Annotated in this window: 51 protein-coding genes, 1 tRNA gene, 1 other RNA gene and 1 pseudogene; 31 read left to right on the forward strand and 23 right to left on the reverse strand. The window is 37.4% G+C overall.

Annotation, left to right across the window (positions count from 1 at the left end):
* The 5 genes from dnaA to CVT15_RS00025 all read left to right on the forward strand — a co-directional run bounded on the left by dnaA (window position 1) and on the right by CVT15_RS00025 (window position 6,729).
* Window positions 1–1,311 (forward strand): chromosomal replication initiator protein DnaA, encoded by a 1,311-nt coding sequence (gene dnaA / locus CVT15_RS00005; RefSeq protein ID WP_054195855.1) that lies wholly within the window; start codon window positions 1–3, stop codon window positions 1,309–1,311.
* A gap of 154 nt (window positions 1,312–1,465) precedes the next feature.
* Window positions 1,466–2,533: a DNA polymerase III subunit beta gene (gene dnaN / locus CVT15_RS00010; protein ID WP_103576653.1), complete on the forward strand. Its 1,068-nt coding sequence runs from the start codon at window positions 1,466–1,468 to the stop codon at window positions 2,531–2,533.
* A gap of 15 nt (window positions 2,534–2,548) precedes the next feature.
* On the forward strand, window positions 2,549–4,858 hold the full coding sequence (gyrB, locus tag CVT15_RS00015) for a DNA topoisomerase (ATP-hydrolyzing) subunit B (RefSeq protein ID WP_103576654.1): 2,310 nt from the start codon (window positions 2,549–2,551) through the stop codon (window positions 4,856–4,858).
* An 18-nt stretch (window positions 4,859–4,876) separates the two neighbouring features.
* On the forward strand, window positions 4,877–5,494 hold the full coding sequence (gene queF, locus CVT15_RS00020) for a preQ(1) synthase (protein ID WP_230853937.1): 618 nt from the start codon (window positions 4,877–4,879) through the stop codon (window positions 5,492–5,494).
* The gene (locus tag CVT15_RS00025) at window positions 5,494–6,729 is read left to right on the forward strand and encodes an HD domain-containing protein (RefSeq protein ID WP_103576655.1); all 1,236 of its coding nucleotides are present in this window, start codon (window positions 5,494–5,496) and stop codon (window positions 6,727–6,729) included. Before queF ends, CVT15_RS00025 begins: the two co-directional genes overlap by 1 nt.
* On the opposite strand, the gene ffs is transcribed toward CVT15_RS00025, so the two are convergent.
* An RNA gene (gene ffs, locus CVT15_RS00030) (signal recognition particle sRNA small type) lies at window positions 6,716–6,813 on the reverse strand. The two genes, CVT15_RS00025 and ffs, sit on opposite strands and share 14 nt — an antisense overlap.
* Before the next feature lie 112 nt (window positions 6,814–6,925).
* On the opposite strand from ffs, the gene CVT15_RS00035 reads away from it, so the two are divergent.
* Entirely contained in the window at window positions 6,926–7,351 is a 426-nt protein-coding gene (locus CVT15_RS00035; RefSeq protein WP_072595304.1) for a hypothetical protein, read from the forward strand.
* 45 nt (window positions 7,352–7,396) lie between these two features.
* Here the strand turns inward: CVT15_RS00035 and CVT15_RS00040 are convergent, their stop codons facing one another.
* The 3 genes and pseudogenes from CVT15_RS00040 to CVT15_RS10245 all read right to left on the reverse strand — a co-directional run.
* Window positions 7,397–8,998 (reverse strand): flagellar hook protein FlgE, encoded by a 1,602-nt coding sequence (locus CVT15_RS00040; protein ID WP_196373530.1) that lies wholly within the window; start codon window positions 8,996–8,998, stop codon window positions 7,397–7,399.
* A gap of 5 nt (window positions 8,999–9,003) precedes the next feature.
* Window positions 9,004–9,711, reverse strand: coding sequence for a flagellar basal body rod modification protein (locus tag CVT15_RS00045; protein ID WP_103576656.1), 708 nt, complete (start codon window positions 9,709–9,711; stop codon window positions 9,004–9,006).
* Window positions 9,712–9,719: 8 nt separating this feature from the next.
* Window positions 9,720–10,106 (reverse strand): annotated as a pseudogene (locus tag CVT15_RS10245) (flagellar hook-length control protein FliK); the annotation flags it as partial.
* A 1,163-nt stretch (window positions 10,107–11,269) separates the two neighbouring features.
* On the opposite strand from CVT15_RS10245, the gene typA reads away from it, so the two are divergent.
* The 7 genes from typA (at window position 11,270) to CVT15_RS00085 (ending at window position 19,187) form a co-directional block, all read left to right on the forward strand.
* Window positions 11,270–13,072 carry a translational GTPase TypA gene (gene typA, locus CVT15_RS00055; RefSeq protein WP_103576658.1) on the forward strand — a complete coding sequence of 601 codons (1,803 nt, stop codon included), beginning with the start codon at window positions 11,270–11,272 and terminating at the stop codon, window positions 13,070–13,072.
* 468 nt (window positions 13,073–13,540) lie between these two features.
* Entirely contained in the window at window positions 13,541–13,981 is a 441-nt protein-coding gene (locus CVT15_RS00060) for a hypothetical protein (protein ID WP_230853938.1), read from the forward strand.
* A complete protein-coding gene (gene proC, locus CVT15_RS00065) occupies window positions 13,978–14,892 on the forward strand; it encodes a pyrroline-5-carboxylate reductase (RefSeq protein WP_103576660.1) in 915 nt (304 codons plus the stop codon). Before CVT15_RS00060 ends, proC begins: the two co-directional genes overlap by 4 nt.
* A gap of 175 nt (window positions 14,893–15,067) precedes the next feature.
* Window positions 15,068–15,589 carry a hypothetical protein gene (locus tag CVT15_RS00070; RefSeq protein ID WP_103576661.1) on the forward strand — a complete coding sequence of 174 codons (522 nt, stop codon included), beginning with the start codon at window positions 15,068–15,070 and terminating at the stop codon, window positions 15,587–15,589.
* Complete coding sequence (locus CVT15_RS00075) at window positions 15,564–15,740, forward strand: hypothetical protein (RefSeq protein WP_159070248.1); 177 nt, start codon at window positions 15,564–15,566, stop codon at window positions 15,738–15,740. Before CVT15_RS00070 ends, CVT15_RS00075 begins: the two co-directional genes overlap by 26 nt.
* Before the next feature lie 414 nt (window positions 15,741–16,154).
* On the forward strand, window positions 16,155–16,724 hold the full coding sequence (locus CVT15_RS00080; protein WP_103576662.1) for a hypothetical protein: 570 nt from the start codon (window positions 16,155–16,157) through the stop codon (window positions 16,722–16,724).
* 21 nt (window positions 16,725–16,745) lie between these two features.
* Window positions 16,746–19,187: a molybdopterin-dependent oxidoreductase gene (locus tag CVT15_RS00085; RefSeq protein WP_103576663.1), complete on the forward strand. Its 2,442-nt coding sequence runs from the start codon at window positions 16,746–16,748 to the stop codon at window positions 19,185–19,187.
* A 31-nt stretch (window positions 19,188–19,218) separates the two neighbouring features.
* Here the strand turns inward: CVT15_RS00085 and CVT15_RS00090 are convergent, their stop codons facing one another.
* Entirely contained in the window at window positions 19,219–19,527 is a 309-nt protein-coding gene (locus tag CVT15_RS00090) for a YolD-like family protein (RefSeq protein ID WP_054195866.1), read from the reverse strand.
* On the reverse strand, window positions 19,517–20,779 hold the full coding sequence (locus CVT15_RS00095) for a DNA repair protein (RefSeq protein ID WP_107898111.1): 1,263 nt from the start codon (window positions 20,777–20,779) through the stop codon (window positions 19,517–19,519). The genes CVT15_RS00090 and CVT15_RS00095 overlap by 11 nt, the downstream gene beginning before the upstream one ends.
* 228 nt (window positions 20,780–21,007) lie before the next feature.
* On the opposite strand from CVT15_RS00095, the gene CVT15_RS00100 reads away from it, so the two are divergent.
* The 3 genes from CVT15_RS00100 to CVT15_RS00110 all read left to right on the forward strand — a co-directional run bounded on the left by CVT15_RS00100 (window position 21,008) and on the right by CVT15_RS00110 (window position 23,219).
* The gene (locus CVT15_RS00100) at window positions 21,008–21,190 is read left to right on the forward strand and encodes a hypothetical protein (RefSeq protein WP_087577345.1); all 183 of its coding nucleotides are present in this window, start codon (window positions 21,008–21,010) and stop codon (window positions 21,188–21,190) included.
* Window positions 21,190–21,795 (forward strand): autotransporter domain-containing protein, encoded by a 606-nt coding sequence (locus CVT15_RS00105; RefSeq protein ID WP_103576665.1) that lies wholly within the window; start codon window positions 21,190–21,192, stop codon window positions 21,793–21,795. Before CVT15_RS00100 ends, CVT15_RS00105 begins: the two co-directional genes overlap by 1 nt.
* Before the next feature lie 257 nt (window positions 21,796–22,052).
* Window positions 22,053–23,219, forward strand: coding sequence for a Fic family protein (locus tag CVT15_RS00110; RefSeq protein ID WP_103605062.1), 1,167 nt, complete (start codon window positions 22,053–22,055; stop codon window positions 23,217–23,219).
* A gap of 106 nt (window positions 23,220–23,325) precedes the next feature.
* On the opposite strand, the gene CVT15_RS00115 is transcribed toward CVT15_RS00110, so the two are convergent.
* The 10 genes from CVT15_RS00115 to CVT15_RS00160 form a co-directional block, all read right to left on the reverse strand.
* Entirely contained in the window at window positions 23,326–23,466 is a 141-nt protein-coding gene (locus tag CVT15_RS00115) for a FeoB-associated Cys-rich membrane protein (protein ID WP_103559535.1), read from the reverse strand.
* A gap of 64 nt (window positions 23,467–23,530) precedes the next feature.
* Window positions 23,531–23,839: a hypothetical protein gene (locus CVT15_RS00120; RefSeq protein WP_103577412.1), complete on the reverse strand. Its 309-nt coding sequence runs from the start codon at window positions 23,837–23,839 to the stop codon at window positions 23,531–23,533.
* 25 nt (window positions 23,840–23,864) lie between these two features.
* Window positions 23,865–26,369, reverse strand: a complete 2,505-nt coding sequence (gene feoB / locus CVT15_RS00125; protein WP_103577411.1) for a ferrous iron transport protein B — start codon at window positions 26,367–26,369, stop codon at window positions 23,865–23,867.
* Window positions 26,360–26,587 (reverse strand): FeoA family protein, encoded by a 228-nt coding sequence (locus tag CVT15_RS00130; RefSeq protein ID WP_103577410.1) that lies wholly within the window; start codon window positions 26,585–26,587, stop codon window positions 26,360–26,362. The genes feoB and CVT15_RS00130 overlap by 10 nt, the downstream gene beginning before the upstream one ends.
* A gap of 52 nt (window positions 26,588–26,639) precedes the next feature.
* On the reverse strand, window positions 26,640–27,386 hold the full coding sequence (locus tag CVT15_RS00135) for a DUF4198 domain-containing protein (protein WP_103577409.1): 747 nt from the start codon (window positions 27,384–27,386) through the stop codon (window positions 26,640–26,642).
* Window positions 27,387–27,418: 32 nt separating this feature from the next.
* Window positions 27,419–29,515, reverse strand: a complete 2,097-nt coding sequence (locus CVT15_RS00140) for a TonB-dependent receptor (RefSeq protein ID WP_103577408.1) — start codon at window positions 29,513–29,515, stop codon at window positions 27,419–27,421.
* Window positions 29,516–30,009: 494 nt separating this feature from the next.
* Window positions 30,010–31,077 carry a chorismate synthase gene (gene aroC, locus CVT15_RS00145; protein ID WP_103577258.1) on the reverse strand — a complete coding sequence of 356 codons (1,068 nt, stop codon included), beginning with the start codon at window positions 31,075–31,077 and terminating at the stop codon, window positions 30,010–30,012.
* 8 nt (window positions 31,078–31,085) lie between these two features.
* The gene (rnc, locus tag CVT15_RS00150; RefSeq protein WP_103577257.1) at window positions 31,086–31,757 is read right to left on the reverse strand and encodes a ribonuclease III; all 672 of its coding nucleotides are present in this window, start codon (window positions 31,755–31,757) and stop codon (window positions 31,086–31,088) included.
* Window positions 31,754–32,188 carry a ribonuclease HI gene (gene rnhA / locus CVT15_RS00155; protein ID WP_103577256.1) on the reverse strand — a complete coding sequence of 145 codons (435 nt, stop codon included), beginning with the start codon at window positions 32,186–32,188 and terminating at the stop codon, window positions 31,754–31,756. Before rnhA ends, rnc begins: the two co-directional genes overlap by 4 nt.
* Window positions 32,166–33,197: a tetratricopeptide repeat protein gene (locus tag CVT15_RS00160; RefSeq protein WP_230853939.1), complete on the reverse strand. Its 1,032-nt coding sequence runs from the start codon at window positions 33,195–33,197 to the stop codon at window positions 32,166–32,168. Before CVT15_RS00160 ends, rnhA begins: the two co-directional genes overlap by 23 nt.
* Window positions 33,198–33,252: 55 nt before the next feature.
* Here CVT15_RS00160 and dnaG point away from each other — a divergent pair, with 55 nt between their 5' ends.
* The 14 genes from dnaG to CVT15_RS00225 all read left to right on the forward strand — a co-directional run bounded on the left by dnaG (window position 33,253) and on the right by CVT15_RS00225 (window position 48,279).
* A complete protein-coding gene (gene dnaG, locus CVT15_RS00165) occupies window positions 33,253–34,929 on the forward strand; it encodes a DNA primase (protein ID WP_103577254.1) in 1,677 nt (558 codons plus the stop codon).
* A gap of 104 nt (window positions 34,930–35,033) precedes the next feature.
* Complete coding sequence (locus tag CVT15_RS00170) at window positions 35,034–36,269, forward strand: M20 family metallo-hydrolase (protein WP_107898112.1); 1,236 nt, start codon at window positions 35,034–35,036, stop codon at window positions 36,267–36,269.
* Window positions 36,270–36,279: 10 nt separating this feature from the next.
* On the forward strand, window positions 36,280–37,599 hold the full coding sequence (locus CVT15_RS00175; protein ID WP_103577252.1) for an amidohydrolase: 1,320 nt from the start codon (window positions 36,280–36,282) through the stop codon (window positions 37,597–37,599).
* Window positions 37,596–38,294 (forward strand): dipeptidase PepE, encoded by a 699-nt coding sequence (gene pepE, locus CVT15_RS00180; protein ID WP_103577251.1) that lies wholly within the window; start codon window positions 37,596–37,598, stop codon window positions 38,292–38,294. Before CVT15_RS00175 ends, pepE begins: the two co-directional genes overlap by 4 nt.
* A gap of 14 nt (window positions 38,295–38,308) precedes the next feature.
* The gene (gene dcuC, locus CVT15_RS00185) at window positions 38,309–39,619 is read left to right on the forward strand and encodes a C4-dicarboxylate transporter DcuC (RefSeq protein ID WP_103577250.1); all 1,311 of its coding nucleotides are present in this window, start codon (window positions 38,309–38,311) and stop codon (window positions 39,617–39,619) included.
* 11 nt (window positions 39,620–39,630) lie between these two features.
* Window positions 39,631–40,854 carry a peptidase T gene (gene pepT / locus CVT15_RS00190; protein ID WP_103577249.1) on the forward strand — a complete coding sequence of 408 codons (1,224 nt, stop codon included), beginning with the start codon at window positions 39,631–39,633 and terminating at the stop codon, window positions 40,852–40,854.
* Window positions 40,855–40,913: 59 nt separating this feature from the next.
* The gene (locus CVT15_RS00195) at window positions 40,914–41,903 is read left to right on the forward strand and encodes an argininosuccinate synthase domain-containing protein (RefSeq protein ID WP_103577248.1); all 990 of its coding nucleotides are present in this window, start codon (window positions 40,914–40,916) and stop codon (window positions 41,901–41,903) included.
* 105 nt (window positions 41,904–42,008) lie between these two features.
* Window positions 42,009–42,085 (forward strand) — tRNA-Met (locus CVT15_RS00200).
* Between the two features lie 271 nt (window positions 42,086–42,356).
* Window positions 42,357–43,211, forward strand: a complete 855-nt coding sequence (locus CVT15_RS00205; RefSeq protein ID WP_230853940.1) for a Cj0814 family flagellar-dependent secreted protein — start codon at window positions 42,357–42,359, stop codon at window positions 43,209–43,211.
* A gap of 17 nt (window positions 43,212–43,228) precedes the next feature.
* A complete protein-coding gene (locus tag CVT15_RS09800; protein WP_230853941.1) occupies window positions 43,229–43,507 on the forward strand; it encodes a hypothetical protein in 279 nt (92 codons plus the stop codon).
* A 105-nt stretch (window positions 43,508–43,612) separates the two neighbouring features.
* A complete protein-coding gene (locus tag CVT15_RS00210) occupies window positions 43,613–45,367 on the forward strand; it encodes a response regulator (RefSeq protein ID WP_107898113.1) in 1,755 nt (584 codons plus the stop codon).
* A gap of 95 nt (window positions 45,368–45,462) precedes the next feature.
* A complete protein-coding gene (locus CVT15_RS00215; RefSeq protein ID WP_103577246.1) occupies window positions 45,463–46,629 on the forward strand; it encodes a Cj0814 family flagellar-dependent secreted protein in 1,167 nt (388 codons plus the stop codon).
* A gap of 26 nt (window positions 46,630–46,655) precedes the next feature.
* On the forward strand, window positions 46,656–47,486 hold the full coding sequence (locus CVT15_RS09805) for a hypothetical protein (RefSeq protein ID WP_103577245.1): 831 nt from the start codon (window positions 46,656–46,658) through the stop codon (window positions 47,484–47,486).
* The gene (locus CVT15_RS00225; protein ID WP_107898114.1) at window positions 47,476–48,279 is read left to right on the forward strand and encodes a cell surface protein; all 804 of its coding nucleotides are present in this window, start codon (window positions 47,476–47,478) and stop codon (window positions 48,277–48,279) included. Before CVT15_RS09805 ends, CVT15_RS00225 begins: the two co-directional genes overlap by 11 nt.
* Window positions 48,280–48,360: 81 nt before the next feature.
* Here CVT15_RS00225 and CVT15_RS00230 read toward each other — a convergent pair whose 3' ends face one another.
* The 7 genes from CVT15_RS00230 to CVT15_RS00260 all read right to left on the reverse strand — a co-directional run bounded on the left by CVT15_RS00230 (window position 48,361) and on the right by CVT15_RS00260 (window position 55,803).
* Window positions 48,361–49,230, reverse strand: a complete 870-nt coding sequence (locus CVT15_RS00230) for a hypothetical protein (RefSeq protein ID WP_180998547.1) — start codon at window positions 49,228–49,230, stop codon at window positions 48,361–48,363.
* An 83-nt stretch (window positions 49,231–49,313) separates the two neighbouring features.
* On the reverse strand, window positions 49,314–50,417 hold the full coding sequence (locus CVT15_RS00235; protein ID WP_230853942.1) for a Cj0814 family flagellar-dependent secreted protein: 1,104 nt from the start codon (window positions 50,415–50,417) through the stop codon (window positions 49,314–49,316).
* 657 nt (window positions 50,418–51,074) lie between these two features.
* Window positions 51,075–52,667 (reverse strand): relaxase/mobilization nuclease domain-containing protein, encoded by a 1,593-nt coding sequence (locus CVT15_RS00240; protein ID WP_103577242.1) that lies wholly within the window; start codon window positions 52,665–52,667, stop codon window positions 51,075–51,077.
* A 47-nt stretch (window positions 52,668–52,714) separates the two neighbouring features.
* A complete protein-coding gene (locus CVT15_RS00245; protein WP_103577241.1) occupies window positions 52,715–53,044 on the reverse strand; it encodes a plasmid mobilization protein in 330 nt (109 codons plus the stop codon).
* Between the two features lie 361 nt (window positions 53,045–53,405).
* Window positions 53,406–53,699: a type II toxin-antitoxin system RelE family toxin gene (locus CVT15_RS00250; protein ID WP_103576526.1), complete on the reverse strand. Its 294-nt coding sequence runs from the start codon at window positions 53,697–53,699 to the stop codon at window positions 53,406–53,408.
* On the reverse strand, window positions 53,689–53,940 hold the full coding sequence (locus tag CVT15_RS00255) for a type II toxin-antitoxin system Phd/YefM family antitoxin (RefSeq protein ID WP_103576527.1): 252 nt from the start codon (window positions 53,938–53,940) through the stop codon (window positions 53,689–53,691). Before CVT15_RS00255 ends, CVT15_RS00250 begins: the two co-directional genes overlap by 11 nt.
* A gap of 81 nt (window positions 53,941–54,021) precedes the next feature.
* Entirely contained in the window at window positions 54,022–55,803 is a 1,782-nt protein-coding gene (locus tag CVT15_RS00260; RefSeq protein ID WP_103576528.1) for a site-specific integrase, read from the reverse strand.
* Between the two features lie 758 nt (window positions 55,804–56,561).
* On the opposite strand from CVT15_RS00260, the gene CVT15_RS00265 reads away from it, so the two are divergent.
* Window positions 56,562–57,494, forward strand: coding sequence for a hypothetical protein (locus tag CVT15_RS00265; RefSeq protein WP_103576529.1), 933 nt, complete (start codon window positions 56,562–56,564; stop codon window positions 57,492–57,494).
* Window positions 57,495–57,671: the final 177 nt, after the last annotated feature.

Consider the following 57,671-nt stretch of genomic DNA (forward strand, 5'->3'; position numbering starts at 1 on the left):
TTGATAGCAGACGAAATTTTAGAAAATCTTTCAACACAAATTTCACCTGAAGAATACCAAAGTTATATCAAGCAATTAAAATTTAACGAAAAGGCTTCAGACGATCATATTATCGTATTTACTGCACCAAATGAGTTAATGGCTAAATTTATAAATACAAGATATGCTGATAAAATCGCTCATCTATATGAAGTTAGAACAGGCATAAAACCAAATATAGAAATTTCATCTACTAAAAGTAGCAAGGTATCAAAACAAAATCAAATAAATGTTAAGCAAATAAAAACACAAAGTAGCATTTTAAATCCAAGCTACACATTTGAAAATTTTGTCTGCGGTGCATCAAATCAATACGCATTTTTAAGCGCAAAAGCAGCCGCTGAAAAACCTGGCGTACTTTATAATCCACTTTTTATCTATGGCACGACGGGACTTGGCAAGACTCACTTACTCCAGTCAGTTGGAAATCACTGCCTAAATAAAGGAAAAACCGTTATTTGCGTAACTAGCGAACAATTTATGATAGATTTTACTAGTCACATAAATAACCACTCAATGCCAAAATTTCGTGAAAAATATAGAAACTGCGATGTTTTACTAATAGACGACGTGCAATTTCTTGGCAAAACCGATAAAATTCAAGAGGAATTTTTCAACACATATAATGAACTTTTAGCAAAAAATGGTCAAATAGTTATGACTTCAGATCGACCACCAAAGACACTAAAAGGCTTTGAGGATAGGATGATTTCAAGATTTGATAAAGCTTTTATGGCTGATATTACGCCACCTGAACTTGATACAAAGATAGCCATCATCATCAAAAAATGCGAGTTTGATAAAATCGATCTAAATAAAGAGGTTATAAACTACATAGCTACAAACATGGGAGATAATATCCGTGAGATCGAGGGAGCTATCATAAATTTAAATGTTTTTAAAACTCTTATGAAAGAAGAGATAACACTTGATCTTGCAAAAAGTATATTAAAAGATTTGATCAAAGAAAAACGTGAAAATATAAATTTTGATACGATCGTTGAAATAGTTAGTAAAGAGCTAAATATCAAACAAAGTGATATAAAAAGCAAATCAAGAGTTACAAATATCGTAGAAGCAAGACGAATCATCATATATCTTGCAAAGATGCTTACAACAAACTCAATGCCACAAATTGCAAACTATTTTGGTATGAAAGATCACAGTGCCGTTAGTCATAATATTAAAAAGATAAATGAGCTAATACAAACTAATGAAATTTTTAGTCTAAAAGTTACTGAATTAAAAAATAAAATTTTGACAAAAGGATAAAATACAATATGAAATTTGTGAATAAACGTGAAAAAGAAAATATAATTTTTCACATTTCAAATAGCTGTATTTCGATGTTTGAAAGCATTTTTCACTTTTTAACATCACCTACTAAAACAAAAAAATTAAATTTAAAAATAGAAGGAAGTTTTTAATGAAAGTTTTAATAAACAAAAATATGCTTGAAAGCATAGTAACAAATACAAACCCATATCTTGAAAAAAGAGATCTTAGTGCTATAACTTCTCACATTTATATCTCAGCAAAAGATGGAGTTTTAAATATAAAAGCAACTGATCATGAGATAGGACTAGCATATAAGCTAAGTAATGTAAAAATTGTTGATCAAGGTTATGCAACTGCAAATGGTAAAAAACTACTTGACATTATAAAAAGTCTAAAAGACGAAGAAGTGATGTTAGAAACTGTAAACAACTATCTTTATATAAAACAAAAAAACTCAAAATACAAACTTCCAATGTATAAATTTGAAGATTTTCCAGAATTTCCAACTATTGAGGGTAAATCAAAATTTGATGTTGATGCTGTTATGTTAGGAAGAAGTTTAAAGAAAATTTTACCAAGTATTGATAGTAATAACCCAAAATTTGAACTAAACGGAGCTTTTCTTGATATTAAAAAAGACTTTATAAATATCGTTGGTACTGACACAAGAAGACTTAGTGTGTTTAAATTTCAAACACCAACTGAAAAAGAATTTTCACTTATAATCCCTAAAAAAGCTATCAATGAAATACAAAAATTATTTTTTGACAAGATAGAAATTTACTATGATGAAAATATCTTAATCGCTCAAAGCCAAAATTTTGAGTTTTTCACAAAACTTATAAATGGTAAATTTCCAGACTATGAGCGTGTCATACCAAAAGAGGTCAGAAAAAGACTTCAGCTAAGTAGAGATAAGATGATAGAAGGTATAAAAACTATATCAATGCTAAGTGATACAATGAAAATATCCTTTGCAAAAGACAATATAACATTTGAAAGTGTTATAGAAGATAACTCTGAAGCAAAAACTATGATTGATTATCAAACTGGATTAGAAGATGAATTCTTTATAGGCATAAAAAATAGATACTTGCTTGATTTCTTAACTAGTATCGAAGATGAAAATTTTGAGCTTGGATTTAATGAAAGCTCACTAGCATTTGTTGTAAGTTCAAAGGAACTAACAACAGTGATAATGCCAATAAATTTATAAGATAAGGTCTAGATTATGGAAAATAATTACGGCGCAGAAAATATTAAAGTACTAAAAGGGCTTGAGGCAGTTAGGAAGCGCCCAGGCATGTATATAGGCGATACTAACATAAGCGGTCTTCACCACATGATCTATGAAGTAGTTGATAACTCTATCGACGAAGCGATGGCAGGATACTGCGATACGATAGATGTTGAGCTTACACGTGAGGGCTCAGCGATCATTAGCGATAATGGCCGTGGTATCCCAGTAGATATGCACCCAACTGAGAAAATTTCAGCTGCGACTGTTGTTTTAACTGTTCTTCACGCTGGTGGTAAATTTGACAAGGATACTTATAAAGTCTCAGGCGGTCTTCACGGCGTTGGTGTATCTGTCGTAAATGCACTTTCTAAAAAGCTAGTCGTAAATATCAAGCGTGATGGCAAACTTCACAGACAAGAATTTGCAAAAGGTATTCCACAAAGTGATCTTGAAGTTATAAAAACTACAAACCGCACAGGCACACAAGTCGAATTTTGGCCAGATGATAGCATATTTGAAGTGACTGAATTTGATGACGAAATTTTAGTAAAGAGATTTCGCGAGCTAGCATATCTAAACCCAAAGATAACTATAAATTTCAAAGACCAAAGAAATGGCAGAAGCGAGAGTTTTCACTATGAAGGCGGACTTGAGAGCTTTGTAACTGATATGAACAAGGCAAATGCTGTTAGTAAAGCAGTATCATTTAGTGGCGGCGAAGATGACGTGCTTGTTGATTTTGCACTACTTTACAACGACACTTATAGTGAAAATTTACTAAGCTTTGTAAATAACATCAAAACTCCAGATGGCGGTACTCACGAGGCTGGCTTTAGAGCGGGTCTTACAAGAGTTATCACAAACTACGTTCAAGCAAACGCTGCTGCACGTGAAAAAGATACAAAAATAACTGGCGAAGATATCCGTGAGGGACTTATCGCAGTTGTTAGTGTAAAAGTGCCAGAGCCGCAGTTTGAGGGACAAACAAAGGGCAAACTAGGCTCAAGCTATGTAAAACCTATCGTTCAAAAGATGGTTTTTGACGTGCTTACAAAGTATTTTGAAGAAAATCCTATCGAAGCAAGAGCGATAATGGATAAAGCTCTAATGGCAGCTCGTGGTAGAGAAGCCGCTAAAAAAGCTAGGGATCTAACTCGTAAAAAAGAGAGCATGAGCGTAGGCACGCTCCCTGGCAAACTAGCTGATTGTCAGAGCAAAGATCCAGTAATTAGCGAGCTATATCTAGTGGAGGGCGACTCTGCGGGCGGTTCAGCAAAGCAGGGGCGTGATAGGGTTTTTCAAGCGATATTGCCGCTTAAAGGTAAAATTCTAAACGTTGAAAAGGCAAGACTGGATAAAATTTTAAAATCTGATGAGATAAAAAATATGATAACAGCGCTAGGATGTGGTATCGGAGATGAATTTGACGCTGAAAAGCTTAGATATCATAAGATCATCATCATGACCGATGCTGACGTCGATGGTAGCCACATTCAGACGCTACTTTTAACTTTCTTCTTTAGATTTTTAAATAAAGTTGTAGAAAATGGTCATATTTACCTAGCTCAGCCGCCACTTTATCGCTATAAAAAAGGTAAGAAAGAAATTTATCTAAAAGATGAAAAGGCGTTAAACGAATTTCTTATCGAAACTGGCATCGAGGGCGTTGATATAGAGGGTATAGGCAGTACTGATTTGATTGATTTTTTAAAGATCGTTGCAGCTTATAGAAGCGTCTTAAAAGAGCTTGAAAAACGCTTTAACGTCCTTTCAGCGATCCGCTATATGATAGAAAATCCAGACATCGTTTCAAAAAGCTACAATGAAATTTTTGAAATTTTAAAGAATTTCTTAAAAGCTGAGGGTCACAACATCCTAAATCACTACGTTAGCGATGATGAGATTAGAATTTATGTCCAAACTGAAAGCGGCTTAGAAGAGCTTGTGGTAAATGAAAATTTATTTACAAACCCACTCTATGAAGAGGCGCTTTATATTAGCCAAAAGATAAAAGAGCGTGGTCTAGACTTGCATAGTGACGTTATAGACGTTCTTGATGAAGTAGAAAAAAATGCGAAAAAAGGCGCATATATCCAGCGCTACAAAGGTCTTGGTGAGATGAACCCTGAGCAGCTTTGGGAGACTACGATGAACCCTGAGAACAGAAGACTTTTAAAAATCGATATAAACGACGCTATAAGCGCTTCTGACACGTTTAATCTCTTCATGGGCGATGAGGTCGAGCCAAGAAGAAACTACATCCAAGACCACGCAAAAGATGTTAAACACTTGGATATTTAAAAGAAAAAAGGATAGAAAATGAGCGAAGAGATGAAATACGGCGAGAAAATTTTAAAAGAATTTGACGTAGAGAGTGACCTTGAGGTCTGGGAAAATAAGCAAACAAGGGACTATGTCATAAAGATCACTCTGCCTGAGTTTTGCTGCCTTTGCCCTCGCTCTGGTTATCCTGACTTTGCGACGATATATCTTGAATACATCCCAAACAAGCTAGTTGTCGAGCTAAAAGCGATAAAGCTTTATATAAATAGCTTTATGAACCGCAACATCAGCCACGAAGATAGTATAAATGAAATTTACTCCGTTTTAGAGAAAAAGCTTGAGCCTAAATTTATGAAGATAGTTGGTGACTTTAACCCACGTGGAAATGTTCATACAGTTATCGAGATCAGCTCTGATCTAGTCGTAAAAAAGCCAGCTGAGGATAAAGAATTTACTCCAAGAAGTAGGGAGAGAAGTTTTAGCGATAAGCCACGCGAGAGACGAAGTACAAGCGATCGCGGTAGTAGTAGAAGCAGCAGAGATGATAAATTTAAAAAATATGACAAGCCAAGAAGAAGCTCAAACAAAGAGGGCTTTAGAAAGATAAGTTATGCCGATGATAAGAAGCCAAAAGTAGTCAAAAAGGATAAATAATGATAAGTGCTAAGCTTATAGAACATATCTTTAAAGCAGCATCTATATCACGTTGGAATGACTATCCAAAGATGGCGAATTTAGTCGAGCTTGACAAACAGGCTCATAAATTTATCATCGCTTATTTTATAGCAAAACAAGAACAAGACGCCGATATGAACTATATCATTGAGGCTGGAATTTTTGAGTTTTTAAGTAGGGTCGTGGTCACTGACATACGACCAGATGTCTTTCATCACATCCAAAAGACAAAAAAAGAGCAGATAAATAGCTGGGTTTTAAGCAACCTAGAGGAGCTGATCTCAGAGATCGAAGATGGCAAATTTTTAGAGAGATTTAAAAACCACTTTAAAAATGATAAAAAGCATGAAAAAGAGCGTCTCATTCTAAAAGCAGCTAGCTATCTTTCCACTAGGTGGGAATTTTCTATCGTCTATCAAACGAGCCAGTTTTTAAGCGATATAGAAGAGCTTAAAGCTAAGGTTGAGGAGGAGATGGAGGATTATTATGAGCTAATTGGCGTTAGAAAGATCGCTATGAATCAAAAATTAGCCCGCCTTGTTGATCTAAGTGGTAGGCTAAGGTTTCAAAAACGCTGGGCGCAAACGCCTCGTATCCCTGAAACTGCGGTCTTAGGGCATATGCTAGTAGTTGCGATACTTAGCTATTTTTACTCACTAAAAGCAAAAGCTTGCAAAAAACGCCTAGAAAATAACTTCTTTTGTGCGCTATTTCACGACCTACCAGAGAGTCTCACAAGGGACATCATAAGCCCTGTAAAGTACGGTGTAAAGGGGCTAAATGAGATCATTAGTGAGTATGAGATGAGGCTTATTGATGAGAGGATTTTGCCATTTGTACCTGAAAAGATCAAAGATGAGTTTAGCTACATCCTTGGTATCAGAAAAGATGGCGAGAAATTTATAAAAGATGAGTTTGAAAATAGAACTTATGAGCGTAAAATCATCTGCCATGAAGGGACGATGGAAAACGTAAATGAGGATAAATTTAACCCAATCGATGGCAAAGCATTAAAATACTGCGACAAACTCTCAGCCTACATCGAAGCTGGAATTTCTATAAGCTACGGTGTCAAGTCAAAAGAGCTAACTGATGGCTTTAATAATATGTATAAATTTTTTAGCGAAAAACCTAAGATCGACGGAGTGGATTTTTTAGAAATTTGTGATGATTTTAATGAACATTTTGGTTTAGAAAGACCCCCTCTCAGATAACTGCGGCACACACTTAATACAAGTGCTCTGCTGTGTTCCCACCCTGAAGCGGTGCTCATAAAAAGCATTGCACAGGTCTAAGAAGGAGCTTCGCAATCATACAGAAACTATACTTAAATTTTGTTTTATAGTTACATTTTTAAAAATTTAGCTTTAAAAGTATATAATCAGCCAAAATTTCATAAAAAGTAGAGTAATGTCTGGAAAGTTTAAACTTCGTTTTTTATCAGCTTTTAGAGATTTTTTTATCTATCATCACAAATCTTTAGAATTTCGTGCAAAAATTTTTGCCGCTATGATCTCTGCTAAATTTGACCCAGACGAAGATGATTTTTTTGTTTTAAATGACATTACAAATGAAATTTATGAAAATGACCAAACAAGAAAAGACTTTTTGATCCAAACTGTTAAAGAGTATGTAGCAAGAGTTAAAAGAAACGATAGAATCACACTTGATGCACTACTTTTAAGCATTGATAAAGACCTAAAAGATCACAAAAGATACGCCAAAAAAATAGATTTTTCTCATCTTCGTCGCTTGATGAGTGGCTGTGAGGAAGAGATTTTAGTTCAGCAAAGAGTTTATGAGTTTTTAATAAACGAAGTTAAACTCTATTCTTAAAATTATCATTCATTTTAAATTTTTAATCATCAACTAGCATAAAAATTATTTCTTCATCTGAATAGCAGTCTGGATCATCTCATCACTTGTTGTGATGCTTTTTGCACTAGCCTCATAAGCCTTTTGCGTGACTATAACCTCACTTAGCGCTTGACCAAGATCGACATTACTCATTTCAAGTTTATTTGCAAGAATTTGTGAGCCATAAATGGTCTCACCAGCTTTATTTTTATAAAAAAATGCCTCACCTGAATTTGGAGTTGTTTCATAGAGATTATCACCCACTTTTGATACGCCTTGCTCATTTTGGAAGTGATATAGAGCTATTTTTGCAACTATAAATGAACGAGAATTGTCAAAATTTGCCATGATATTTCCACGGTCATCGACGCTATATTTTGAGAGATTTCCTTCAGCGTAGCCATCTGCTTTTATGACAAAGTCTTTTTTTGAATTAGCCGAGCTTGTTATGCCATTATAGACATTTGCATCTCCATCGCCAAGAAAATTTAAAGCTACGTTTCCAACACTTGTTAATGTATTTGTAACAAGTCTGCCGCTACCATCAAAAGTAAGTGTTCCCATAGCTGTATTTTGTACAACACCATTAGCATCAGTTATCGTAGCTGTGGCATTCCAGGTAGTTTGATTGCCACCTTGAGGGATTTGTTTTGTAAAATTTATAGTTACTAAGCTCTTTGTACCATCACTGTTATATATCTCTGAGCTTAGTTTTTCTTTATTAGCTACTTCAACTAGTGATGTAACTTCAGCTTTTACATCTAAGCTAGCAAAATTCATAAATTTTAGGCTTTTATTGTTTATATGCCAGCTGCCATCGCTCTCTAGCGTGGTTGAAAACTCACTAAATTTACCATCGCCGTCTTTTACTTTTACCACTACGCTATCACCTGCTTTTGCACCAAATCTTGTCTGACTTAGTGGGATTTGTCCATTTAGTGAGATAGTTTTGTTTGTATTATCAAGTGTATAATTAAAATTTGCCGCATCAATGGCTGTTGTTCGCTTATCTGTTATAAGGCTTGAGTCTAGATTACCTTTTAAATTTATATTTTTTGTTTGCTTGGCTGGCATATATAAAAAATGAGGTAAATTTATACCTTTTTGTGAGCCAGTATCGCCTAGTTTTAGATCTTCTTCTTTTGCAGTAAATGCCTGCGTGGTACCTTTTGTTTGACCATATTTTCTAAGAGCATTAGCACTTGGAGTAACTGGAGTAAAACTTGTTAACGTACCAAGAAGCAAGTTGCCTTTATTATCTACTAAATTTCCAGCCCCATCTATATCGAAGCTACCTGTTCTTGTGTAGTAGTTTCTACCATTTTTATCAACGACACCAAAAAAGCCTTTACCGCCTATGGCTAGGTCAAAGTTATTATCGGTATTTTGAAAACTACCATTTGTCATCTTTAAAGCTGTTGTTTGTTTTGTAGCTCCAAGACCTACTTGATTGTTAGTTGGACCACTTCCAGCAGAAGCCATATGTTGATTGATTAAATTTTTAAACTCAGGGATTGAAGCTTTAAAACCTACGTTGTTGATATTTGAGATATTATTTGCCCAAACATCCATGCCAAAGCTTTGTGTTTTAATACCACTAATTCCGTTGTAAAAACCTCTCATCATGGCTTTTATCCTTCGTAAAATTCAGATATTTTATCCATTGGGACATATTCGCCTGCGATTTTTATCATGGCTTTACCATCTACAAATTTTACTGCTTCAACCGGATAGCTACCTACTTGAGTCTTGTATGAATTACCATCTTTTCCAGTGTAATTAACAGAGACTGTATATGCTCCGTTTGGTAATTGTTTTCCAGAATCATCTTTACCATCCCAAGATATTCTGCGAACTCCTGACTTTAGATCTTTTATATCGATTGAACGAACGACCTCTCCATTTGCATTTTTAATTTCTAGCTTACCATTTGCAAGATCTGATTTAAAATAAAGTGCAAAATTTACATTTTTTTGCTCATCTGTTAGTAAAACTGAGTTTGAACCAGTTGAGACCATTTTGCCAAGAGCTGATATGGCGTAGGCATTTGCATTTGATTTTAACTGATTTACAAGCTCTTTCATAGCTGAGTTTGTATTTTGTTGCATCTCTAGTGATGCTAGCTGGCTAGTTTGCGTAAGCATCTTTTCAGTATCCATAGGACTTGTTGGATCTTGATACTGAAGTTCTGTTAAAAGTAGCTTCATAAATGCATCTTTATCTAGCTGCGCATTTGGATTAGTTCCTGTGTCAGCTGCCGCATCTTGCTTTGCTTTTGCCTTTTTCTCGGCATTTTTTTGTTGTGTTGTTTGTGTAGTTATATCTGAAACTGAAGCCATGATCTCTCCTAAATATATCTTGGTATTACTAGCTCAAGCAAGCTTTGTTCCGCTTGAGTGTTTTCGCTCTCATCGCTTTGATTTGAACTGTATTTATTCTTTGCTTGTTCTTTTTTATCTTGTCTTTGATTTTGATCTGAGAAATTCATCTCAAGCTCAGTAAATCCCATATTTACAAGGCTATTTTTAAACTCGGCTTGATTTTGTAAAAATAAATTCATAGTAGCCGTGGTTGAGTTAAAATTTACATGTAAGTTGTTGCCGCGATTTACCATCGTGATCTCAACCTCACCTAAATTTAGAGGATTAAGCGTTATGTTAAAACGAGTGATCGGAGCTTTGTAATTTTGCACCTGCTCTTTTAGCGTAGAAGAGAAGTTACTAAGCGTCTCTTTTATCTCAGCCTTTGTTTGAAGCTGGTGTTTGGCGCTACTAGCGATATCTTTTACCATTTGATTTAGTTCTGATTTATTATCGCTTGCAAAGGCCTCTTCGGTTGGCTCACTCTTGGTCATCTGTTCTCTTTCTGGAAAGAGTAGTGACTCAAGAGTTGGAGCTTTTTGTGCCTTTTGCTCGTGTAAATTTACCTTTACTTTAGGCTGCTCGTCTGGCTCAACATCCACCATATCATCATCAAGCTTTACCTCGCTATCTAGCTTTTTAGGCTCTTCTTTTACTGAATTTTTAACTTCATTAGTTGGATTTGTCACTACCTCTTTTAATAAGGTATCAAGCTTTACGACCTCTTTTGGTTCATTTTTGATGATGGTTTTCTCGACCTCATTTTTTAGCTCTTTTAGGTAAAAAGGTTTCTCTTCGGTCTTTATCGGTGTAAAAAATTCTTTCTTGCCTAAATTTTTAAACATCTCATTTAGTTTTGGCACATCTTCGTTTGAAATTTCTATATTTTCAAGGCCAAGGTCAAATTTCTTAGCAAGATCGATAAGGTCACTAACACTCTTAACATTACTAAGCTCTTCGACGTTTTCAGGCACACTTAAGAAATTCGCTATTTTGTCGCTGAAATTTGGAAATTTACTTACTTTTTCATTGCCATTTAGAATTTCTAAAACTTGCAAAAGCTGCATAAAATTTGCATTTTCATAGAGCTCATTTTTTGTATTTTCGTCTAAATTTTCTTCAAGTGCAGTTGAAATTTTTGCCGCACTTTCGCTTTGTGCTTTTTGCAGTGTCTCTTTTTGAGTGGTAACCGTTTTTACTATCTCTTTGACATCTTTTTCAGTGATTTTTTGGCCGCTATTTGCCTTGCTCGCAGCTGCATCTAAAACCATTGACAAAAATTCGCCGTTGTTTTCAGATTTCTTAGAAGCAGAGGGCTTTTTATTCCCAGCAGGAGTCAGCAAATCTATGTTGTTTTTCGCTGTATAAGCTTGCATTTAAACCTTTCAAATTTTTAAACTTAATGCCAAACATGCAAAATCTATTCCAAAAATTAATTTCTTGATATCAGCTTAAAATTTATAAAAATTTGGCTATAATCTGCCCCTATTTTAAAACTGACAAACAAAAAATAGCAAACTAATAAACGGAGAAAAATTTGGAAAAGATACGAAATATGGCCGTTATCGCGCACGTCGACCACGGTAAAACAACAATGGTTGATGAGCTTTTAAAACAGTCAGGAACATTTAACGAGCATCAAAGCGTTGGCGAGCGTGTAATGGATAGCAACGACATCGAAAGAGAGCGTGGCATCACGATTCTTTCTAAAAATACTGCTATTCGATACAAAGATACAAAGATCAACATCATTGACACCCCAGGCCACGCCGACTTTGGTGGTGAGGTAGAGCGTGTTCTTAAGATGGTTGATGGCGTTTTGCTACTTGTCGATGCGCAAGAAGGCGTTATGCCACAAACTAAATTTGTCGTCAAAAAAGCACTTTCACTAGGACTTCGTCCAATCGTTGTCGTAAATAAGATTGATAAGCCAGCAGGCGATCCAGACCGCGTTATAAATGAAATTTTTGACCTTTTTGTCGCACTTGATGCAAATGATGAGCAGCTAGAATTTCCAGTTGTTTATGCCGCTGCTAAAAATGGCTATGCAAAGCTAAAACTAAGCGATGAAAACAAAGACATGCAGCCACTTTTTGAGACTATCCTAGCTCACGTACCAGCTCCAAGCGGTAGCGACGAGAACCCACTTCAGCTTCAAGTTTTCACGCTTGATTATGATAACTACGTCGGTAAGATCGGTATTGCGAGGATTTTTAACGGCAAGATATCAAAAAACCAAAATGTCATGCTTGCAAAGGCTGATGGCACAAAGACAACTGGTAGAATTTCAAAGTTAATTGGTTTTATGGGTCTTGAAAGAACCGATATTAACGAAGCTGGTACTGGTGACATCGTAGCGATCGCTGGCTTTGATGCGCTTGACGTTGGCGATAGCGTCGTTGATCCAAACAATCCTCATCCGCTTGATCCTCTCCACATCGAAGAGCCGACACTTAGCGTTGTGTTTTCTGTAAATGATGGCCCATTAGCGGGTACTGAGGGCAAACACGTTACATCAAACAAGATCGATGAGCGCCTTGCAAACGAGATGAAGACAAATATCGCGATGAAATACGAAAACATCGGCGAGGGCAAATTTAAAGTAAGTGGCCGTGGTGAGCTTCAGATTACTATTTTGGCTGAAAATATGCGCCGCGAGGGCTATGAATTTTTACTTGGCAGACCTGAGGTTATCGTAAAAGAGATAAACGGCGTAAAATGCGAGCCATACGAGCTTTTAGTCATCGACGCACCTGATGATACGACAGGCACTGTCATAGAAAAACTAGGCAAAAGAAAGGCTGAAATGGTCTCTATGAACCCAACAGGTGATGGTCAAACAAGGATCGAGTTTGAGATCCCAGCACGCGGACTTATCGGTTTTAGAAGCCAGTTTTTGACTGATACAAAAGGCGAGGGCGTTATGAACCACAGCTTTTTGGAGTTTAGACCACTAAGCGGCACCGTCGAGCACAGAACAAATGGTGCTTTAGTTTCGATGGAAAACGGAGTAACGCTTGCTTATTCGCTATTTAACTTGCAAGATCGTGGTGTGCTTTTCCTTGATCCGCAAGCAAAAGTCTATGTAGGCATGATCATCGGCGAGCACAGCCGTCCAAACGACCTTGACGTAAATCCTATCAAGGGTAAAAACCTAACAAACGTACGTGCTAGCGGTAGCGACGATGCGATCAAGCTTGTGCCACCTAGAAAGCTAAGCCTTGAGCGCGCACTAGAGTGGATCGAGGATGACGAGCTAGTCGAGGTTACGCCTATAAATATCCGCGTTCGCAAGCGCTATTTAGATCCAACAGAACGCAAAAGAAAAGCAAAACTCTAATTAAAATTTGTCATCTAGCCCCTTTGTAAAGGGGCTAATAATTAAACTCTAAAAATAGCAAAAAAGATTTAAATAAATTCTTATATCTTTTTGAATTATTTATTTAAATTGGCTTTGTTCAAGACGAAATAGAGTCATTCTCTCTCATTTAAAATTTATCAATCCTAAAACTATTTATACTTTAAAATACCATACTTACTTTTCTATTTTTACTTTTAATATAATCAATACAAAAATGCTTAGTTTATGCTAGAATCGGCGAAAATTTAAAGGAAACCGATGAAAAAACTAAAATTTATCTTCGCTCTCGCCGCGGCGTTTATTTTTGGCGGCTGCTACGAGACGACGCTACTTACGCGGGTGCCGATCTCCGCGCTTATTTCGGATAAAAGCTTGGACGTGAAATCCACGATTGTGCTAACGGATATAACGCCGCAGACGTACGTTACGAAAACGGTAACGGACAACGTGCGGGTTTTCGTCCCGGACGCTAAATTTAAGGATTTTCCGACTGGAGAAACCGCCTATGAGATGAGCGTTAGCGTAGGCAAGGGCGAAAAGGGCGGCAAAAACTCGGATAAGCGCGCCGTGCGGATATATCTAAGCCAAGACGGCGACGTCTACGGCAAGCTTAGTAAAAATATGCTCGAGCAGTACGCGGGCGCGGCGAAGCAGAAAATGGAGCCTACGCTAAAAGCGGCGATCAAATTTGAAAACGACACGAAGGACGTCTATGAGCTGGTTGCGGGCAACGACTTTAAGGCTAGCGACGAGGCGCAGACGGGCGGCGTTTATACCTTGGCGCCGGGGCAGGTCACGGGCGCGATCTGGGCGGATAGTGCGGCGGTGCGTGACGCGGTCGCGGGCAAGGCGGTCAAAATCGGCACTCTAAAAAAGTCGGCGAAATGAAAAGCGTAAAAATCGGCTTCATCGGCGGCGGAAATATGGGCGGCGCAATGATAGAGGCGCTTTGGCGCGCGCAATCTGACGAAGCAGACGCGGGGCGAAGCTCGGCCGAGGACGAGCGAAAATCCAGCGGCGGTAGCGCGGGGTGCGGGGCGGAAAATTTAGCGCAAACGGATAAAAACGCGAGCTCGCGCGAATGCGAAAAAAAGACGAAATTTGAAATCATAGCCTGCGCCAGAAGTAAAATCGAAGCCTTGCGGCAAAGATTTGGCATAAAAATAGCCGCGAGCGAAACGGATCTAGCGCGCGAAGCGGACGCGGTCGTGCTGGCTACTAAGCCCGCTAGCTACGAGGCTATCTTGCGCCTGATCGCTCCCGATCTTGCGCGCAAAATTTTGCTTCTTTTGGCGCCGAATTTTGACATAAAACGCGCTAGGCAAATCGTAGGCGAGGATGTCTATATCACTCGCGCGATGCCAAACGTCGCAGCTAGCATCGGCGCGTCGGCCACGGCTCTTTGCTTTGACGCTGGATTTAGCGAGGCCAAGAAAGAGACCGTGCGCGAGATAATCGCTAAAATCGGTAAAATTTACGAGATAGACGAGTCCGGGTTTGCCACATTTACGGGCATCGCGGGAAGCTTGCCCGCGTATGCGTGCGCCTTTATCGAGGCTGCGGCCGATGCTGGCGTGCGGGGCGGACTGCCTAGGCAGCTTTGCTACGACGCCGTTGCGGCAGCCGTGGAAGGGACGGCGCGTCTGATCCAAAGCGGCAAGCACCCGGCCGCGCTAAAAGACGAGGTCTGCTCGCCGGCTGGAACCACGATCGAAGGACTTGCCGCGCTTGAAAAGGGCGGATTTCGCGGCGCCTTGATGGATGCCGTCACCGCTTGCATCGCCAAAGCGCGGGGTTAGGCTCACGGTTTTTGCTTTGCCGATTAATTTAAGTCTAGTAAATTTATGCGTTTTGTATTTGCTTGAAATTTCCGATCACGCCTAAATTTCTCGTCCAAGCCGAAAAACGCTCCGCCGCGTTTTTGCCGTAATCGCGCGTTAAATTTTAAAAAGATACCGATAAAGATTATTTCCGGTGCTACTTGCGGCGATAAATTTATTCGCTAGCGAGCCGGGCCTTTCGCCCTTGCTAGCCGCAGATACGCTAGAAAAGATCAAAAAATGCAAAAATCCCGACCTAAACGCTACCAAAGAGTGCGTACAGGCGGGTATGGTAGCGGCAAACTTAAAGCAAGACTACGGCGCGGCGGAGGGGCTATTTAGCCTAGCCTGCGCCAAAGGAGACGGCGAGGGCTGCTTTTATCTGGGTGAACTTGATAAAAGCAATCTAGCAAAAGCCGCGGATAAGAGCGAGCGCGAGACCAAGATTAGCGCGTATTACAAGGCTAGCTGCGTCCTTTACGAGTATTTGCCCGGTTGCTTGGCGCTAGCCAATTTCGTACAAGAAGAGCTAGGCGACGAGGTGCAGTCGTTTGCGATAAACAATACCCTATGCAATAAAAAAATACGCTCCCGGATGCTACAACGTGGGCTGGATGATAGAGCGAACAGGAGGCGATATAGGCGAGATGATGGAGTATTACGAGCGCTCGTGTAAGCTAGGCTACGCAGGCGGCTGCGAGAGGGCGGCGTGGCTGTATGAGGGAAATTTCAACGAAAATAGATACGAGCAAGTAAAAAAAGACGCGAAAAGAGCAAAGCAAATGCGAAAAAAGGCGTGCGAGCTAGGCGATAAGCGAAGCTGTTAGATTGATAATAAGGCGTTTTGATAAAAATTTTTAAAACGATAAAACTCTAGAAAGTCTTAGCATAGCTAGCAATTTAGAGTAGTAACTTTTAGTATATTTTTGAATTCTGTAAGAAGTTTACTAATTTATGTTTTTAAGTTTATAAAAGCTCTACCATACTTTTTATAGTAGCTAGTGAAGTAAAGTTAAATTTTTACTTCACTAGACTCAAAAGTAAAATTTTTACAGAGCTTGTGTTTGCTTATACTTTTAATCATTAAGACAATCAATAAAACTCATTGATAAATTTTCTACTAAACCTTATTTTTAACAAAAGCAAATATTAATTTTCTTAAATAAAGCTAAATATAACAATGTAATTTTAAGCCATGAGGTTATAAGCTTTTTTTAAATTTTATTTTTAAGGATTGCAACATGAAAATGCTATTTTTAGCCCCTGTCTTAGCATGTAGTCTTGCTTTTAGTGCTGATGTGATCGCAAAAGATGCCAATATAACGCTAGATGGCAAGATGATCGGAAAGATCGAGGTTTTAACACCAGTTGAAGTCGTCGAAAAAGGCGATAAAACGAGCAAGATCAAGGTTAGTGGCGTCGTATCGGCAAACTACTTAGCCCAGCTTCAAAGAAGCGTAGAAGATCCTGAAGTTTTTGTAGCTTTTAATGACGAGAGTGAGGCAAATTTCAAAAAAGTAAAAGATCTTGAAGATGACTACGGCGAGGTTTGGTACCAAGCTGAGGGCGTTTACGAAGTGCCAAATGACGCACTTGGTGGCGATACAAAAAAGCTTTACGTAAAAGCACAACAAATTTATGAAGAGACCTGCTCTGCGTGTCATAGACTTCACGAGCCAAATAGCTTTACAGCGGCTCAGTGGCCAGCAAATTTAGCTGGAATGGTCGATGCAAAATTTGTAGCACTAGACGAAACTGACCTAAATTTAGTGCTCAAATACTTACAACACAATGCCAAAAAAGTAAAATAAATTTTTCATAAGGGATAAAATATGAAAAGACGAGATTTTATAAAATTTTCTGCACTTGCAGCCACTGCGGCGCAGGCAAACAAGATAGAGGGCGTGACAAAAACCATTTTTGACCAAAAGAAAACTTTTGGAGCAAATAGATTTGGTCTATTTTGGGCAAATACCAACTCAAATCAAATCGTCTCTGTTGATCCATTTGATGGTGATAAATTCCCAAATACAATGAATAATAGCTTGCCAGATCTCATCCAAAACGAAAGCCGCGTACTCTATCCGTACGTAAGAAAAAGCTACTTAAAGGCAAAAGGCGCAGCAAAAAGTGAGCTTCGTGGCAAAGAAGAATTTGTACGTGTTAGCTGGGATACAGCACTTGACCTTGCTGCAAAAGCCTTAAAAGAAAATTTTGACAAATATGGCCCTGAGAGCATCTACGGCGAATGCTACTGGTGGGGTGGCAGCGGTAAGATCAGCTGGGGTAGGACCGTTGGTCACAGGATGCTAAAAGTGCTTGGCGGATACGTCGAAGAGAGCGGCGACTACTCAACTGGAGCTGGTCTTGTCATCATGCCTCACGTCCTTGGAAATAGTGCGGTTTATGACGCTCCTACAAAATGGGAAGCTATGGTTAAAAATGCTAAGAACATCGTATTTTGGGGTACTGATCCGCTCGTAACTGGTCAAATTTCATGGCAGCCACCAACACATGATGGTTATCTTGGTATCAAAAAGATAAAAGAGGCAGGCATAAAAACTTATAGTGTTTGTGTCTTTAAAAATGACACCACAAGATACCTTGACTCTGAAACTATCATCGTTCGTCCAAATACCGACGTAGCAATGATGCTTGGTATGTGCCACTATCTTTATGAAAACAAGCTTTATGATGAAGAATTTATAAAAAAATACACAGTTGGTTTTAATAAATTTAAAGATTATTTGCTTGGTACCACCGACAAAGTGGTAAAAGATATAAACTGGGCTAGTAAAATTTGTGGTGTAAAAGCCGAAGATATCGCTAAATTTGCAACAGCGCTTGCAAAAGAGCCAAGCACTATCATTGCTGGCAGATCTCTTCAAAGACAAGATCACGGCGAGATGGGCTTTTGGGGTATCGTAACACTTAGTGCGATGCTTGGCCACATCGGTAAAGAAGGTCTTGGATTTGAGTTTAACCTCTACTATGGAAACGGCAGCACTGATAAGATAGCACCTGCTCTAAAAGGTATCAGCACTAGGATAAGCGAGAAATATGAAAACGTAGATGGTGCTCCATGGAAGAAATTTAAAAACGTAACCATCCCATCTTCAAGATCGATTGAAGCCTTGCAAAATCCTGGCAAAGAGATAGACTATGATGGCTCTAAGATCAAACTTCCACACATGAGAGTAGCTTATATGGCTTCTGGTTCGATGTTTACAAGACACCAGGACGTAAATAACGCCGTTAAAGCATGGCGTAAATTTGATACTGTTATCACAGCCGAGCCATTTTGGACAAGCACAGCTAAACTAAGCGACATTGTCTTACCAGTGGCACTAGAAGTAGAGAGAAATGACATCAACCAAAGTGTCCCATCAAGCGAATACATCGTGGCTTATAAACCAGTAGTTGAGCCAATGGGAGAAAGTAGAAGCGACTACTGGATCTGCTCACAAATTTGCAAACGCTGGGGCAGAGAAGAGGTCTTTACTGAGGGTAAAGATGAGCTTGGCTGGGCAAAAGAATTTTACGCAGATGCGGTGGAACAAGCCAAAGCACTAGATCTTAAAATGCCAAACTTTGATGAGTTTTGGAAAGAGGGATATGTCAAATTTGACAAAGACAATGAAGAGACAAAATACTACACAAGACTTAGTACATTTAGAGAAAATCCACACAAAAATCGCCTTGGCACGCCATCAGGCAAGATAGAAATTTACTCTCCAACTATTGCTAAATTTGGCTACAAAGACTTTGCTCCACACTTTGCTTGGATAGAGCCGTTTGAGTGGCTTGGTAGTGAAAAAGCTAAAAAATATCCATTTAGCATCACAACCCCACACTCAAGATATCGCCTCCACTCTCAGCTAAATAACTCAATAATCAGAAACTACGCTGAAGTGAGCGCAAGAGAACCGATGCTAATAAACACAAACGACGCTAAGAAAAAAGGCATCACAACTGGTGATGTAGTGAGAGTCTTTAACGATAGAGGTGAAATTTTAGTAGGAGCGCTTGTCACTGACATTATCCCAGAGCGTGTCATTGCTATTTGCGAAGGTGCATGGTATGATCCTGAAGTGCTTGGAGAAAGAAGTCTTTGTAAGCATGGCTGCATCAATGTCCTAACACGCGACAAAGGCACATCTAGTATCGCTCAAAGCAACTGCGGGCATACGATACTAGCTGATCTTGAAAAATATAAAGGTGAGATCAAACCAATAACTGCGTTTTCTAAACCAAAAATTTTACAATCTTTGTAGAATTTATATAAACTTAGCCCTCATTTGGGGGCTAAATTATTTTTAGGTCATTTATATCTTCAAATTTGATCCTAGTTTTTACAACCATAAGAGTTTTATTTTTGAAATTTACGTCAGATATTAGTCCGCTAGCACTTGTATAGGCGTAGCCGTCATGATAGCTCACATATACTTCATCAGCCGGTCTTAGCTCGCTTATCTTTTTTAAAATTTCATCGACCTTGCTCTCATCAAGATCTAGTTTTTCGCATTTTTCTCGCTCTTTTTGTCGTAAGGCTCGCTCTAAGGTTGAGAGAGGATTAAACGAGCTAAAAATTTTTGCTCTATCTTTACTCGCCACTTTTGTGCCCTCCGATCTTTTTATTTCTATCTTTTCCAGTGGCTTCTGGTAGCAGATCGATAGCTCTTAAAACCGAGTTTTTACCAAATTTTTCTTTTATGAGATTTAGGGATTTTAAAACCGCCTTTTCTTTAGTATCATCCTCAAAAAGACTAGAGTGAGCTAGGCTCTCTTTTACTACGTCGTTTGCATTGATGCTAATTTGCCTAATCAGCCCAACATTTTTTATCTTGTTTAAAAGTAGCTCTTCAGCCGCACTCATCAGTACACTTGAGACATTTGTTGGTGTCTTAAACCGAACGCTTGCACGCTGTAGTGGCTCAAGCTTGTCGGCAAATTTTATATTTATCGTTATTCCACTTGCCTTGACCTCTTTGTTTATGAGCCTAAGAGCGAGCCTGTCAGCCATCTCTTTTAGTACGACTGCCGCCTCACAACGTTCGTAGTCTCTTGGTAAAATTTCAGAGCTAAAGTAGGATTTTGTGCTTGGTTTATATGCTTTTATATCAGCTATTGTCGTTGGCTCTATGCCATTTGCATGATCTATCGTTATATAGGCATCAACTCCAAAAAATTTCTCAAGTAAGCTTCGCGGAGCATTTGCTATATCTTTCATACAAAAAATTCCATGTTTTTCTAGCTTTAGCCTAGTTTGCTTACCGATACGCCAAAAATCATCTAAGGGTTGATGCGTCCAAAGACGTTCTTTATAAAGTTGCTCGTCTAAAAATGCAATCCCATCATCACTGTGCTTAGCCAGGATATCAAGGGCGATTTTTGCGAGGTACAAATTTGTGCCCATGCCACAGGTGGCCGTCACGCCAGTAGTTTTTAAAATTTCATCCATTATCTTTTTGGCTATGGATTTTGCATCGGTATTATAAAATTTAACATAAGAAGTAAGATCGATAAAGGCCTCATCGATAGAATAGACATAGATATCATCTTTTGAAACATATTTTAGGTATATCTCATAAATTTTAGCCGCATAGTCGATGTAAAACTGCATCCTAGGCGGTGCAATGATAAATCTTATAGCCTTTGGTATTTCAAAAAGCCTGCATCTATTTTTAATACCTTTGGCTCTAAGAGCTGGGCTAACGGCTAGACAAACACTTCCATTGCCACGACTATCGTCAGCCACGACCAGATCGGCTTTAAACGGATCAAGCCCTCGCTCCACGCACTCAACTGAGGCGTAAAATGACTTTAGATCAATGACGGCATAAAATTTTCGTGCTTCGTTTTTCATTGGGTGATTATAGATGAAAATTAGTAAAAGTTCGTTTTTTAAAAATCGATCTTAAGGCTAAAATTTCTAATAAAAATTTTTTAGAAATAAAATAAGTAAAATGGATAAATTTTACTAGTGGAGTTAGGGTAAATGCAATGCATAAAGAAGTTAATGTAACTAACCGGACCTTCTATTGAAAAAAGTAGACAATCAGGTGTTTATATTGGTTTAACAGATAGAAGTGATGTGACTTTTAAAATGAATGACTTTATGAGCGACTCAATGGGGGCTATTGAGCTTGATCTAAATGCACTAGAAGTTGCAAATTTATTTGGCACATCTCATCTTGCTAAATATGCATTTGCCGATGACTTTGGCTATAAAAGCGACGCGTATCAGCCAGCATACGAAAGCGATGAAAAAATGTAATCAGTTTTGCAAATGTAAATGGATTTAAGGCAGACTATTATGAGAGCGGCATTGATCTAAAAGGCGTTGGCTTATCAGCCGGTGTAGCATTTAGTGCAAAAGAGAACATTTATGGAGCTTTTATAGAGAACTCGTACGCTAAATTTGATAACAGCGATGAAGATGCCAAAATAGATGGCAGAGTTAGAAAATATGGACTTGGTATTTTTTCAAGACTAAATTTGCCACGTGATTTTTATATCGATCTCATGGCAAAAGCTGGTAGGAGCCAGATTAAGGTTGATGTAAAAGACATAGATTATAAAATCTCAATGCCATACTACAATGCTAGCTTTGGTGTCGGCAAAAAGATAAAATTTGATAGCTTTATACTTGATAGTGGGCCAAACTACGCACTCTCTTATGTTAGTAGCGGTGAGGCAGATATCGGACAAAGCACATTAAAATTTAGCAGCGTTACATCAAGTAGAGCTAAAATTTACTCAAAAATAGCCTATGATGCTGGTAAATTTAATCCTTATGGGAAAATTAGTGCCGAGTATAAATTTAATACAAAATCAAAAATAGCAGTAATCCAAGAAGACGAGGAAATAAGCCTAACTTAAAAAGGCACAAGCTCAGAAGTTGAGGTCGGTATAAGATATATGCCAACTTATGCAACACTCATAAATTTTGGCATAGCAAAATCTTTTGGCAAAAAAGATCAAAGTAGCGCAAAACTTCAGTTTGCTTATAGATTGTAAATTTATATATTTATTTGGAAGTAGTATATAAGTATAACCAGAAGTAATACAATTATATTTTTTATAAAAGAATACGTTATAATCGTACTCTCATTATACTAAAAAGGAAGTATTAAAAAATGAAAGAAGAAGTAAGTAGTAATATAATAATACCAGAGCCATCTTTTGGAAGTAATTTGACTAATGTTATTTTAGATTTGGAAAAGCTAAGGACCAAAAGGCTTGGTGGTGATGTACCTCCATATATATTTTTTCAGCTTAAAAATATTTTTCAAATTTTAGAAACTTTAGGATCAGCTAGAATCGAAGGAAATAATACAACATTATCTGAATATGTTGAGAAGATTATAGATAAAAATTTTACAGATGAAAGCGATGATGAGATAAAAAGCTTAGAAAATGCCATAGCTTTTATAGAAGACAACACAGATGAAGAAACCATATTTGATCGTGCCTATATTTCAGAAATCCATAAAATTATTACAAAAGGCTTAACACCGCCGCCAAAAGGTGAAGGATCTAACTATCCTGGAGAATTAAGGCGACATGACGTAAGTATAAAAAAATCAGGACATATTCCACCAAAGCACTTTATATTGCCAGATTATTTTAATAAGTTTATAGAATTTATCAACGAAAAACATAAGGAGCAGTACCAGCTTTTAATGGTTGCTATTGCGCACCATAGGTTTGAGTTTATTCATCCATTTGACAATGGAAATGGTAGAATGGGTAGACTTTTAAATTATGCTTTTTTAATTAAGCTCGGATTTAAAGTTAAGCAAGGTAGACTTATAAATCCGTCTTCTGTTTTTTACGCAAATAGAGATCAGTATTACGATATGTTGTCGTGCGCCGATACTTTAGAGCCTAGAGATTTGTTAGCTTGGTGCGAATATTTTTTAATAGGATTAAAAAATGAGATCGAAAAAATAGACCATCTTTTAAAAAAAGAATATGTACAAAAAATTATACTTCTACCAATGCTCAAAATAGCACTAGATAGAGAACATATAACAAAACAAGAATTTGATATATTGACGTATATTGTTAAAAAAGATGATATGTGTATGAAAGCCGAAGAACTTGATAAATTTGGTATACGAAAATCAAAAGAAAAATCAAACATTATGACAAAACTAAAAGATAAAAAAATGGTTAGATCCATAACTGATGGTGGAAGAATTTACACTATCTATTTTGTAAATAATTATCTTTTGCGTAGCATTATGCATGTATTAAAAGATAGTGGTTTTGTCTCTGATTTTTTAAATAATAATATTTAAGGGCTTTTAAAGCCCTGCCCAGTCAGTGTTAATCAGAGTATAAATTTTTGATTAAATAAAAAGCCAAAAAGGCATTGTTTAAGATCAGGCATTATCCCTAAAAATATTACTTATACTTTTTTCCACCAGAGTGACAGTTTTTACCGCTACCGCAACCGCAGTCTTTTTGTTTAAATTCTTTCGCATACACGAAATACCCTGCACCAATCGCTATCACGATTAAAATCGCCGCTTCGTACCAAGCCATATTTTTCCTTTTAAAAGACATTTCGCCGCGTCAAATTTAAACATTTCGCGGCGATTTTACTAATTTATTTTGAAATATCTTTTGACTCTACGATGACCTCATGGCCTTCGCCCGCAAACATCCTAGCCTTGTATTCACCTTGAGGTTTTTTAAACGTATACATGCTGTCCTTGTCAAATTTGCCCTCGATAACGACTTTGCCATCTTGAAGTACTTTAAACTCCACGCCGCTAGCGCTGCTGCCGTCGCTAAATCCGGCCTCGCAAGTAACGGTATCGTCGCCGTTATCTATGCAGCTCATAAGTGCCGTATGCGCAAACGCAGGCAAGCTCGCAAGAGCTACTAAAATAGATGAAAATAAAATTTTCTTCATTTTTTCTCCTTTGATAAAATTAAATTTACTTTTTGACACCGCCGCTCCAGTTTTGGCGTTTTTGCGGCATAAATCCTAAAATGATTACAAAAAACAAAAGTATAAAATAATATATCCCCATAGCCGTTAGACCGCCTACGCCAAAGCTGTTTGCGAGAGTGAAAAATAGCGACGAAACTACGAGTGCTAGAGTAAAAGGGAAAAATATTCCAAACGCCATCCATGCGTAACTATTTGTTTGCATTTTTACTACGATCATTGTAGCGATACATGGCGGCGTAAGCAACATAAAAATGATGATGGAAGCCGCATGAAGCGGAGTATAGCCGCTGCTTTGCCTCATTGCTTCTTCAGGCCTCATCTCTTCGCCGCTACTTGCCTCGGCGGCTTTACCACTTTCGTATATGCTGCCTAGAGTCGCCACTGCGGACTCTCTGGCGGCAAACGAGCTTAAAAACGCTACGTTTATCCTCCAATCAAACCCTGCAAATTTAGACACGGGCTCAAGCGCGCGTCCGGCCATACCAAGAAGCGAGCTTTCTATCTTGTCGTTTTTTTGCTCTCTTAGGATTGTCTTTCTTTGCGTTGATAGCTTTCTAAGTGCTGAATTTATCGCTTTTGCGTCTTGATCGGATTTTGGCATTATAAATTTATAAAACTCGGGGTTCTCGGCCTCATATTGTTCGTCTACGCCTTTGCCTCCACCCATCTTTTTAGCTTTGTATCCGTCATAGAAATTTAGCAGTCGCGCGACCTTTTCTCTGCTATCTACGCTCGCATAATAGCTTGATTTTTTCGCAGCCATGTCGAAATTTGCCAAAGCCTTGGCTTCTTCGCTTGCGTAATGCTCCTGCTTTTCGCTTGAAAGTCCCGGAAACTGCAAAAGCGCAAAGAGTATCACGGCTACGGCAATGACGATTGTACAGACTTTTTTAATATACAGCCACACACGCTCGCACGCTCTTATCACGACACCCTTAAACGTCGGCAGGTGATAAGGCGGCAGTTCCATCACGAAGGGCGCGGTTTCCCTCGTCTTTAAAATCGTCGAAGTTAAAAATTTCGCTATCAAAAGCGCCGATAGCATCGTAACGGTCGAGATATAAAACATCATCACGCTCATTTGCGAAGTATCTATGCTTTTGCTCCCGTCCGCCGCCACGGTCGTAGTCGTATAAAATGCACCCAAAAGTAGCGTGTAAAAAGGCACCTTAGCTAGGCAGTTCATCAAAGGAACGGTAAGTATAGTAGCCATCCTAGCTCTATCGTCGGCGATACCCTTAGTAGACATGACGCCTGGCACCGCACAGCCTCCTACAAATGCCCCGCCAAGCACCAGCGGTAAGGTGCTTTGCCCATGTAGGCCGAATTTTTTAAAAATTTTATCTAAGATAAATGCCATCCTTGGCATATATCCGACATCCTCTAAAATCGCGATCATTGCAAAAAGTATAAAAAATATCGGCAGGTAGTTTAAAAGCGCGACGGCGGAATTTACGAGCCATATAGCGGCGTCTGTTATAAGCGGCACTTTAGCGATATCTGCCGCAGGCGTAATATCAACCACAAAGTTTTTAATAGCCGCAAGCAGCGGCCAAGTGTAGTTCGTGAGCTTATAACCAAAAACTATACTACTCTCGTAAATCGCAAAAATAATGGCAAAAAGGATCGGAAAACTAAGCCAACGATTTAGAATTATTTTATCTATCTTGTCCGTTAGCGTGGCTTGATTTTTCTTGGTCTCTTTTACGCACTCGCTAAAGACTATGCTAGCGTTTTCGTATCTAAGTGCAGCCAAATATCCCTCAATGCTTTTGCCCGTTTTTTCGTTAAATTTAGCCCTTTGCTCCGTCGTTAAATTTTCTATCTCGGCGTTAGAGTTTTTTAGCAAATTTAAGGCTGCAGCGTCGTTTTCAAGGGATTTTACGCAAAGCCATCTCGTACTCACGCCTTTATCTAAAGATACGCTATTTTGTAGCTCTAAAACAAAAGGCTCCAACTCTTCGTAATTTACCTTAAATTCTTCGTAGTTTTGTTTTAGATTTTTAGCATTTCTTAAAACGTCTAAAATTTCAGCCTTGCCCTCACCTTTTGACGCGCTAGCACAGATTACGGGACATTTTAAAATTTTAGCTATCTTGTCGGAGTCTATGATTATGCCACGTCTTTTTGCTACGTCTAGCATATTTAAGACGATGACAACTGGGATGCCGATTTCAAGTAGCTGAAAAGTTAGGTATAAATTTCGCTTTAAATTTGAAGCGTCGATGATGTTTAAAATGACGTCTGGTTTTTCGTTTACGATAAATTCTTTCGCGACTTTTTCTTCAAGCGAATACGAACTAAACGAATAAGTACCAGGTAGATCGACCATTTCGACGTCCACGTCTGCGATGCTAAAAAATCCCGATTTTTTATCGACGGTAACGCCGGGATAGTTTGCGATATGCTGACGTATGCCGCTTATCATATTAAATACGGTGGATTTGCCGCAGTTTGGCTGCCCCGCAAGAGCTACTTTTATTTGCAAACTTCAACCTCCACTAACGCCGCTTCGCTTTTTCTAAGCGATATCAAACAGTCCTGAATTTTAAACTCTATGGGATCAAGAAGCGGAGCGAGTCTTACCGCCTCAACGACGGCTCCGTTTATAAAGCCCATATCGAGCAACTTTTGAAGTAGTTTGCCTTCAGCTTTGAGCTCTTTTATCTTATATAAAATTCCAGCCTGTGCAGAGCCAAGATTCATCTAAAATCCTTAAAATTTGACCGCCCGAGCGTTCAAGCGGCCAAATCGAAATTTATTTTACTTCAAACGTAAAAGAGGCGATCGCCGTCTCTTCGTCACATTTTTTAGCGTCTGCATAAGGGAATTTATGCACTACTTTTAGTACCCATTTTCCAGGTCTAAGCGCTAAAACCTCGGTTTCTCCTTTTAGATCGGTCGTTGCATGAAACGCGCTTTTGTCTTTCAAAAATCCGTCAAACGTGCCGTCAATGGTAGCGACTTTTAAAGGTTTTCCTTCAAATAGCACCTTTACCTTAAACGGCTCGCCGACTTTAAATTTGGCTGGATTTTCCAAAGGCACAATCTCAAGGCGTTGTCCTGTTGATTTTGTTATAAAATTATCTTCTACCCCAACATTTATAACGCTCTTTGCACTCATCGTAGCGCGGCGGCAAAATTTAGCATTTTTTATCGTTTCTTTAGTGCCGCCCATGTGCCATTTACCATCGGTATCTTCCGTCCAAAACGTAGGCTTGTATTCGCCCGTAACCGCGTAGGTGCCCTCTTTTAGCTTAGCGCCCTCGTAGTGATAGTTCTCTCCGCTTTGTTTTAACGTGATTTTACCGTCTTTGCCAAGGATCATGGGCGCTTCAAAGTTTTTTACGCGCTCAGCGTCAATCGGTTCTGATTTTGGAAAATCATGCCCGAAACCTATATCTACGCTAGCTTTTTCGCCGTTTTGTCCAAATAGCCAAAAATCATGCGCGCTTGCCACGCTAAATGCACCTAAAATAGCTAGTAGAGCTAAACTTTTTTTCATTTTTTATCCTTTTAATAAAAATTTATTAGATTTTAAAAACTATATTTTACGCCTATGCCAAAGGTTCTGCCTTTGCCGTAAGTAACAAGGACGTTACTAGCTCTGGCTCTAGCATGAGTAAAGTACTCTTTGTCGGTTAAATTTTTGACATAAAGATACACATCAAAGCTATCTTTTAGATAACCAACTTTTGCATCTGCTGTAAAGTAGCTCTTTTGAGCAAGCGTATTTTGCTCATCAAAATATGTCTTACCTATCATGTTTCCATCAAGTCTGGCATAAATTCCCATCGGAGCATAATATGAAGCACCAAGAGAAATTTTATACTCTGGGTTTTTCTCGATTCTATTGCCTTTATTATTTGAGCCGTCTTTATTTATATAGTTGCCATATTTAGTTTTAAGCAGGCTTGCGGCCAAATTTATATCAATCTCCTTGCTAGCTTTTAGAGTGCCTTCAAATTCTACGCCCATAGATGTTGATTTATCGGCATTTGATATATAGTATATGTTAGAGTTGTTAGGGTCGGTATAGAATATATGAGTACCTTTAATAGCCATATAAAATAACGCTGTAGAAAATCTGAAACTATCATATGTGCCTTTTAAGCCGATTTCGTAATCATCACTTGTCTGAGCATCAAATTTATTATCTTTTCTACTACCACCAGTTGTATAAAAGTTAAAGCCACCTGCTAAGTAGCCTTTTGAATACATCGCGTAGATATTTAGCTCGTTGGTAAGATCGTATCCAAGTGCAAATTTAGGCAAAAATGTTCTAAAAGTCTCTTTTTCATCCATTGAAAACGCTGGTGTACCAGGAGTATGTCCTAGTGGATAAGAGAAATAATCAACCTTGGTATGCTTTTTGATCTGTTGTAATCTACCGCCTAGTGTCACGTCAAATCTACTAGTAACTGGATAGATAACTTGACCAAATGTCGATATTGTCTGCGCACGATTTACAGACGGCCAATCCTCTACTATCGTGTTACCACCATAGCCATATTGATCTCCGATAGGACCAAAAACTTGCTTTTCGTTTTCAAAGTATAATCCGCCAACCCACTTAAAGCTTTGCTCGTCTATACTGCTAAATCTAAGCTCCTGCGATAAAGTATCGTTTTTAGAGTTTAAAAAAGTAACTAGCCCGTAGTGGTCTGGATGAAGATAAGTTGCCTTGCTACCAAAGTCCTCGTCGTAAAGTCCATCTTTTTTAGCTCTACGAAAAGTCGTAGCCGATGTTACATTAAATTTATCAAATTCATATTTTAGATCTATCGCGCCAGATGTTGAAGTCTGCTTTACGCGAGCTGGAGTTTCTAAATTTATATGTTTAGCTTCGCTTTTTGAGATATCATAAAATCTACTTTTTGGGATAAAAAGCTCGTCAAGTGAGTCGTCTTGTCGGTGAAAAACGTCGCCACGAATTTTAACGGTAAGACGATCAGTTGGAACAATCTTTAAATTTAAACCAAAGTTATAATTTTTCTTATCGTTGGCTTTATCTCCGTTTAGATCGTTTATGATCCAGCCATCTTCTTTGGATGCCGAGCCATTTAAGCCTAAAAATAGCTTATCATCTATTAGCGCACCGTTTGTTTCAAAAAGACCCATCATGTATTTGTTCGATCCATATTCGGTACCAACACTACCTCTCCATTCATTTTCGGGCTCTTTTAAGACGATATTGATTATGCCACCGATAGAGTCTTTGCCATAAATCGCACTACTAGGACCTCTTAAAACTTCGACATGGTCAATGTTGGTTACTGGAATGTAGGCTGCATCTTTGTTACTCTGTGCCACACCGCCTATGTAGACAGTTACTGGGTTTGAGCTAGTGTATATGGATGGGTTTAATCCTCTAGTACTGATACCCTCATACATTCCACCTACACCGCTGATATTTGGTATAGTTTTTACCAGCTCTTCTACATTTTTTACGCCTCGCTCCTCTAAATCAACATCACTAATTACACTGATGCTTTGAGGCACGTCCTTTAAATTCTCACTGATTTTGTTTGCGGTAACCGAAACTTCACCAAGCACTATATCTTCTGCGGCTACGGCTGAATTTGTAAGAATCAATAAAGCAGCCGTTAGTCTAGATAGAGAAATTCTTTTCATATTTGCTCCCTAAACTTAAAAATTAATTGTATAATTATCGTAAATTAGGGGGTTATTTATCATATAATAAATTTATATTAAAAATACGTAATACTATATATAGTAGGATATTTTCATATGTCGTCATATAATTTATGATTATTTTCTAAAGATTAATATTTGAATATAAAAATTTAATATTATAATAGTAAGTTTATATAAAATTAATAATTAGTTAATTTTATGCTCGCTATTTCTTTAAAATTTAGCGTATAAGAAAAACGTACTTCAAAATTTAAGATATTTTCATAATTTCATATTATTAAGTTAAGTAGGCTATGTTTAATTTTAGATTTAGCTTATTTTAATATCTTGGTTTAAAATATTAGCTATTGGCTAAATACAATAAAGAAAGATAGTACGAATTTTTTAAAAGAATCAAAATAAAAGACTTTTTATAGTGTCGTTTTTTAAATGTTAAGGCTCTTATAGATCATCCTTTTGGTTACTTAAATTTAGCCGTAAATTTTCTTTAAATTTTCGAGCTTTGTACTAGCATTTAGTAGTAGCATATCGGCGATAACTAGCCTTATCATCGCAGTTGCAATGACGCTTCCACGTATGCCTATGCATGGATCATGTCTGCCTCTTAGCTCAAAGTCTACCACTTCGCCAGCTAAATTTAGCGTCTTTTGTTCTTTAAATATCGAAGGCGTAGGCTTAAAATGGCTCTTTAGTACGATCTCAGCGCCGCTACTTATACCGCCAAGTATCCCGCCAGCGTTGTTGCTCAAAAAGCCAAGCTCGTCCATCTCGTCATTGTTTGCTGAGCCCATCATAGAGCTTACATTTACGCCAGCACCGATCTCAACGGCTTTTACACCATTTATGCCCATCAAAGCCGCTGCTAACGCGCTATCTAGCTTATCATAAAGTGGCTCGCCAAGACCAGCTGGCACTCCTCTAGCCACGCTTAAAACCACAGCTCCCACGCTATCGTGCTCGCTTCTAGCTTTATTTACCAATTCTTTCATCGCTTCTTCATTGCCAAGAGCATAAATTTGAGAATTTTTAGCAAAGTTAAAGTCTATTTTGTCGCTAAAAATTTTACCTATACCAAGCACTCCACTTAAAATTTCTATATTAAACTCATTTAAAAGCAGCTGCGCAAAAGCCCCACCAGCTACTCTAACGGCCGTTTCTCTTGCGCTTGAACGCCCACCACCCCTGTGATCTCTAAAACCATATTTTTTAAAATATGTAAAATCCGCATGGCCTGGACGGAAAATTTCACGTAAATTTTCATAGTCGTTTGACTTTTGATTGTTGTTAAAAATGGCAAAACCTATCGGCGCTCCAGTACTCATGCCATCAAAGACGCCGCTAAAAATTTCTATTTTATCGGCTTCATCTCTTGCGGTTGTAAAATTACTTTGTCCAGGTCGACGCTTGCCAAGCTCACTTTGGATGAAATCCGCGTCTATCTTTAGCCCAGCTGGAAGTCCGTCTATCACACCACCGATCGCCACCCCGTGGCTCTCGCCAAAGGTTGTTAATGTTAGTTTTTTACCAAATGTATTCAAAATTTTTCCTATTTTTTGATTTTTTCTAGTGCGATTTTTGCTGCGAGCTGTTGGGCTTGCTTTTTAGAGCTGCCAACGGCGCGTGAAATTTCTTTGCCATTTAGTAGCAAGGCTATCTCAAATTCTTTCTTGTGATCAGGACCTGACATGCCGATGAGTTCGTATGTTGGTATGACACCAAGACTGGCCTGAGTGACCTCTTGAAGAGCGGTTTTGTAGTCTTTTTCGAGGTGTGCAAAGTCGATCTGTGGATAGCAAAGCTCAAGCAGAGCGATCGAAATTTCTCGCACTTTATCAAGTCCAGCCTCAAGGTAGATAGCGCCCATCACTGCCTCAAACGCATCGCTTAAAATGCTTTCTTTCTCGCGTCCGCCATTATTCTCTTCAGCCGTGCTTAGCCTTAAAAATTTACCCATTTTTAGATGCCTTGCCATATTTGCAAAGCTTTTTTCATTTACAAGTGCGGCTCTTAGCTTACTCATGTCGCCCTCTGCGATCTTGCTAAATTTTTTAAAAAGATATTCAGCCACGAGCAGATCCATCACCGCATCGCCCAAAAACTCGAGTCTTTCGTTATTTAGTGCCTGTTTGGTGCTCTTGTGCGTTAGCGCCTCTTCTAAAAGTTCAGTTTTTTTAAATTTATATCTAAGATTCTCTTCAAATTCTTCTAAAATTTTCATCTTTCATTCTCATCTTTTGTTTTTAATGCCTCATCTCTTGCCATCTGGTCGCACTCCTCGTTTTCAGGGTGTCCAGCGTGCCCCTTAACCCAGCTTGCCACGACTTTGTGAGGCTTTGAAATTTCTAGATACTCCTGCCAAAGCTCGACATTTTTTACATTTTTAAAATTTCTCTTTTGCCAGTTTGTAAGCCACTCATTTATGCTATTTACCACGTATGAGCTATCGGTAAAGAGTCTCACCTCGCAGGGCTCTTTAAGCGCTTTTAACCCCATTATCGCAGCTTTTAGCTCCATTTGATTATTTGTAGTAAATGCCTCGCCACCACTCTCTTTTTTCTGTGCTTCATTAAATTTTAAAATGTAAGCCCAGCCGCCAGCTCCAGGGTTTCCAAGGCATGAACCATCGCTAAAAAGTGTTACTATCTTCACTTGGTTTTTCTGTGATGTGGGATAAAATTTTTACACTTCCAAGCTCATGGCAGACTGGACAGCGGTAAAAGTGCATCGGAAATGAGTTTTTGCAGTTTTTGCAAATGTAGTTAAAACTAAGTCCTGCCGCGTCAAATTTAGCGTCTTTTAGCTTTTTAATAGCATTTAGCTCAAAGCCGTAAATTTCACAAGGCTCATTTATATCGCCCTTTGCGTAAAAGAGTGATTTGTATTTTGGATCGCTTAAATTTATAGGCGTTTTTAGGTTGTAAAGTAGATCAAGTACGTCTTCAAATTTGGCAAAATCTTTTAAATTTTCTAAATTTTCATTGTGTCTTATAAAAAGCACCAAGATCATGCGTTTTAAAAGCTCAAAATTTTGGCTAAGACGAGAGAGAACTTCTATCTTTTCATTAAAGCTTAAATTTCTATCATCAAGCGTGCTGATGGCCTTAATATAAGCTTTTTGATCTTTTACATTTACTCCCAGCTCTTCAAGCGAATTTAGCGCATAAAGTGCTTCTTTGTAGTTTTTGAGCTTCTCATCTATCATTGTCAGAAAACGAAGTGCGACGACATTTCTAGGGCTTAGCTCGAGTGCCTTTTCAAAAACCTCACTAGCCTTTTTTAAAAAGCCAGCCTTAAAATAGACCTCTCCAAGCTCGTTTAGAATAAATTCTTTTTCATTTTTATCTCTAACTTTGCCAAGTGCGATGAGATAAACACTAATTGATTTTTCAAAATCACCATTTTTGGCAAAAGTTTGCCCTAGCATGCAAAGGCTTTGGGCGTCTATCTCTGGGCTTTGTAGCATCTGTTTATGCTCGCTACTTATGCCATCTTTGCTGTCAAATTTTCTTATAAATTTTTCAATGCGTTTTTTCTCATCTTTGCTTGAAAAGATACCCCAAGCATAGCTTAGTGCAGCGATCATCAAAATGATGCTAAATAAAATAATAAGGCTAAATATCGGATCTCTATGCCCAATGAAAAAAATATCCACGCTCATACTTTGTAATAAAATTTTACTTTAATTATAACAAAGCAGTTGTATAATTTTGCTTATGATAGATCCAAAATCCATTGAAAAACTTAAAAATCAAATAGATATCGTTGACATTATAGAGCACTTTGTGCCAGTCAAAAAGATGGGTGCAAACTACAAATGCGTCTGCCCATTTCACGATGATAGAAATCCTAGTATGAGCATAAGCCAAAGCAAGCAAATTTTTCACTGTTTTGCTTGCAAGGCTGGTGGAGATGCGATTAAATTTGTGATGGATTATGAGAAGCTTACCTATCCAGAAGCTATCGAGAGAATAGCTAGCCTTGTAAATTTTAGCCTTGAATACACAAGCGATAAACTTCCCGCGCAAAAAGAAAACAAGCACATTTTAGAAAAGGTAAATGCCTTTTATAGGAGCGAATTTTTCAAGCATGAAGCCGCTGTGAGATATATCTATTCTCGCGGTATAAATGATGCGATGATCGAGAAATTTGAGCTTGGTTGGGCTGGGGATAGTGCTAGTACTATCAGGCTTTTACAAAATGAAAATATCGAGCCAAAAGAGGCACTAGAGGTTGGTATCGTAAAGCAAAATGAGAAGGGAATTTATGCTAGCTTTATCGAGCGTATCACATTTCCAATATATGCGCACACGGCAAAGCTAGTTGGCTTTGGCGGTAGAACGATCTCAGATCATCCTGCAAAATATGTAAATTCTCCACAAAGCATAGTTTTTGACAAGTCAAAGCTACTTTACGGCTATCATTTAGCTAGACAAAGCATTTTTGAAAAAAAGCAGATCATCATCACAGAGGGATATTTAGATGTTATCATGCTGTACTTTGCTGGCTTTACAAACGCCGTTGCTGTGCTCGGGACTGCGCTTACGACTAATCACTTACCGCTTTTAAAAAGAGGCGAGATAAGCGTAGTGCTTTGTTTTGATGGTGACTCGGCCGGTATAAATGCCGCTATAAAATCATCTCGTCTTTTAGTGCAAAACGAAATAGATGGAAGTGTTGTAATCATAAAAGATGGTGCAGACCCAGCGGATATGGTATTTGCAGGTAGAAGCGATGAGCTAAAAGAGATGTTTGGCTCTGGGACTGAGCTTGGTGAGTTTTATATTGAGCAAATTGTAAAAAAATATGATATTACGCGCCCAGTGCAAAAGCAAAAATGTTTAGAAGAGATAGTGGAATTTACAAATTCTCTAAAGCCAATAATTGCAAAAAGTTACGAATTACTGGTCTCAAATTTGCTCAAAATAGAGCTAAATACTTTTAGCCTTCATGGGCAAAGATATATAAATAGACAAGATCAAAATTTTACAAATGCAACGACAAATAAACAAACAGCTCAAAAAAAAGATAAAACTGATATTTTAGAATTTAGTGTTTTAAAGAGCATGCTAGCAAATAAAAATTACGAAGCTATTGTTTTAAACGAGCTTGAGGAGAAATTCTTCTTGCACCATAAAGATTATTTTCAAGCTATTTTATTACCAAAGATCGAAAGCAATGCCGCACTAATTAGAGAAATTTATGTAGAAGAGAGTGCAAAAGTGGCTTCGAGCGAAGAGAGTCTAAGAGAGGCTATTATAAAGCTCAAACTGAAATATTATGAGCATTTTCGCGCAGAGACCAAAGAGTCGCAAAAACCCAACAAAATCGAAATAATGCAAAAAATTTCAGAGATCATTAAAGGCTTACACAACAAGCTACAAAAAAATTAAATTTCAAAATTTAACACTTATTCAGCTTTAAATCATAAAACTAAATGTAAAATGTTCAAAGTAATAAATGTTTTTAAGATTAGTTTTATTTTTAAGGATTTATTATGATAAATTTTAAAAGATTTGAGGCGAATTTTAATGCTATAAGCAGATTTGGAGCATTAAAAGGTGGAGGGCTAACAAGGCTTGCATTTAGCAAAGAAGACTTGGAAGCTAGAAATTTTCTTATAAATTTAATAGAAGAAAATGGCTTTAAACTTAAAATTGACAATGTTGGCAATATCTTTGCCATCTATGATGATGGCTGTGAGCCAGGCGAGAAGCCAGTTTGTGTGGGCTCTCACATAGATAGCGTGCCAAATGGTGGCTTTTATGATGGTACGCTTGGCGTTATGGCTGGACTTGAGGCATTAACCTCGATAAAAGAAGCTGGCATTAAACTAAAGCGTCCGCTTTGGTTAATTAACTTTTGCTGTGAAGAGTCAAGTCGGTTTAAGACAGCGACCATTGGCAGCAAGATAATAAGTGGCAAACTTGGTTTGCAAAGACTTCATGAGCTAAAAGACGAAGATGGCATTTCGCTTTTTGAAGCGATGATTAAATTTGGACTTGAGCCACAAAATTTAAATGATTCTATTTTAAAAGAACACTCACTTCATTCATATTTAGAACTTCACATTGAACAAGGCCCAGTGCTTGAGCGAAGTGGCATAAGCGTTGGCGTAGTAAGCGGTATCGCCGCTCCTATTAGATTTGAAATTATTATTCATGGTAAGGCAGATCACAGCGGTGCAACTCCGATGAATATGCGTAGTGACGCGCTGCTAGCTGCTTCACACATCATAATCGCTGCCAATAAATTTGCTAAAAATAAAAAAACAGCTGTGGCTACTGTTGGTTACGCACATGCAAAACCAGGCGTTTTAAACGTCGTACCAGGCGAGGCGAGGCTTGGAGTTGATCTAAGAGATATTGATAAGACAAGCCTAGAAGAGCTAAATTTAGAGCTTAGAAATTTTATAAAAGAGCTAAGCGGTGGGCTAAATTTTAGTTATGAGATAAGAGAACTAAGCAGTGACGAGCCAGTAAAACTAAGCGAGCATGCTATAAATTTACTAAGCGAAGAGGCTGCTAAACTGGGCATAAAAACGCTTACTTTGCCAAGCGGAGCTGGACATGATGCGATGAATCTAACAAAACTTGCAAGTAGCGTTGGCATGCTTTTTATACCTTGCGTTGGTGGCATCAGTCACAATATAGCAGAAGCTATAAATTTTGATGATGCTTTCAAAGCCACACAAATTTTAACAAATGCACTAATTAAACTATCAAATGAATAAGGAGAAACCTATGGACAAGATAGCAAATTTGGCTCTTTCTTTAAAAGATGAGCTGATCAAGGATCGCAGGTATTTTCACTCACATCCAGAGACTGGTTGGTTTACATTTTTTACAACCGCCGTACTAGCAAAGAGGCTTAGTGATCTTGGTTATGAAATAAGCCTTGGTGACAAAGTCGTTAAAGCTGATTCAAGGCTTGGTCTTGGCTCAAAAGAGCAATGCGAAAAAGCAATAGAAAGAGCCAAAACGCTCCTAAGTCCTGAAGAGGCAAAATACCTTCCTTATATGAAAGATGGCTTAACAGGCCTAACTGCCTTTATAGATACGAAAAGGCCTGGTAAATTTACAGCATTTAGATTTGACATTGATAGTGTTGATGTGACAGAGAGCGACGAGCCTACTCACAGACCTTACAAAGAGGGCTTTGGTGCAGATATCGCTGGTATCACGCATGCTTGTGGGCATGATGGTCACATGTCAATAGGTCTTGGTGTGGCAAAACTTATAGCTGAAAATTTAGATGAGTTTAACGGCAAATTTAAATTTATCTTCCAAACGGCAGAAGAGGGCACAAGAGGAGCTGTAGCTATGGAAGCTGCTGGTGTGCTTGATGGTATAGAGTACCTACTTGGCGGACATATCGGCTTTCAAGCAAAAACTAACGGCGGCATCATCTGCGGAACAAATAAGCTACTTGCAACTTCAAAATTTGACGTACATATCACCGGTCGTTCAGCTCATGCAGCAGGTGCACCTCAAGACGGCGCAAACGCTCTTTTGGCCGCATCTCAAATGGCACTAAGCATGCATGGCATCACAAGACATGCAAAAGGTGTGACTAGGATAAACGTAGGCGTTTTAAAAGCAGGTGAGGGCAGAAATGTCATAGCACCAAATGGCTATCTAGCTTGCGAAACAAGGGGTGAAGATACAAATTTAAATGATTTTATGTATGAAAAATGCATGGATATCGTAAAAGGTGTCAGTGAAATTTACGGCGTAGAGAGCAAAGTCGTAAAAACTGGCGGTACAAACGGAGCCGATAGCGACAAAGAAGTAACTGAAATTTTCTATGAAGCTGCAAAGCAAAGTCCATTTATAGATGATGACAAGATCGTAAAAGAGCTTGATTTTGGTGCTTGTGAAGATTTTGCTCATTTTATGAGAGCTTTGCAAGATAGGGGCGCAAAGAGCGGATACATGATGATAGGAACAAATTTAAAAGCAGGCCATCACAACTGTAAATTCGACTTTGATGAGGAGTGTTTGGTGGCTGGGGTTGATGTCTATCTAAGATCTGCTTACAAACTAAATGGAGTAAAAAAATGAAAAATGCTTTACTAATCAGTGCTTCAAGCTATCAAGATACTGGCTATTTAAGGCACTGCAAAAACTGGGTTAAGGACTTTTTGGGTGAGAGCGGTAAGGAGGAAATTTTATTTATCCCTTACGCTGGAGTTAGGCGAACAAATGACGAGTATGAGCAAAAAGTAATTGATAGATTAAAAAATAGCAATATAAAATCAATCCACCACTACGAGGATAAAATTTCAGCTATCAAAAATGCTAGCAGTATCGCAGTTGGCGGAGGAAATACCTTTATGCTTCTTTACACGCTTTATAAGCTAAATTTGATTGAGCCTATAAAAGAAGCTGTGGCAAATGGCGCAAAATACTTTGGCTGGTCAGCTGGTGCAAACATCGCTGGTAAGACGATAATGACGACAAATGATATGCCTATCATCATGCCAAAGTCATTTGATAGTCTAAATATCTTTCCTCATCAAATAAACCCGCACTTCATAAGTGGCAAGCTAGCAGGTCATAACGGTGAGAGTAGGGAGGAGAGGTTGGAGGAATTTTTGATAGCTAATCCAAAAGAGACTATCTACGCTTTGCCTGAAGGTACGGCTTTGCTCATAGAGGGTAGCGAGACCCAGGTCATAGGACACAGTGAAATTTTAAAATTTGAGTATCAAAAAGAGATAGAAAAAATAGAAGTTGGAACTAAATTTAAAATCTAAACAAGGAGAGAGGTATGGAAACATTTAAGCTAATTGCTGCCATTCTTGGCATCGCAGCTGTTGTAGCACTTCTTATCTTAAAAAAAGAGACAAGAACGGTGCTAATAGGTGTTGGTTTGGTGCTTTGTATAATCGCACTAAAACCGATGGGGGCACTAAGTGCTTTTACTGACTATATGACTAAAGCAGGGCTTATAAAGGCGATTTGTGCGAGTATGGGTTTTGCATTTGTTATGAAATACACAATGTGTGATAAACACCTTGTTGCACTTCTTACAAAGCCACTTAAAAATGTGGGTTTTATCTTGATCCCTGCAACAACCGTGCTAACTTATTTTATAAATATCGCTATCCCTTCAGCTGCAGGATGCTCTGCTGCTGTTGGTGCAACGCTTATACCGCTTCTTATGGCCTCAGGTATCCGCCCAGCTATGGCTGGTGCTGCTGTTTTTGCAGGGACATTTGGTGGAGTTTTAAGCCCAGGGTCGGCTCACAACGTCTATGTGGCTGATCTTGTTAAAAAGACGGTTGAGGGCTACACAGTTCAAGATGTCATAAAAGTACAAATTCCAAGTGCATTTACTGCTCTTGTTATCGTAGTGATCGCATTAGTTATTGTTGCAATACTGCTTAAAGACTATCAAAAAAATACAAATTTTACTCTTGAAAGTAGTGCTGCTAGCGAAGAGAAGCCGCTATTTAAAGTAAATTTTATCTACGCCATTATGCCTCTAGTTCCACTTGTTATCTTGGTTATTGGCGGAACAAGCCTTGCAAAAGATTATAGCTTTCTTGCATGGACAAAGATGGGCGTTGCTGAGGCGATGATACTAGGTGCCATCATAGCTATCTTTGCTACGCTTACAAATCCGCAGAAGATCACAAAAGAATTTTTTAACGGAATGGGCCACGCTTATGCTGATGTTATGGGTATCATCATCGCAGCTGGTGTCTTTGTCGCTGGCTTAAAGGCATGTGGAGCCGTTGATGTGGTCATCGCATGGCTCAAAACAGATCAAAGTTACGTTAAATTTGGCGGAACATTTGTGCCATTTATCATGGGTATAGTTACAGGTTCAGGCGACGCTGCTACATTTGCATTTAATGAAGCCGTCACAACAAACGCCGCTGCGCTTGGCTTTGAACAAGATAAGCTTGGTATGGCAGCAGCTATTGCTGGTGCTTTAGGCAGATCAGCTTCTCCGATTGCCGGTGCTGCTATCGTTTGTGCAGGCATTGCGATGGTTAGTCCAGTTGAAATCGCTAAAAGAACATTTTTAGGTATGTTTATCTCTGTTGTAGCGATTGCATTTTTTGTCATCTAAAAGGATGAAAAATGGATATCGTAGAGAGATTTTTAAATTACACAAAATTTAACACTACAACAAATAAAGAGAATGGACTAAAAGGTGTCATGCCTTCTAATCCAACCGAGTATGAGCTGGCTCTTTTTTTAAAAGAAGAGCTTAGCTCGCTAGGCATAAAAGATATCATCTTGCAAGACAATGCCATCTTGATAGCAAAAATTCCTGCAAACTGCGAAAATACTCCAAGTATAGCCTTCTTTGGGCATTTAGATACAAGTAGTGAGCAAAAAAATGATACCAAAGCTAAAATCGTAAAATACACAGGCGGCGACATCTGCCTACACGAAGAGCAGGGAATTTATCTAAAATTTAGCGACAATCCAGAGCTTAAAAAATACGTTGGTGACGACATAGTCGTGACTGACGGCACTAGCTTGCTTGGAGCTGATGATAAAGCGGCGATCGCTAGCATCGTAAATATGGCTAGCTACTTTATGCAAAATCCTGATATAAAGCACGGTAAAATCGTGATCTGCTTTGTGCCAGATGAAGAGCAGGGCTTACTTGGGGCAAAAGCACTTGATGTAAATTTGCTCGGAGCTGATTTTGGCTACTGCTTAGACTGCTGCGAGATAGGTGAGCTAATATATGAAAACTGGAACGCGGCTGACTGCACTATGGTCTTTAAAGGCGTTTCGGCTCATCCGATGAATGCAAAGGGCAAGCTTGTAAATTCACTCCTTCTTGCGCATAAATTTATCTCGCTTTTGCCAGGCGGCGAAGTGCCAGAGTGTACCGAGGGCAAGGAGGGCTATTTCTGGGTAAAAGAGCTTAGCGGAAACAGCGCGAAAACAACTCTTAAGATCGACATAAGAGAATTTGATGAGGTGAAATTTCAAAAAAGGCTTGAGTTTTTAAGTGATATGGCAAATTCTTTTAACAAAATTTATGGAGAGCGTTGCGAAATCACGCTAAAAACACGCTATGAAAACGTCTTTAAATTTTTAAAAGATGAAAACTCACTTCCGATAAAACTAGCAAAAGATGCCTTTAGCGAGCTAAATATCACGCCAAATATAAAGCCGATGCGCGGCGGATATGATGGCGCTGTGATATCCGCAAAAGGTGTGCCAACGCTAAATTTATTCACAGGGGCAAATAACTTTCACTCCGTCTTCGAGTATTTGCCAGTTAGCAGTCTAAAAGCCGCGAGCGAAGTCATCAAAAAAATCGTAATTAACGCTGCTAAATAAACTTCATAAAAGCCTAGATTTAGTAAATTTAGGCTTTAAATTTTACTTTCAGGACAAAAATGAAGGCTTTAGCTTTGTTTAGTGGAGGGCTTGATAGCATGCTCTCAATGAAATTAATAAGCGATCAAAACATCGAAGTGGTTGCACTTTATATGGATACTGGATTTGGCGCAGATGAAGAAAAACATGAAATTTTAAGACGCCGCGCAGCTTTGGCTGGGGCTAGCTTAAAAGTGGTTGATATGAGAAATGAGTATCTTCGCGATGTGCTTTTTAACCCAAAATACGGCTATGGCAAGCAGTTTAACCCATGTATTGATTGTCACGGATATATGTTTAAAACAGCTCTAAATATGCTAAAAAGTGAAAATGCGAATTTCATCATCACTGGCGAAGTTTTGGGTCAAAGGCCGATGAGTCAGCGAAGAGATGCACTCTTTCAGGTTAAGCGCCTAGCTGATGACGAGGATGATTTGGTGCTTCGTCCGATGTGTGCTAGGCTCTTGTCACCAACTAAGCCAGAGCGAGAGGGCTGGGTCGATAGAGAGAAGCTGCTTGATATAAGCGGGCGCGATAGAAAGCCGCAGCTTGCTTTGGCAAAGGAATTTGGCTTTGAGGACTTTGCAACGCCTGGAGGCGGATGTTTGCTAACGATCGAGAGCTTTGCTGTTAAGATAAAGGATTATCTAAATTTTGATAAAGAGATGCGAGATATCGATGTCGTGTGGCTAAAGCTTGGTAGGCATCTGCGCTTACCAGATGGTGCAAAAATGATAATAGGCCGTGATGAGAGTGATAATAACGCACTTTTAGCACATCCAAACAATAAATTTGAACAAGTAAAATTTAAAGAGAGTGATGACATCGTAGGAGCCGTTAGCTTCATAAGCAAAAACGCTAGTAAAGCTGATAAAGAGCTAGCTGCAAGGCTTGCATTAGCTTATACAAAAGCAAGCAGAGAAAATAAATTTGAAGTTAGCATCGATAGTGAGAAATTTAGTATCACACCCGAGGATAAATCTCTAGCTCAAAATTATTTCATAAAATAGACGTTTTATTGATTCTTGGTGCTTTTACTTTGTGTTTGTAGATAAAGATGGTTTTTATCTACAAATAAGTTTAAAAATTATATAATCCGAAACTTATTTTAAAGTGTCACGGTAGCTCAGCTGGTTAGAGCGCTGGTCTCATAAGCCGGAGGTCGGGAGTTCAAGTCTCCCCCGTGACACCATAGATGCCCTACTTATCGATACTTTAACTGCCCTTTTTGCAGTTTCCCTTTCTTTAAAATTTTCTAAAAGTATGGTACAGTTTTTATAAAAAGCGGTACATTTTTTTAGGATAGGTTTATTTTACAAGATGCTTTCTATAAATTTGCTTTTATTTTTGCCCATAGATAAAAATTTTTATCTCAAAGCGAGCAAACATAAATTTATCTCACTCTTAAATTTTCCGGCACAACTTTTGCTTACTCTTTGAAGCTAAATTTCAAGGAGTAAGCTATGAAAGTCTCTTATAACTCCATCTTAACAAAACAGCACTACCAAAAACAGACAAAAAATGAAGGCTTTGCAAACTTCTTACCTAACACTCCAAATATAAATTCGATCAGCCAAGTCACTATTCCTAAAAATGACTTTGTTTCATCTAGTAGTATAGACTCTCTTTATCAGGCTAAATTTACTTCACAAGAGGGTTATGGATATAGTGTAGATGCTAAAGGATTTATGGGAGCTGATTTTAACAAGGCTGCAGGCTTACCACAGGACTTTAAAATCCACAAAAGCACGCTTGATGCGATAGTGCTGCACAATCAAAAGCACCCAAACTTTACAAATTTTTCAATGAATACAAAAAAAGATAATGCGCTATTTGGAGAGGATAGCTTTGCAAATATCGATCTAGCAGATACCATCAAGCAATACTATAAAATTTTTGATCAAATTTCAGCTGGAGTGATCAGTAAGGGTAAAGAGTTTTACTCAAATGAAGATCTAGCAAAGATGCCAAAGGGTTACTTTTCAAAAGATAAAAAAATGGATCATTTCGAATATCTAATGGGTAGGATGACAAGTGATGAGATAGATGGACTAACTGATAGGAGTAATGAAAAGATAACTCATATATTCAGGACAACTCAAGACGTAGAGAATGCACGTAAGCTAATGAATGATCTAAAAGATATAAACATAAGGGTTAATGGAAATTTCCTTGACTTTTCTCCAGAAGTGATGACAACTGAGCATACTATCCCTTATATGTGGGTTAGTAGTGCTGGATATGACTTCAAGCCTGATATGTCTGTATATGACAATGAACAAGGCTATACAAAGGAGCAAATCTTTGTGGCGTTTTAAAAAACGAGTAAGGTCTTGTGTTACAAGGTGGCACAACAAGGATAACTGACGAGGCTCTTAGTGTGTATAAAAGTTCATTAATACTTACAAAACAAGATAGAAGCGAGATAGGCATACCAAAGGCTTATTATGATGAGATACTATCTGGCAAAAAAGATCTAAAAGATATACTAGCTAGGATTTTAAAGCTTAGAAATTTAGAGCTTAAAAAAGATCACACGCTTGAGGGACTAGCTAGTAAGATAATGGATGTTTTAAAAGAATTTGATGAGAGGACGAAGACAAGAGAGCTTTAAAAAATATAACATAGAAGGCATTCGCTCTAAGCCATTTTAGCTCCCATACTACTAAACATTTTTTATATTTGCCGATATAAGATATATATTTTAAAAGGATTTAAAATGAATATATCACCAAATTTAGAGCCCATAAATATAAATTTACCCAAAGATATGATCTATTCAAGGGTCCTTCTTGGCGTAGATAGAGTGCAAACTTTAGACAATACAAATTTAAAGTCTGAGCTTAAAGACATCGCTACTAAGCTTATCTCAAATAGCACTTACTCTATCATCCAAAGCGCTAGCACCAGTGGTGTGAAATCAGACTACTCTAAAACAGATATTGGGCTAAATCAAGCTTTTTCTTATAGAGATATCCAGAGGAGAAACTGGAGCAAAGAAGACTTTGAGAACAAGTATCTCTTTGGCAAAGATGCCTCAGCACTAAGGAAAGTGGATCAAACTAGCACCTATTTTTCATCTATAAATTCAAAAACTCCCATTAAGCCCATCGCGGCAGCAGATACTAAATTTACAAATTTAAATGACTACGCCTATGAAAAAACGATAAAAACTTCACGAGGTGACGTGGAGGTCTTTTTGGATCTTTATGACGATAATGACAAACTAGGCATAGGCAAGCTAGATGCAAATGGATTTTTATTTAACTTTGATAGTAACAAGGACGGAGTGATAAATTCTGATGATAAATACTTTGATAAGCTAAAAGTTAGAGGCTACGATAAAGACGGAAATGAGAAAATTTTTAAACTAAGCGAAGTTGTAAGCGAGATAAACCTTAACGACTTTATTAAAAAGGATATTAGAAATTTAAGCCATGAGGCTATGGACTTTGCTAGCAAAAACACGGTTGATTACAGAGTTAGTTTAAATAACTCAAACCCTTATACTCTATTTTCAGCCGAGTATCGCTACCAAAAGATAGGCAAAGAAGAGACTAATAAATTTTTCAAAGATCATGCAGACCAAGACGGCTGGGTAGATCTTAGGGATAATAAGATATTTAACGAAGATAGTGGCTTAAGCAACTTTGCCTATGAGAAAGTTGGCTTTGACGGGAAGAAAAGGCTTAGCGAGTTTAACCCTATCATAAAACCTGCTGGATCTAAACAAGATGAGAGCTTTTCATACGCAGGCTATCAAAAAGATAGCTTTATGAAATTTTATAACGACTACCAAAAAGAGTCTAGCGCTCACAGCAAAGATGTAGAGTGGATAAGCAAAAATTTAAAAGAAAATGATGTAGAAGACGCAGATGATCTCATCTCAAAGCTAAAAGCCACAAAGTCATCTTATATGATCGCTATGGAGAGTGAATTTGAAAAAGCAACTGGGCTTGAGTTTAGCCTAGAAAATTTAGAAAAAGTAAAGCATGCTTTTGAGAGTGATACGAGCAAGGCTGCAGCTGCTCTAAAGGACACAGATAGTGTAATAGCTATGAAGCTAAACAAAAATGGCACTATCACGCTTAAATTTGATAGTGGAAGAGAGCTAGAGGTAAAAGAAATTTATAACGACACTGGCAAGCTAATAAGCAAAGATGACAAAGATAGTAAAAGAGCAAGTATAAATTTAGATGCTAAGAGCATGAATGATGTAGAACTAAATAGACTTGACTTTAAGGATATAGGCATAAAGCAAGATGAGAAGATATCTAGCCTAAAAGAGCTTGGAGCAAAGCTAGTTAAAAACCTCTCTGATAAATTTACAAGTAAATTTCTGATCGGACTTGAAAACGGCAAAAGCATCACCACTAAAGAAATTTATAACATCACTTATCTTGAAAACGACCTCAAATTTAAGGAACTATCTAGCAAAGATAGGCTTTATAAAAAGGTAGATACGAGAGTTTAGGAGTAAATTTATGCAGACTAAAAAGCCTTGGCAAAATAAATCTTTTCATAAACAAGACGATATCTTTGTGTGAGTTAAAGCTAAAAGGATCTAAGATGATAAACACACTTGGTAGCTACCCCTTGAATTTAGAGCAGAACATAAAGGTATCAACCAAAGTTGCCACCAACCAAACCAGCTCTTTAGTTTTAGGCTACAAGGTGGATAAAGATGGCTACTTTACAGATGAGTTTAACAAGCAAGCTGGCATCCCAAGTGATTATAAAATTCACTCAAGCACGCTGGAGTCGTTGGTCAATGTTGCAGAGGGAACTTCATTTTTTAGTCGCACCTTTAAAAGCATAGATATAGCAAAGACTGCTGGCAATGCCTACAAAATCCTCTCCCAAGTAGTTGGCGAAGACACACTAAACTCAAAAGATAGCTTTAGCTTAGATGAGATAAGAAATTTCCCTCAAGGCTTTTCTTATGATCGTCAAAGCATGCAAGTAACAAAAATTCATAATTCTATTTATGACTTTGATGTAGCTGCTTCTAGCTTTAACTACAAAGAGTCAAACAAGCAGATGATAAGCACGCTCTTTTTCAACCCAAGCTTTAGCGGTGGAGATGGCAGGCAGTCACTAAAGCCAACAACAGATATCTTTAACAATAACAATGGTGGTAAGGAGAGTGTGGGAAGTGGTGTTTTTATCGATCCGCACGGCGAAAGATATACAAATAAAGATGGCTCTATAACCAAAGGCGGACTTTTAGCAGCCGTTATAAATAGCAACCTTGACGTCAAAGAAGGTGAAACTACCGTTTTTGGAAAGAAGCAAGGCTTTGATAAGAGCGTAGATAGCAAAGAATTTAGTAGAGCATTTGAGCTATTTGAGCTTATGGGCGAGATGAAATTTGGAGCAAATTTCAACAAAGCAAGCGACTCTGATCTAGCTGGTATGCCTGCATATATGAAAGAGTATGTTAAGTATAAAAGAGACCTTGTCTATGTAGATCTAACGACTGGGTTTGTTGGTAAGTATTCAGACGAAGAAGACGAACTCTCATTTAAAAAGATGATGGAGCATAATCTAAAAATGTTAAAACTACTCTTTGGCGAGATAGACAAAGATGGCAAAAAGAGCAAAGACTTTATGGATAGCTTTTTGAAATTTAGTATGCCACCTTTAAATTTAGTAAAAGAGCTAAATGAAAGTCCAGCTGGAAAATACCTAATAGATGTGCTTGGTATAAAAAGAGATGTTGATATAAAGGCGTAAAATTAAAAGAAACTAAGGATAGTAAAATGCAAATTTCTAATAATATTTCAACCCCTAACTACCTCTCAAGAGAAAACATAGCAAGAGAGATGGGCTTTAATTTTAACGATATAAACGAGATACTTAGTAACGATATGGGTCATGGTATGACATTTCCTAAGTATGCAAGACTAGATGATAAAGAAAGAGCAAGAGAATACGACAGATATGGTCACCCACTCACTGGATTTGTAAAAGGCGAAGGAGAGGCAAGAGTAAGCATACTTGGCAAACTAATGGGCTATGACGATGCTTTTTCAAAAGATGAGATAGATGAGCTAAAGAAATTTATAGATGATAGCGGTGTTTTAGGGCTTGAGAGAAATCCAGCATTTGAGCCAAAGGGAATTTTTAAAGATCCATTAAATAGTAAAAAACTCAGTGTTGATGATTTTATAGACCAGTTTGCAAATAAAAAAATTCTCTCTTTTATAGCTTTTGGTGGTAGCAAAACAGCTGAACTACTTGATAGCGATATGAGTGTTGATGAGTTCAAGGGCAAATGGGCTAAATTTGCACTAAAGGAGCGTTTTGGCTTAGAGCTTGACGAAGAGCTAGCAAAAGAGACCATAAATTCCATAAATGATCTTGAAACACAAAACAAAGAAGATAAAAAAGAGAAGAAATTTACGCCTATACAAGTTACTAAAAAGTCTCAAACCTATAAGCTTGAAGCCGATGAGAGATTTAAGGAGCTTTATAAATTTATAAAGAGTGAATTTGATAGCGGCAAGAGTATGTTTGAAATTTTAGAAAAAGTGACAAAGCTTAAAGTGGATAAGACGGCGTACAAAAAGGGGAGCTTAAATGATAACTAGCATAAACGGACTTAGCAACACACCAATACAAGATAACACTATCCAAAAAGAAAATGTAGCCAAAGAAGGCAAGCAAGACAAAAGCGTCATCGAAGAAAAATTTGATTACTCAAAGTATATGTTTAGACCCTGGACTGATAATGTAAAAGAATTTATTGATATAGACCAAAGTAAAGAGGGCTGGATAACAGATACTATAAATCGAATAGATAATATGCTGTCTGATTACCCCATGAAAGAAAGAAGAGCTTTAGCATCAAAATACCCTCCAGAAACTATGGAAGAATTTAGAGTTGGAGAGTTACAAAGCTATATGGATTGGCTACTTACCAACTCTGTTGATGGCAAGCCAACCATGTTAGGAAAATTAATAGGTATCGGCACAAAAGAAGAAGAAGATGAACTAGATGCTTTTATGGAAACTATGTCGTCTCTTTATCCAAATAATAATGACGAGTCGCTTAGTCTTTTAAATAGAACCGATCTAAGCATAGATGAATTTAAGACTTTATTTGCCAAAGCAAGAGAGAAAGCAACAAAGGATGTTGCAGAACAAAGAAAGCAGATAATCAAAGAAGAGCAAGAATATAATGCAAATTTTGCCAAAGAGCAGGCTGAGAAGAAATTTAAACCTATGCAGGTTAAAAAGAAGTATGAGACCTATGATATAAACAAGGATCAAAAATTTCTCTATGCAAGAGAGCTTTTAAATTTCAAAGAAAAAAGAGGCATAGACGTCTTAGAGCTTATGCAAAAGATAGATAAGAAGCAAATTTTAAATAAGATGGCTTGATAGATAAAGCAGAACGAGGATCATCCTCTATCTTGTCATGGGATGACTTAGTAGCGGCTTGTGCTAGATATAAAAATGAATTTAAACCTTTTTATCGACAACTTTTTTACCATTTTCTTCAAGTTTTTGCATGATACGAAGCACATCGATACCTCGTTCTCTCTCAAGTTCTTGAAGCTTGAGTAAAAACGAAAATTTCTCATCCTTAGTAATGTCATAAGTTTCAGTGTTTTTGCTTTCAGCTTGGATAGGAGTAAATTTTTTCTCTTTGGTGTCGTCTTTTTCTTCTTCAACGCTCTCTATGTCCTGAAGACCTTTTTCATTCATCTCTTTTAGTATATTGACAGCATTTTTAGTATCTTCGCCAGATAAAGTTATATTAAACCGCTCTTTTAATACATATTTAGCCCACTCCTCTTTAAACTCATCAATGCTCATATCGCTATCAAGCAGATCAATAGTCCTTGAGTTTTGCATAAATAGCAAATCGCTATCGCCACGATATTCATTTAAAAATTCATTTACAGTGTATGGGGTATCTCTTAAAATTTTTGGCTTATCATTGTCTGGTTTTGCTTGCTGACCTTGTATATACTCTACAAATAAACCCTTGCTTTCATTTATGAAATTTTTAAGATCTGATAGCTGCTCACTTGTAAAGCCAGGATCATAACCTCTAAGCTTTCCTATGATAGTGACTTTTGCTTCATCGCCCTTTGTAAAGCCAGATAGTGGATATATGTGCCTATCATAAGCCGCAGCTTGAGCTTTTCTATCAAGCCTTGCATATTCAGGAAAGCTCATACCATATCCCATATCGTTACTAAGTATCTCGTTTATATCGTTAAATTTAAACCCCATCTCACTAGCTATGTGTTCTCTAGACAGATAAGGATATGGCGAGCTAGAAATTTGCATTTTACTATCCTTAGTAAGTTTTAAACTACTCAACTATTTTTCAAAATTTGTTTGAGTGAAAATTTCTTAGTTGGTAAATCGACCTTTTAACAATTTAGTTTATATGTGACTTCTCTCTACACAAAACTCTTACTAATAGAACTTATCCTCTCACTCCAAGAATTTGCTAGAGAATTTAAATCCTCGCTAGTTGGCTTAAATTTCTCATATTCGTTTGAGGCAACACTTTCTGCGTTAATGTTCTTTGATCTTACATACATTAAAAGGGTTAGCTCTTTAAGTCTTTCTTTTATGAGTGCTTTTATGCTCTCGTTATCCTTGCCTACTTTTTCAAAATCCACAAAGTACTCTTTATGCTCTCCAGTACTTGATATATCATTTAGTGCAGCGCTACTAAGCTTAGTCTTTGCACTATCACTTGGTAGCGGTCTAGAACTACGTAAAAATCCCATAAAAAGAGCCTCTTTACTATAGCCTTCATCTGATTTATAAAAAGAAATATCAGGGTTAAAGCTAAACTCATCACCTGCTTCGCTCATCGTAAAATCAACCTCTTTTACTATGAGCCTAACGCCTGCACTTGATAGCTCTTTGCTAAGAGTTTTGGCGCTATTTAGCTCATCGGAGCTAGAGTAGATGTTTGAGATGGTAGAGCTTGATAGATCTTTTAGCAAATGTCCTTTGGCATCATAGTGAGTGCCTTTTGTGCTGTAGCCTTTTGGTAGTTTGCCTATATCTGCAAGGGTGTAGCTCTTTTTATCATCGCCTAAAGTGCTAGACGTCATTTGGTCAAATAGTCTGTAGTAGTGCTTTATAGTGTCGGCCATATCGATGTTATCAAAGATCTTTATCTGCTCGTCTTTGCTCTTGATGCGGTTTAGCACATGGTTGCGCTCGGCAAATCTACTAAGCTCATCAAGCGTGCTTTTATGGATTTTAAAGTCCTGTGGCAGACCTGCAGCTTTGTTAAAATCAGCTCCCATAAAGCCAGCTTTATCCACTGTGTAGCCATAAGCTTGAAGATCACTGAAATTCAAAGAGATGAGGCTATTTTGTGAAGAAGTGGTATAAGTAAATTTAGCTGGTTCTTGGTTTGGCTTGCTAATCTTTTCTTTGGTTTTTTGGTTAAAAATATCACTAAAATTTGCAGACCTGCCTTGTTTGTGTTGTTGCTTGGTGTATGAATTTGCATTTGTGCTTAAGATGCTAATATCATTCATGGTTTGCCTCCTAGCTTCTTGCTTGATACCAAGCAAAACATATTCCAACCCACAAAAATAAAAAATCAATCAATATAAATAATACCTATGGACAAAATTTATTAATTTAAAGCCTAATATCAAAAATCAATAAAAGATGCAAAATTACTTTTTTAGATTCTTATTTTTTAAGTTTTAATTAAAGTAATCATAAAATAATTGACTATCCAAATTTATCAGTCAAAATAAACAAGTGACAAATATGCCAACCACAAAAATTACAAAAATTTACTTTTACTAAGTCATTCTTTGGTGGGACTGGTTTAATTCCAGTATGCGCCAAAATTCAATTCAGATATTAGGGCGAGCATACTCTATGTAGCTACAAAATGTTACCATTTGTAGCTCCATAGAGGCTCGCAAGGAGAGCTTGCCGCTCCCTTGACCCACGCTAAAAAATATTTTCTTAATTAAAAATGGCCATGCAGGATAGGCTATTTTTAACAAAATATTAAGTTTACTAAGGTAGCCATAAGTATAAAAAATAATTAGACTAAATTATTTTTTGTGGTCTCCAAAATATATTTTAGTAGATTTTTAAAATGGCAGTGTAATAAATATAGTTTCGGAAGTGATAAATGAGATGATTATGCAATAAACTTAATAGAGTCTCTATATTTAAAACATATCTAGACTTTGAGTCTTTTCATTGCATACATCACCCATATGGTGATTTATGCTGGCTTTCTGGGTGTATTCACGCTCCTCTATAAATTCTCTACATATTCTTGCAGCCTCTTGTACTCTATCTGTAAGCTCTCGTATTCTTCTCTCAAATTTTGGAATTCTCTTTCTGAATTTTCTAATTTTTCTTTCAAACGAGATATTGAACTCTCGTACATATCTCTTTGTTGTTGCAAAGATTCCGTTAAGGCGTCGTTGCAATCTTTGTTCAAGCTCTTGACTTTCTTTGTTAGCTCTGTCACATTTGTCCGTAATATCACAAGCTCCTTCTCGCAGTCTTGTTGCAAATTCATTATTTCTAATTCGTGCTTGCTCCTTTCGTCTTCGATCCTCTTCGTCAAGCGCTCGTTCTCTTCTAGTAATGCTTTCTCTAATGCTGTCATCCTCTACTCCATTTTCATTAGTATAAATTTCCTGCTCTCGTTCTCTATTATCTCTTCGTCTTTTGGAATCGATATGTAATACTCTCTCTGGGGCTTGTCCGCAGCAGGTCGGCTGTATCTCCATTGTTTTGGTATAGTCCAAACCATTTCGTTCTCTAACTTCTTCTCTTTTACCATCCAGCCAGCCACTGCTCCCAATATTAGTGCGATAGCCGTTGATAGTAAGATTATCACCAATCTGTCCTTGCGGTGTAGGGATATTGCTTTTTGAAGTTCTTTCGACATATCTTTTTTGATTAAATCTATCTCTTTTAGCAATAAGCTCCTCAAGTTTTCGCCTATTTTCTCTACACTCTTTTTGTGTATTTCTATCATGGAATTCTCTAATTCTTCTGCTTGAGCTTTGGCTGAGTTCTCCAAGTCTTTGAGTGCTTGTGAAATTTGCATCGTATATTCCTCCTTTGAGACGATTTTTTGTTTTTTTATTAGGCAGTATGATCGTCATGCCTTTTTTGTTGATTCTAGTTATTTCGATACCACTTTGTGTAAGAAGCTCAATTACATGATCTCTATTTTTAATAGAACCTTGCTTAACTAGATCGTGCAACTTTTGATCCAGCTCTTCTAAATTTTTATAATGATTGATGTTTTTCTTGCTAGATAATATAGTTTGTTCTTTTGCTGGATCATCTGGACTTGATAGTCCATACTCATCGTTAATGATCTTTTTAATTAGATCTATTCTAGTTTGATCATATTTGGCAAAATATGGATTAAATGATTTTCCTGTTTTAAGATCAATCTTGGAAACCAGGAAATTTAACTCAAGCCTACCATCCTTGTCTGAGTGTTCTACCCATAATACATTTGTACGTTCAAGCATATACTCACCCAAAAGAGCATATTCAAAATCCTTGATAATTTTTAATTTCTGCTCTTCAGCCAGAAAGTCGTGCTTCTCTTCAAATGATAAAACACCAAAACAAGTCTTTTGTTTATAGGTGATGCCTTTTATAATGGCTCTAGTTAAATTTTCATCACCTTTTATAACTCTTGCTGTTCCAGCAGCCTTTCTCTCATTTAAAAGGTAATTTATACTCCCAAGGCCACCACCAGTATAAGTACGAAGAAATTTAACTAGCATCACTAGTGCCTTTATTTGTATTGATACAAGGCAAATCAAGCAACATATTATTTACCCAATGCTTCATAAACTTTATGTAAGACATCATTATCGTCTGCTATGATCTCAATACCAACTCTATCTAGGCTTTGCCCACTATTTAATTTGGCGGCTATTTGGTTTATGTTTTGTCCATGTCTAGATAGTTCAGCTAAAAGCTCTCTCATAATTGGTGCATAAATCTGCTTAGATAACATAGCTCTTAGAGCAAATTTTGAGAAAGTTAGGCCACTTTCTTGTATTTTATCATTAATTGCCGACCATTCTGTGTTGCTTAGCCTAAGTCTTTTAGTTATGACTTTGGTTACCTTGCGCTTTTTTGTCTTTTCAGAACTCACGTAAATTTTCTCCTAATCTAAAAAAGAAGCCACTCAAAAAATCCTATGTTATAAATTTTTTGGCAGACTTGCTCTTTAAATATCTTTTAAGGTTATTTTATAAAAATTTACAGTCTAAAACAAGGAATTTGGTAGGCTTCAGCCCCCTAAAATGCGTATTTTTTAAAAATACTATGAAATATATAATATAATTTTTGTAGCTTTTAAATTTTCTCTTAGAAATTTAGTCCAGTATGAAATTAAGAAAATAAAATAATAAATTTATAGGGGTTATGCTCATAACAAAATAGCGCTTTAAATAGGACAAGCTAGTAACATGAAATTAGTTACTAGCAAATCACAGATGACTAAAAGTCTAGCTTTATGCTTGGTTAAATTTATCCTTTAGTATCTCGTATACTTCGTTGTTCTCTCTTTTGCCAACAACTAGCACAAGCACTACGATCTCGCTATCTTTTACTTGATATGCCAAGCGGTAGCCGACATCTCTTAGCTTGATCTTATAGACATCTCCATAGCCTCGTAGCTTGTCCTTTGCAACCTTTGGGTTTTCTAGACGCTCACTTAGCTTCTTTTTAAACTGTACCTTTATGCTATTGTCAAGCTTTTGCCACTCTTTTAAAGCACTTGGCAAGAACTCTAACTCATAGCTCATCTAGGCTTACTTTTACTGGTTTTTCATCACTTGCTAAAGCAGCGTCTACTGCTTTACTTAGATGATACTCTTCTATTATCTCTGCCATTTTTTCATAGACAGCACTAGGTACTAGATATGCGCTAGGGACATTGTGGTTTAGTATAGCTACAACATTATCTCCAGCTTGTTTTAAAATTTGAGCTGGAGATTTTTTTAGCTCGCTTATGCTAGCTGTGAAATTTGCTTGTATGGTTTGCATTTTTATCCTTTATTTAATACCTAAAATAATACTAAATAAGATATAAGAATAGTCTTAAAACTCATGCTTTAAAATTTACTCCTATTCATTATCATACGATACCATCTCTACTTTAGACCTTAGCGTATTGGCATTAATAGGTTTAGCATAGGTGTTTAGCAAAATTTTATACTGCTTCTCATGCCCTACTATCTGAGCTATAAGGTTGGCTTCGACTTCACGTTGCACTAGATAGTCTATAAAGTAGTGCCTAAAAGAGTAGAAGGTCTTTTTAGAGTCTTTATCTATAAACTTTCTTTGGATCTGGCTTCTAAAAATTTCAGAGAAGTCCTTATTGCTTACCTTAAATATATTTCCATTTTTCTTACTATTAACATATTCTAGCAAACCTAGATCTATGAGCTTACTATGGATAGGCACAAATCTAATGCTATTTTTAGTCTTTGTCGTTTTACCATCATTTGTGTTTATGTTAAAGCAGTAAATTCCATCTTTTAAGACTATATCCTCCTTGTGAAGCTGTGTGATCTCTTTTATCCTCATGCCACTATAAGCAGCTATCATTGTGACGTAGTAGAGCTCACTAGCCTCTATCCTTGAACTTGGTGATTTACCACTTTGTTTGATGTTCGTTACTATCTCAAAGATCTTCCTAGCTTCTGATGCTTCGTATGGAAGCACTGCCCTTTCGCTAGGGTCTACATCTATCTTGATGTTCATTTTTGCAGTTATGCTTTTACCCATATAGCTACTATCAAAGCAGTAGTTAAAAAACTGAATAACCCTTATCATATATTTTTGGATAGTAGGCTCAGAGAGTTTATCGTCCTTTTCTCCTAGCTTAAGTATCTGAGATAAACTTTTATCTTTATACCTACTCTTTTGAGCTAACTTAGTTGGAATTTTATAAAGAAGTTCTCTAAATTCAAGCAAGTTATCTCTTGTGATCTTATGAACTGGCGTATCTTCGTTAAAGTATAAAAACAAGAGCTTTTTTACGCAAGTAACTAATCTTTGCGTATCTGGCGACCACTTGTCAGCTCTTTTAGTGTTTGTCTCAAATATCTCGAATGCATCCTTTAAGCTCTTTTGATCTTCTAAATTTAAAGTTGAGAATTGATTGCTAGAGCCAGATGTCGCTTGCAGTACTTGCCTGATCTCATACTCTTTGGTTATTTTGGCACTAGGATTAAAAATACTAAAGCTACTATCGTCATCTAATTTTATCTTGATATTTTTTGGTGGATTTGGATCCAATATAATATCTTCCATGCTTCTATCGCTATTCTTTGTTCTTACTAGCTTTAAATTTGAAGTTGAGCCATACTTTTGATCTAGTATGGCATAAATCGTCTCGCTAATCCTCTGAGCCATAGCCTTAAGCTGCCCATCAGTAATGGGCAAACAACCACTATCTTCAAGCTCTTTTATATTTTCTTGAAATGAAGCTATGTCCTTAGCATCAAACGAACTAGGTTTGGCATGTTTGGCTAAGTTATCACTAGAATCATCTTCAAGGAAACAGTGCTCACGCTTGTCATCAAATAGCACACTGCTCTTCTCAAGCTTTGATACAAGATAGTTAAGTGTTAGTATGTTTTTCTCTAAAAGAGTTTGCCCTATATTCTCTTTATCCTTGCTACCAAGAGCGCCAGCAGTGTTAGTGATATTGCTTATATCCTTAATTAAAATTTGAGGTAGATTGCCATCTATCAAACTTTGTTTAAAGTAGTCATTGAGCGCATTTAGAAATTCTACATCCATCTTCTTATTAAGAAGAGAGTGCTCTTTAATACTCTTGCTAAGCTTTACTTTCATAAACGAATTTACAAAAGATTGGATTATGTTATCACTAAGATTCATATGAACCGCCCTTTTTATCAGGTAAAGATTATTATCTAGAATTTTAGCCCTTTTTCTGGCTTTTTCCAAGAGATTAGTGGATGTGGAGAAGCAAATTTCTCGCTTTTCGTTAAAAAACTTTCTGATGCTTGGAGTAAGTGTGGCTCTATAATAGTATATGCCGTTTCGTTCCCTTAAGTGGTGTCCCATATTAATTACCAACCGGTCAAAAATGGAACAGTTTTATGTAATGACTAAGCAAAAAATCGTCTAAAGTGCGTATTTCAGGCTTTTGTGAGCTCATATAAAAAACCCTCATAAGCCGGACGCCCTTGGTTCAAGTCTCCCCCGTGACACCAGAACACACTATTTTAGGCACTAGCAGTAATGCTTTTGTTCTTTACCTTTCTTTAAAATTTCCTTTAAGAGTGGAACACTTAGTTACTAAAGTGGGACAGCCTCTTAAAAATGTAGCGATTATAAAGCCATCACCCTTTTAATACCATAAAAATAAATTTGTTTTAAATTTCTACTTCTGGTTTTTTATACGAAACTACCTTAAATACGCACTTTCAACATTTATCATTTTAATATTTTTGATTTTTCTTTCTTAAAAAATAAACTTTTTTACAAAAATTTGTATTTCTAGCTGAAATTTTTTCCAAAATTGGTGTAATTACTATAAATATCTTTTAAAAGGATAAAAATGAAAAATTTTTCATTGATAGTAACTAGCACCGCTAGCACGAGAGAAAGTTCATATGGTAAGGTGATTTGCCATGGCTAATGCATATAAAATAAATGACCACAACCTAGTTATAAACGTAAGGTCAGATTTTTTAACATATGGTAGAGTCATAGGTAGATTTGCACATGCATGTCGTGAGAAAAATCAAAAGAAGCATATAAAGTATCTCAACAAAAATCCAACCACTCTTAATCGTTACAAACTTCTAAGCGAGTTTAATGGCAATGGTAACATGAGAGATGCCAATAGTAAAGATGATGAGCTACATAATATATCTTTTGTAAAGAATTTACTTAAAGGCTTTCAGGATAGCTTTGAGAAAGACTATACCAAGCAGTCTTATACACAAAAACGAAAAGGCAAAGAAACTCCTATAAATAAGTCTTGGCGTAAAGATATGGCTGGTTTTTGTGAGATTATCATCACGTTTGGCACAGATAGGAAGAAAGAGCCAAAAGGAGGATTAAGCAAAGAAGAGTCAAAATTTATAAATGAAAACATACGCATGGATAGAGTAATGAGATTTATAAATGCATACTGCTCAAAGTATGGTGTAAAGTGTCTGCTTGTAGCTGAGCATAATGATGAGAAGACCAAACACTATCACATCATCTTTACAAACTACAACTTTGAGAAGCATGCAAATTTGAGATTTAGCGGTAGGGCACAAACAGCAGAATTTGGTAAAGAGCTACAGGATATGGGAGCAGAGGCATTTGAAGGTCAAGTGCTTCGCGGCAAGCCAAGCAATAATAGACACAAGAGCTTAACCCAAATGCACCAAATAGCAAGAGAATATAAGAGTGAGCAAGAGTTAAAAGAGAAAATTCAAAAGCTTATAGAAGCGGAAGCAAATAAGTATATGCAAAAGAAAGAGCCTTTGTGGGGCGACGAGTACTTTAGGTTAGAGCCAAATGAAAAAAGAGCTTTAATAGCAGGTCTTAGAAATTCTGTTTTTGAATAGCTACAAGAGAACATTATCATCACATCTGATGAGAAGCTAAAAGAACAAGTAGAGCTTCTTGCTGAGAAAATAACAGAACAAAACAAGATCATAGAAGAAAATAAAGAGAAAAGTATAGAAGTCTTAAAAGAAAAAGAGCAGCTAGAAAAAGAGCCAGATGGTTTAAAAGAGACCAAA

It is taken from the genome of Campylobacter concisus, from assembly GCF_003048595.2.
Lineage (GTDB): Bacteria > Campylobacterota > Campylobacteria > Campylobacterales > Campylobacteraceae > Campylobacter_A > Campylobacter_A concisus_L.

What these genes read in the sequence shown, in the direction of transcription:
- CVT15_RS09805 (WP_103577245.1), top strand. Translation starts at nt 46,656, where the DNA reads ATGCAAATTTCTAATAATATTTCAACCCCTAACTACCTCTCAAGAGAA.
- CVT15_RS00085 (WP_103576663.1), top strand. Translation starts at nt 16,746, where the DNA reads ATGAAAAGACGAGATTTTATAAAATTTTCTGCACTTGCAGCCACTGCG.
- CVT15_RS00205 (WP_230853940.1), top strand. Translation starts at nt 42,357, where the DNA reads ATGAAAGTCTCTTATAACTCCATCTTAACAAAACAGCACTACCAAAAA.
- CVT15_RS00225 (WP_107898114.1), top strand. Translation starts at nt 47,476, where the DNA reads ATGATAACTAGCATAAACGGACTTAGCAACACACCAATACAAGATAAC.
- CVT15_RS00250 (WP_103576526.1), bottom strand. Translation starts at nt 53,699, where the DNA reads ATGAGCTATGAGTTAGAGTTCTTGCCAAGTGCTTTAAAAGAGTGGCAA.
- CVT15_RS00265 (WP_103576529.1), top strand. Translation starts at nt 56,562, where the DNA reads ATGGCTAATGCATATAAAATAAATGACCACAACCTAGTTATAAACGTA.
- CVT15_RS00140 (WP_103577408.1), bottom strand. Translation starts at nt 29,515, where the DNA reads ATGAAAAGAATTTCTCTATCTAGACTAACGGCTGCTTTATTGATTCTT.
- dnaN (WP_103576653.1), top strand. Translation starts at nt 1,466, where the DNA reads ATGAAAGTTTTAATAAACAAAAATATGCTTGAAAGCATAGTAACAAAT.
- CVT15_RS00255 (WP_103576527.1), bottom strand. Translation starts at nt 53,940, where the DNA reads ATGCAAACCATACAAGCAAATTTCACAGCTAGCATAAGCGAGCTAAAA.
- CVT15_RS00260 (WP_103576528.1), bottom strand. Translation starts at nt 55,803, where the DNA reads ATGAATCTTAGTGATAACATAATCCAATCTTTTGTAAATTCGTTTATG.
- pepT (WP_103577249.1), top strand. Translation starts at nt 39,631, where the DNA reads ATGGATATCGTAGAGAGATTTTTAAATTACACAAAATTTAACACTACA.
- CVT15_RS00160 (WP_230853939.1), bottom strand. Translation starts at nt 33,197, where the DNA reads ATGAGCGTGGATATTTTTTTCATTGGGCATAGAGATCCGATATTTAGC.
- CVT15_RS00045 (WP_103576656.1), bottom strand. Translation starts at nt 9,711, where the DNA reads ATGGCTTCAGTTTCAGATATAACTACACAAACAACACAACAAAAAAAT.
- CVT15_RS00195 (WP_103577248.1), top strand. Translation starts at nt 40,914, where the DNA reads ATGAAGGCTTTAGCTTTGTTTAGTGGAGGGCTTGATAGCATGCTCTCA.
- dcuC (WP_103577250.1), top strand. Translation starts at nt 38,309, where the DNA reads ATGGAAACATTTAAGCTAATTGCTGCCATTCTTGGCATCGCAGCTGTT.
- CVT15_RS00110 (WP_103605062.1), top strand. Translation starts at nt 22,053, where the DNA reads ATGAAAGAAGAAGTAAGTAGTAATATAATAATACCAGAGCCATCTTTT.
- pepE (WP_103577251.1), top strand. Translation starts at nt 37,596, where the DNA reads ATGAAAAATGCTTTACTAATCAGTGCTTCAAGCTATCAAGATACTGGC.
- CVT15_RS00130 (WP_103577410.1), bottom strand. Translation starts at nt 26,587, where the DNA reads ATGAATCTTGGCTCTGCACAGGCTGGAATTTTATATAAGATAAAAGAG.
- CVT15_RS00095 (WP_107898111.1), bottom strand. Translation starts at nt 20,779, where the DNA reads ATGAAAAACGAAGCACGAAAATTTTATGCCGTCATTGATCTAAAGTCA.
- dnaG (WP_103577254.1), top strand. Translation starts at nt 33,253, where the DNA reads ATGATAGATCCAAAATCCATTGAAAAACTTAAAAATCAAATAGATATC.
- proC (WP_103576660.1), top strand. Translation starts at nt 13,978, where the DNA reads ATGAAAAGCGTAAAAATCGGCTTCATCGGCGGCGGAAATATGGGCGGC.
- CVT15_RS00080 (WP_103576662.1), top strand. Translation starts at nt 16,155, where the DNA reads ATGAAAATGCTATTTTTAGCCCCTGTCTTAGCATGTAGTCTTGCTTTT.
- queF (WP_230853937.1), top strand. Translation starts at nt 4,877, where the DNA reads ATGAGCGAAGAGATGAAATACGGCGAGAAAATTTTAAAAGAATTTGAC.
- CVT15_RS00075 (WP_159070248.1), top strand. Translation starts at nt 15,564, where the DNA reads ATGGAGTATTACGAGCGCTCGTGTAAGCTAGGCTACGCAGGCGGCTGC.
- CVT15_RS00215 (WP_103577246.1), top strand. Translation starts at nt 45,463, where the DNA reads ATGATAAACACACTTGGTAGCTACCCCTTGAATTTAGAGCAGAACATA.
- CVT15_RS00040 (WP_196373530.1), bottom strand. Translation starts at nt 8,998, where the DNA reads ATGATGAGAGGTTTTTACAACGGAATTAGTGGTATTAAAACACAAAGC.
- CVT15_RS00120 (WP_103577412.1), bottom strand. Translation starts at nt 23,839, where the DNA reads ATGAAGAAAATTTTATTTTCATCTATTTTAGTAGCTCTTGCGAGCTTG.
- CVT15_RS00025 (WP_103576655.1), top strand. Translation starts at nt 5,494, where the DNA reads ATGATAAGTGCTAAGCTTATAGAACATATCTTTAAAGCAGCATCTATA.
- CVT15_RS00235 (WP_230853942.1), bottom strand. Translation starts at nt 50,417, where the DNA reads ATGAATGATATTAGCATCTTAAGCACAAATGCAAATTCATACACCAAG.
- rnc (WP_103577257.1), bottom strand. Translation starts at nt 31,757, where the DNA reads ATGAAAATTTTAGAAGAATTTGAAGAGAATCTTAGATATAAATTTAAA.
- CVT15_RS00240 (WP_103577242.1), bottom strand. Translation starts at nt 52,667, where the DNA reads ATGCTAGTTAAATTTCTTCGTACTTATACTGGTGGTGGCCTTGGGAGT.
- CVT15_RS00175 (WP_103577252.1), top strand. Translation starts at nt 36,280, where the DNA reads ATGGACAAGATAGCAAATTTGGCTCTTTCTTTAAAAGATGAGCTGATC.
- CVT15_RS00135 (WP_103577409.1), bottom strand. Translation starts at nt 27,386, where the DNA reads ATGAAAAAAAGTTTAGCTCTACTAGCTATTTTAGGTGCATTTAGCGTG.
- gyrB (WP_103576654.1), top strand. Translation starts at nt 2,549, where the DNA reads ATGGAAAATAATTACGGCGCAGAAAATATTAAAGTACTAAAAGGGCTT.
- CVT15_RS00170 (WP_107898112.1), top strand. Translation starts at nt 35,034, where the DNA reads ATGATAAATTTTAAAAGATTTGAGGCGAATTTTAATGCTATAAGCAGA.
- CVT15_RS00210 (WP_107898113.1), top strand. Translation starts at nt 43,613, where the DNA reads ATGAATATATCACCAAATTTAGAGCCCATAAATATAAATTTACCCAAA.
- CVT15_RS00035 (WP_072595304.1), top strand. Translation starts at nt 6,926, where the DNA reads ATGTCTGGAAAGTTTAAACTTCGTTTTTTATCAGCTTTTAGAGATTTT.
- CVT15_RS00115 (WP_103559535.1), bottom strand. Translation starts at nt 23,466, where the DNA reads ATGGCTTGGTACGAAGCGGCGATTTTAATCGTGATAGCGATTGGTGCA.